The 57,338-nt window shown below is 48.2% G+C and carries 55 protein-coding genes, 1 tRNA gene and 1 pseudogene (1 of these 57 only partly in view); 41 read left to right on the forward strand and 16 right to left on the reverse strand.

Going from position 1 to position 57,338, the window contains the following annotated elements:
• Nucleotides 1-886: the 3' portion of a methyl-accepting chemotaxis protein gene (locus tag BZG72_RS11085; protein ID WP_077666800.1), read on the forward strand. It extends 734 nt beyond the left edge of the window; 886 of the gene's 1,620 nt are visible here — the last part of the coding sequence; the start codon falls outside the window, past its left edge; its stop codon occupies nt 884-886.
• An 83-nt stretch (nt 887-969) separates the two neighbouring features.
• On the opposite strand, the gene BZG72_RS11090 is transcribed toward BZG72_RS11085, so the two are convergent.
• On the reverse strand, nt 970-1,440 hold the full coding sequence (locus BZG72_RS11090) for a hypothetical protein (RefSeq protein WP_077578997.1): 471 nt from the start codon (nt 1,438-1,440) through the stop codon (nt 970-972).
• Nucleotides 1,441-1,733: 293 nt separating this feature from the next.
• Here BZG72_RS11090 and BZG72_RS11095 point away from each other — a divergent pair, with 293 nt between their 5' ends.
• The 8 genes from BZG72_RS11095 (at nt 1,734) to BZG72_RS11130 (ending at nt 10,223) form a co-directional block, all read left to right on the forward strand.
• On the forward strand, nt 1,734-2,774 hold the full coding sequence (locus BZG72_RS11095; RefSeq protein WP_077666801.1) for a substrate-binding domain-containing protein: 1,041 nt from the start codon (nt 1,734-1,736) through the stop codon (nt 2,772-2,774).
• 66 nt (nt 2,775-2,840) lie between these two features.
• Nucleotides 2,841-4,223: a phosphate ABC transporter permease subunit PstC gene (pstC, locus tag BZG72_RS11100; RefSeq protein WP_046075216.1), complete on the forward strand. Its 1,383-nt coding sequence runs from the start codon at nt 2,841-2,843 to the stop codon at nt 4,221-4,223.
• Nucleotides 4,216-5,520 (forward strand): phosphate ABC transporter permease PstA, encoded by a 1,305-nt coding sequence (gene pstA, locus BZG72_RS11105; RefSeq protein WP_077600397.1) that lies wholly within the window; start codon nt 4,216-4,218, stop codon nt 5,518-5,520. The genes pstC and pstA overlap by 8 nt, the downstream gene beginning before the upstream one ends.
• Before the next feature lie 133 nt (nt 5,521-5,653).
• Nucleotides 5,654-6,406, forward strand: coding sequence for a phosphate ABC transporter ATP-binding protein PstB (pstB, locus tag BZG72_RS11110; protein WP_241828133.1), 753 nt, complete (start codon nt 5,654-5,656; stop codon nt 6,404-6,406).
• A 133-nt stretch (nt 6,407-6,539) separates the two neighbouring features.
• Nucleotides 6,540-6,630: transfer RNA gene (locus BZG72_RS11115), tRNA-Ser, on the forward strand.
• Nucleotides 6,631-7,308: 678 nt separating this feature from the next.
• Nucleotides 7,309-8,454 (forward strand): HNH endonuclease, encoded by a 1,146-nt coding sequence (locus tag BZG72_RS11120; protein WP_108743055.1) that lies wholly within the window; start codon nt 7,309-7,311, stop codon nt 8,452-8,454.
• 285 nt (nt 8,455-8,739) lie between these two features.
• Nucleotides 8,740-9,120 carry a hypothetical protein gene (locus tag BZG72_RS11125; RefSeq protein WP_131828033.1) on the forward strand — a complete coding sequence of 127 codons (381 nt, stop codon included), beginning with the start codon at nt 8,740-8,742 and terminating at the stop codon, nt 9,118-9,120.
• A 92-nt stretch (nt 9,121-9,212) separates the two neighbouring features.
• Entirely contained in the window at nt 9,213-10,223 is a 1,011-nt protein-coding gene (locus BZG72_RS11130; protein WP_198930063.1) for a DUF2971 domain-containing protein, read from the forward strand.
• A 331-nt stretch (nt 10,224-10,554) separates the two neighbouring features.
• Here BZG72_RS11130 and BZG72_RS11135 read toward each other — a convergent pair whose 3' ends face one another.
• Nucleotides 10,555-11,577 (reverse strand): IS110 family transposase, encoded by a 1,023-nt coding sequence (locus BZG72_RS11135; protein ID WP_077666804.1) that lies wholly within the window; start codon nt 11,575-11,577, stop codon nt 10,555-10,557.
• A 97-nt stretch (nt 11,578-11,674) separates the two neighbouring features.
• Here BZG72_RS11135 and BZG72_RS11140 point away from each other — a divergent pair, with 97 nt between their 5' ends.
• On the forward strand, nt 11,675-12,187 hold the full coding sequence (locus tag BZG72_RS11140) for a GNAT family N-acetyltransferase (RefSeq protein WP_158075469.1): 513 nt from the start codon (nt 11,675-11,677) through the stop codon (nt 12,185-12,187).
• 255 nt (nt 12,188-12,442) lie between these two features.
• Here BZG72_RS11140 and BZG72_RS11145 read toward each other — a convergent pair whose 3' ends face one another.
• Nucleotides 12,443-13,489: an IS91 family transposase gene (locus BZG72_RS11145; protein ID WP_077666806.1), complete on the reverse strand. Its 1,047-nt coding sequence runs from the start codon at nt 13,487-13,489 to the stop codon at nt 12,443-12,445.
• The gene (locus BZG72_RS11150; RefSeq protein ID WP_077666807.1) at nt 13,486-14,367 is read right to left on the reverse strand and encodes a tyrosine-type recombinase/integrase; all 882 of its coding nucleotides are present in this window, start codon (nt 14,365-14,367) and stop codon (nt 13,486-13,488) included. The genes BZG72_RS11145 and BZG72_RS11150 overlap by 4 nt, the downstream gene beginning before the upstream one ends.
• A 166-nt stretch (nt 14,368-14,533) precedes the next feature.
• Here BZG72_RS11150 and BZG72_RS11155 point away from each other — a divergent pair, with 166 nt between their 5' ends.
• Together BZG72_RS11155 and BZG72_RS11160 are read left to right on the forward strand one after the other, a co-directional pair.
• Nucleotides 14,534-14,863 carry a hypothetical protein gene (locus BZG72_RS11155; protein WP_077666808.1) on the forward strand — a complete coding sequence of 110 codons (330 nt, stop codon included), beginning with the start codon at nt 14,534-14,536 and terminating at the stop codon, nt 14,861-14,863.
• A gap of 84 nt (nt 14,864-14,947) precedes the next feature.
• Nucleotides 14,948-15,382, forward strand: a complete 435-nt coding sequence (locus BZG72_RS11160; protein ID WP_077666809.1) for a GNAT family N-acetyltransferase — start codon at nt 14,948-14,950, stop codon at nt 15,380-15,382.
• A gap of 206 nt (nt 15,383-15,588) precedes the next feature.
• On the opposite strand, the pseudogene BZG72_RS16125 reads toward BZG72_RS11160, so the two are convergent.
• Nucleotides 15,589-15,864: pseudogene (locus tag BZG72_RS16125) on the reverse strand (IS110 family transposase); the annotation flags it as partial.
• A 97-nt stretch (nt 15,865-15,961) separates the two neighbouring features.
• Here BZG72_RS16125 and BZG72_RS11165 point away from each other — a divergent pair.
• From BZG72_RS11165 to BZG72_RS11195, 7 genes are all read left to right on the forward strand, one after another.
• Nucleotides 15,962-16,699 (forward strand): hypothetical protein, encoded by a 738-nt coding sequence (locus tag BZG72_RS11165; protein ID WP_077666810.1) that lies wholly within the window; start codon nt 15,962-15,964, stop codon nt 16,697-16,699.
• A gap of 122 nt (nt 16,700-16,821) precedes the next feature.
• Entirely contained in the window at nt 16,822-17,334 is a 513-nt protein-coding gene (locus BZG72_RS11170) for a methylated-DNA--[protein]-cysteine S-methyltransferase (protein WP_077666811.1), read from the forward strand.
• Between the two features lie 17 nt (nt 17,335-17,351).
• Nucleotides 17,352-17,570, forward strand: a complete 219-nt coding sequence (locus BZG72_RS11175) for a DUF6500 family protein (RefSeq protein ID WP_077666812.1) — start codon at nt 17,352-17,354, stop codon at nt 17,568-17,570.
• A 175-nt stretch (nt 17,571-17,745) separates the two neighbouring features.
• Entirely contained in the window at nt 17,746-19,098 is a 1,353-nt protein-coding gene (gene yegD, locus BZG72_RS11180; protein ID WP_077666813.1) for a molecular chaperone, read from the forward strand.
• A gap of 294 nt (nt 19,099-19,392) precedes the next feature.
• On the forward strand, nt 19,393-20,778 hold the full coding sequence (locus BZG72_RS11185; protein WP_077666814.1) for a DUF3137 domain-containing protein: 1,386 nt from the start codon (nt 19,393-19,395) through the stop codon (nt 20,776-20,778).
• Between the two features lie 7 nt (nt 20,779-20,785).
• Nucleotides 20,786-21,358: a LemA family protein gene (locus BZG72_RS11190; protein ID WP_077666815.1), complete on the forward strand. Its 573-nt coding sequence runs from the start codon at nt 20,786-20,788 to the stop codon at nt 21,356-21,358.
• Between the two features lie 74 nt (nt 21,359-21,432).
• A complete protein-coding gene (locus tag BZG72_RS11195; RefSeq protein WP_198930064.1) occupies nt 21,433-22,305 on the forward strand; it encodes an AraC family transcriptional regulator in 873 nt (290 codons plus the stop codon).
• Here BZG72_RS11195 and BZG72_RS11200 read toward each other — a convergent pair.
• The 5 genes from BZG72_RS11200 to BZG72_RS11220 form a co-directional block, all read right to left on the reverse strand.
• Nucleotides 22,267-22,860, reverse strand: coding sequence for a LysE family translocator (locus tag BZG72_RS11200; RefSeq protein WP_046073032.1), 594 nt, complete (start codon nt 22,858-22,860; stop codon nt 22,267-22,269). The genes BZG72_RS11195 and BZG72_RS11200 overlap by 39 nt on opposite strands.
• A 199-nt stretch (nt 22,861-23,059) precedes the next feature.
• Nucleotides 23,060-24,841, reverse strand: a complete 1,782-nt coding sequence (locus tag BZG72_RS11205; RefSeq protein WP_077666816.1) for a putative bifunctional diguanylate cyclase/phosphodiesterase — start codon at nt 24,839-24,841, stop codon at nt 23,060-23,062.
• Nucleotides 24,842-24,843: 2 nt separating this feature from the next.
• Entirely contained in the window at nt 24,844-25,221 is a 378-nt protein-coding gene (locus tag BZG72_RS11210; protein WP_077666817.1) for a response regulator, read from the reverse strand.
• A gap of 22 nt (nt 25,222-25,243) precedes the next feature.
• Complete coding sequence (locus BZG72_RS11215; protein WP_077666818.1) at nt 25,244-26,623, reverse strand: ATPase domain-containing protein; 1,380 nt, start codon at nt 26,621-26,623, stop codon at nt 25,244-25,246.
• Nucleotides 26,624-26,882: 259 nt separating this feature from the next.
• On the reverse strand, nt 26,883-27,266 hold the full coding sequence (locus tag BZG72_RS11220) for a hypothetical protein (protein WP_077666819.1): 384 nt from the start codon (nt 27,264-27,266) through the stop codon (nt 26,883-26,885).
• Between the two features lie 239 nt (nt 27,267-27,505).
• Between BZG72_RS11220 and BZG72_RS11225 the strand changes: the two genes are divergently transcribed.
• The 15 genes from BZG72_RS11225 (at nt 27,506) to betA (ending at nt 40,716) form a co-directional block, all read left to right on the forward strand.
• Nucleotides 27,506-28,267, forward strand: coding sequence for an N-acetyltransferase (locus BZG72_RS11225; protein ID WP_077666820.1), 762 nt, complete (start codon nt 27,506-27,508; stop codon nt 28,265-28,267).
• A gap of 31 nt (nt 28,268-28,298) precedes the next feature.
• Nucleotides 28,299-28,877 (forward strand): DJ-1/PfpI family protein, encoded by a 579-nt coding sequence (locus BZG72_RS11230; protein ID WP_077666821.1) that lies wholly within the window; start codon nt 28,299-28,301, stop codon nt 28,875-28,877.
• Nucleotides 28,878-28,946: 69 nt separating this feature from the next.
• A complete protein-coding gene (locus BZG72_RS11235) occupies nt 28,947-29,489 on the forward strand; it encodes a GNAT family N-acetyltransferase (protein WP_077639250.1) in 543 nt (180 codons plus the stop codon).
• Nucleotides 29,490-29,563: 74 nt separating this feature from the next.
• Nucleotides 29,564-31,648, forward strand: coding sequence for a M13 family metallopeptidase (locus BZG72_RS11240; protein WP_198930065.1), 2,085 nt, complete (start codon nt 29,564-29,566; stop codon nt 31,646-31,648).
• Between the two features lie 80 nt (nt 31,649-31,728).
• Complete coding sequence (gene rimJ / locus BZG72_RS11245; protein ID WP_077666822.1) at nt 31,729-32,271, forward strand: ribosomal protein S5-alanine N-acetyltransferase; 543 nt, start codon at nt 31,729-31,731, stop codon at nt 32,269-32,271.
• Nucleotides 32,272-32,434: 163 nt separating this feature from the next.
• Nucleotides 32,435-32,650, forward strand: coding sequence for a DUF4177 domain-containing protein (locus BZG72_RS11250; protein WP_021022754.1), 216 nt, complete (start codon nt 32,435-32,437; stop codon nt 32,648-32,650).
• Nucleotides 32,650-32,874, forward strand: coding sequence for a membrane protein insertion efficiency factor YidD (gene yidD, locus BZG72_RS11255; RefSeq protein ID WP_077639248.1), 225 nt, complete (start codon nt 32,650-32,652; stop codon nt 32,872-32,874). Before BZG72_RS11250 ends, yidD begins: the two co-directional genes overlap by 1 nt.
• Nucleotides 32,874-33,266, forward strand: a complete 393-nt coding sequence (locus BZG72_RS11260; RefSeq protein WP_046073042.1) for a hypothetical protein — start codon at nt 32,874-32,876, stop codon at nt 33,264-33,266. Before yidD ends, BZG72_RS11260 begins: the two co-directional genes overlap by 1 nt.
• Nucleotides 33,267-33,374: 108 nt before the next feature.
• Complete coding sequence (locus tag BZG72_RS11265) at nt 33,375-33,902, forward strand: nucleotidyltransferase family protein (protein ID WP_046073043.1); 528 nt, start codon at nt 33,375-33,377, stop codon at nt 33,900-33,902.
• 88 nt (nt 33,903-33,990) lie between these two features.
• On the forward strand, nt 33,991-34,410 hold the full coding sequence (locus BZG72_RS11270) for a GNAT family N-acetyltransferase (protein ID WP_077666823.1): 420 nt from the start codon (nt 33,991-33,993) through the stop codon (nt 34,408-34,410).
• Between the two features lie 191 nt (nt 34,411-34,601).
• Nucleotides 34,602-35,447, forward strand: coding sequence for a delta-class carbonic anhydrase (locus BZG72_RS11275; protein WP_077666824.1), 846 nt, complete (start codon nt 34,602-34,604; stop codon nt 35,445-35,447).
• A gap of 12 nt (nt 35,448-35,459) precedes the next feature.
• Nucleotides 35,460-35,915 (forward strand): GNAT family N-acetyltransferase, encoded by a 456-nt coding sequence (locus tag BZG72_RS11280; protein WP_077666825.1) that lies wholly within the window; start codon nt 35,460-35,462, stop codon nt 35,913-35,915.
• Nucleotides 35,916-36,067: 152 nt separating this feature from the next.
• Nucleotides 36,068-38,050, forward strand: a complete 1,983-nt coding sequence (locus BZG72_RS11285; protein ID WP_077666826.1) for a hypothetical protein — start codon at nt 36,068-36,070, stop codon at nt 38,048-38,050.
• A 130-nt stretch (nt 38,051-38,180) separates the two neighbouring features.
• Nucleotides 38,181-38,915 (forward strand): FadR/GntR family transcriptional regulator, encoded by a 735-nt coding sequence (locus BZG72_RS11290; RefSeq protein WP_077666827.1) that lies wholly within the window; start codon nt 38,181-38,183, stop codon nt 38,913-38,915.
• A gap of 109 nt (nt 38,916-39,024) precedes the next feature.
• On the forward strand, nt 39,025-40,716 hold the full coding sequence (betA, locus tag BZG72_RS11295; RefSeq protein ID WP_077579026.1) for a choline dehydrogenase: 1,692 nt from the start codon (nt 39,025-39,027) through the stop codon (nt 40,714-40,716).
• 93 nt (nt 40,717-40,809) lie between these two features.
• Here the strand turns inward: betA and BZG72_RS11300 are convergent, their stop codons facing one another.
• From BZG72_RS11300 to BZG72_RS11310, 3 genes are read right to left on the reverse strand one after another with little or no spacing between them, the layout of a single operon-like run.
• Nucleotides 40,810-42,768 (reverse strand): PAS domain-containing sensor histidine kinase, encoded by a 1,959-nt coding sequence (locus BZG72_RS11300; RefSeq protein ID WP_077666828.1) that lies wholly within the window; start codon nt 42,766-42,768, stop codon nt 40,810-40,812.
• 15 nt (nt 42,769-42,783) lie between these two features.
• On the reverse strand, nt 42,784-44,742 hold the full coding sequence (locus tag BZG72_RS11305) for a sensor histidine kinase (RefSeq protein WP_077666829.1): 1,959 nt from the start codon (nt 44,740-44,742) through the stop codon (nt 42,784-42,786).
• A 55-nt stretch (nt 44,743-44,797) separates the two neighbouring features.
• Nucleotides 44,798-46,342, reverse strand: coding sequence for a response regulator (locus BZG72_RS11310; protein WP_046073050.1), 1,545 nt, complete (start codon nt 46,340-46,342; stop codon nt 44,798-44,800).
• A 382-nt stretch (nt 46,343-46,724) separates the two neighbouring features.
• Here BZG72_RS11310 and BZG72_RS11315 point away from each other — a divergent pair, with 382 nt between their 5' ends.
• From BZG72_RS11315 to BZG72_RS11330, 4 genes are all read left to right on the forward strand, one after another.
• Nucleotides 46,725-48,608 carry a methyl-accepting chemotaxis protein gene (locus tag BZG72_RS11315; protein WP_077579030.1) on the forward strand — a complete coding sequence of 628 codons (1,884 nt, stop codon included), beginning with the start codon at nt 46,725-46,727 and terminating at the stop codon, nt 48,606-48,608.
• An 87-nt stretch (nt 48,609-48,695) separates the two neighbouring features.
• The gene (locus tag BZG72_RS11320; protein WP_158010032.1) at nt 48,696-48,989 is read left to right on the forward strand and encodes a DUF3955 domain-containing protein; all 294 of its coding nucleotides are present in this window, start codon (nt 48,696-48,698) and stop codon (nt 48,987-48,989) included.
• A 50-nt stretch (nt 48,990-49,039) separates the two neighbouring features.
• The gene (locus tag BZG72_RS11325; RefSeq protein WP_046073052.1) at nt 49,040-49,315 is read left to right on the forward strand and encodes a YrhK family protein; all 276 of its coding nucleotides are present in this window, start codon (nt 49,040-49,042) and stop codon (nt 49,313-49,315) included.
• Between the two features lie 316 nt (nt 49,316-49,631).
• Nucleotides 49,632-50,825: a methyl-accepting chemotaxis protein gene (locus BZG72_RS11330; protein WP_046073053.1), complete on the forward strand. Its 1,194-nt coding sequence runs from the start codon at nt 49,632-49,634 to the stop codon at nt 50,823-50,825.
• A 104-nt stretch (nt 50,826-50,929) separates the two neighbouring features.
• Here BZG72_RS11330 and BZG72_RS11335 read toward each other — a convergent pair whose 3' ends face one another.
• From BZG72_RS11335 to BZG72_RS11345, 3 genes are all read right to left on the reverse strand, one after another.
• Complete coding sequence (locus tag BZG72_RS11335; RefSeq protein ID WP_046073054.1) at nt 50,930-51,250, reverse strand: AzlD domain-containing protein; 321 nt, start codon at nt 51,248-51,250, stop codon at nt 50,930-50,932.
• Nucleotides 51,247-51,969 (reverse strand): AzlC family ABC transporter permease, encoded by a 723-nt coding sequence (locus BZG72_RS11340; protein WP_077666830.1) that lies wholly within the window; start codon nt 51,967-51,969, stop codon nt 51,247-51,249. The genes BZG72_RS11335 and BZG72_RS11340 overlap by 4 nt, the downstream gene beginning before the upstream one ends.
• A gap of 188 nt (nt 51,970-52,157) precedes the next feature.
• Nucleotides 52,158-53,171 (reverse strand): Preprotein translocase subunit SecY, encoded by a 1,014-nt coding sequence (locus tag BZG72_RS11345; RefSeq protein WP_077666831.1) that lies wholly within the window; start codon nt 53,169-53,171, stop codon nt 52,158-52,160.
• Nucleotides 53,172-53,472: 301 nt separating this feature from the next.
• On the opposite strand from BZG72_RS11345, the gene BZG72_RS11350 reads away from it, so the two are divergent.
• From BZG72_RS11350 to BZG72_RS11360, 3 genes are all read left to right on the forward strand, one after another.
• Complete coding sequence (locus tag BZG72_RS11350; RefSeq protein ID WP_077666832.1) at nt 53,473-54,678, forward strand: MFS transporter; 1,206 nt, start codon at nt 53,473-53,475, stop codon at nt 54,676-54,678.
• Nucleotides 54,679-54,956: 278 nt separating this feature from the next.
• Entirely contained in the window at nt 54,957-56,471 is a 1,515-nt protein-coding gene (locus BZG72_RS11355) for a SulP family inorganic anion transporter (protein WP_077666833.1), read from the forward strand.
• A gap of 11 nt (nt 56,472-56,482) precedes the next feature.
• Nucleotides 56,483-57,331 (forward strand): universal stress protein, encoded by an 849-nt coding sequence (locus BZG72_RS11360; protein WP_077579036.1) that lies wholly within the window; start codon nt 56,483-56,485, stop codon nt 57,329-57,331.
• Nucleotides 57,332-57,338: the final 7 nt, after the last annotated feature.

The following is a 57,338-nucleotide window of genomic DNA, read 5'->3' on the forward strand; positions in this document are numbered from 1 at the left end:
CGCTAATACCTTTGCGCAAATGCAAGAAAGCATTACCGCGTTGATAGGGTCTTTAGTGAAAGGCACTAAGCGATTACAAACAGTCAGTGACGAGCTGTCGACCCAGGTCAGTCATACCGTGAACAGTGTTGAACAACAACGTGGGGAGCTGTCACAGCTTGCCAGTGCGATGACACAAATGGAGTCGACCTTTGGGGAAGTGGCGAGCAATACGGTGAATGCCGCGGAGCACACTGATAAGACGCGTGAATACGCGGAGCAAGGTCGGCAGACCTTTGAACAATCTTACCAGCAAAGCGTGGCGGCAAAAGACCAAGTTAATGAAGCATCGCAAGTGATTGAGGCGTTAACCGAAGACAGCGAAAATATTGGTAAAGTCTCGGAAGTGATTAGCACTATCGCCGAGCAAACCAACTTGCTCGCGCTCAACGCGGCCATTGAAGCTGCTCGCGCGGGCGAAGCGGGTCGAGGTTTTGCGGTCGTAGCTGATGAAGTGCGTGGATTGGCGACCAAAACCCAATCATCGACCGATGAGATCAATCAAATCATTGAAGGGCTGCAAACGAAAGCGCGTCAAGCCTACAAAGTGATGAGCGATAGCCAAACGTTAACGCAAAAAGGGCTGGACGATGCCAAACGGGCGGCAGAAGCGATTGACACCATCAATGATGCGACGCAGCAGGTATCAGAAATGACAGGCGCGATTGCTACCGCGACCGAAGAGCAAACCACGGCAGCGGCGGATTTGAATCAAAATGTGTCAGCGATTCACCGCGCGGCGGAATCACTTGCCGAGACGGCGGAGCAAACCCGTCAAGCGTACGAACGTTTGGAAAAAGAAAACGCCAGTATCAAAGAGCAAGCGGAAGCCTTTAGGCTCGGATGATGTGCACTAAGCACGAGGCACTAAACAAAAAAAGTGCGCCCACGCGGCGCACTTTTTTATTACCTTGGCAATGTCTGTCAGCGTTAGCGAAATAAATACAAAGACAAAAAATAGTTAATGTTTTGATTGATCGTTCGGAGCACGGCGGTCAAGCCTGCCTCGCTATGCTCAGTCACATCCCAGGGTACAAATTTTCCATAATCAGGTAATGGTAATCCGGATTGCACGGCAGCGGGGTTCATCGCAACCAGATAATCAACATACGTCAATCTCAGCTCGGCCAGCGGGGACGGCGTGATCCCGGACGTTGAGAGTTGAAACTGAATTAACGCTTTTGACGCTTGCGCCGTATGCATAGTGCTGGATGTATGTGCGCAGTGGACATCAAAAAAACTGCTGGCTTTGTTTACCATCACCGCGGCGGCCATCAAAGAGGCACCGTGCTTACCATCGCATAAAAACAAAACGACCGGCTTACTCGGCACGGTATCGCCATGCATCGGTGTCTCGTCGGCACGCGCGTTTAACGAGACATTATCTTTGGCATCTATCATTGCCTTTACTCATCAAAAAAGGTGGAGGACGGGGCGTTCGATGGTGCATCGAGTCTACGCGCGTCAGTCCTTGGTGAGTCTATCCTAGCCCGCCATACGCACAGCGCCAGCGTGGTAAAAACAACTTTTGAATCTGTTACCAATGCGCCGCACTGTCATCAAACCTTCATGATTGCATAAAGGAACTGTCACTTTGTGCTCTTAATGTGTCTCCCCGTTAACCGAGTTCTTCGTTATGTGTAGATAAATTGATTTGCACAGCACTAACTTAAATAATCGACTTGGAGGTTGATGTGAAACTTAAAGCTCTCTTTGCAGCTACTACAGTATCAATGGCCGTGCTGGCCTCAGGTAGCGCAACGGCCGCAAACCGTGATTACATTAGCATCGTTGGCTCTTCTACTGTTTACCCTTTTGCTACTGTAGTTGCTGAGCGCTTCGGTCGCACGTCGCAATACTCAGTACCAAAAATCGAATCTACCGGTTCAGGCGGCGGTCTTAAGCTGTTCTGTGCAGGTGTGGGTGAAAACACGCCAGATATCACTAACGCATCACGTAAAATCAAAAGCTCGGAAATCGACCGTTGTAAGTCAAACGGTGTTGACGACATTGTTGAAATCAAAATCGGTTATGACGGTATTGCGCTGGCAAACTCGAAAATGTCTCAGCAATATGACTTGAGCTTGAAAGAGATCTACACCGCGCTCGCTAAAACCGTGCCAGACGGCAACGGCAACTTTGTCGACAACCCAAATGAAACGTGGAAAGACGTGAACCCATCACTGCCTAACACCAAAATTGAGGTGCTAGGTCCACCACCAACATCAGGGACGCGTGACGCTTTTGTTGAGCTAGCCATGGAAGCGGGCTGTGCCGAGTACCCAGAAGTGGCGGCGCTTGAAGACAGCAACGAAGACAAATTCAAAGCGATTTGTCACGGCATGCGTGAAGATGGCGCTTTTATCGAAGCGGGTGAGAACGACAACCTTATCGTGCAAAAGCTTGAAGCAAACCCAGACGCACTTGGCATCTTCGGTTACAGCTTCCTAGAGCAAAACGCTGACAAGGTACAAGGCTCAAAAATCGCGGGTGTTGAACCAACGTTTGACGCGATTGGTAGCGGTGACTACCCCGTATCACGTTCACTGTACTTCTACGTGAAAAAAGCACACGAAGACGTGATCCCAGGTCTAAAAGACTACGTGACCGCATTCACTGCTGAAGATGCTATCGGCAACATGGGTTACCTGGCTGACCGTGGCCTTATCCCACTCGACAACAGTGAATGGAAACAAGTACGCAGCGCCGCAGTTGACCTAAAACCAAACCTGTAAGCGCAGTGTGAACACGAAAAGGTGGCACACATGAGGTGCCACCTTTGTGCGTGTTCAGGAGGAACAATGACAACACCCATGCTGATGACCGTAATTGCTGTAATTGCAATTTCAGGCTTTTTTATTGCTCGAGCACGCTCAATCAAGCTCGCCGATACGGCTGGCGGATTGAGTAAGCTTCATTCTCGTCCTAATTATTACGGCTCTTATGTTGCGATTCTCGCGGCTATTCCGGCACTGGTTCTCTTATTGTTGTGGCAAGCGGTAGAACCCAACTTGATCCACAGTTTGGTGATGGCACAGATATCTGATGCGTATGTTACGCAGTTCGGCAACGCCGACTTGCTATACAGTCAGATTGGAAACGTCGCTCGTGGCATCACCCAAACTGACGATGCTGTCTTGTTGGCAGCGGCTGACCACTATCAAATGCTGAACCAACTGGGAACGACATTGCGTTTCACCGCAATGACATCGCTCGCGTTAGCGGGTTTGGCTTTTGGCTGGCGCTCTCTGCGATTACGTCTTCGCGCTCGAAATCGCGTTGAAAATGTGATGCAGGCGTTTTTGCTGCTTTGCTCAACACTCGCGATTTTGACCACACTGGGCATTGTGCTCTCGGTGCTGTTTGAGGCGTTGCGCTTTTTCCAAATGATTCCAGTCACTGAGTTCATCTTTGGCACTGAGTGGTCGCCGCAAATTGCATTGCGCGCCGATCAGCAGGCGGCGAGTGGCTCATTTGGTGCGATTCCCTTGTTCACTGGCACCTTGATGATCTCGTTTATCGCCATGTGTATTGCGGCGCCAGTCGGGTTGATGAGTGCCATCTATTTAGCCGAATACGCATCGCCGCGTGTACGGGGTATCGTCAAACCGATTCTGGAAATCCTCGCCGGTATTCCGACGGTGGTTTATGGCTTCTTTGCCGCCTTGGTCGCCGCGCCGTTTATTCGTGATGTGGCACAGGCGATCGGCTTTAGCAGTGCCTCGTCAGAGAGTGCTCTGGCTGCGGGCGCGGTAATGGGGATCATGATTATTCCTTTCGTTTCGTCATTGTCAGACGACGTGATCACCGCTGTCCCCCAATCGCTGCGTGATGGTTCGTTCGGACTGGGTGCCACCCCGTCAGAAACGGTTCGTAAAGTGGTTCTACCGGCTGCGTTACCCGGCATTGTGGGCGGCTTATTGCTGGCTGTCTCACGTGCAATCGGCGAAACCATGATTGTGGTGATGGCGGCGGGTCTGTCTGCGAATCTAACGGCCAATCCACTTGACTCAGTGACCACAGTGACGGTGCAAATTGTAACCTTACTCGTGGGTGACCAAGAATTTGATAGTCCAAAGACCTTGGCGGCGTTTGCTTTGGGTCTGACATTATTTGTTGTGACACTCGCACTTAACGTGATTGCGCTGAACATCGTGAAGAAATACCGGGAACAATATGACTGATAAAATCGAAAAAATGGCGCAAGAAAAGCGCGCAAGGGTAAGGGCAAGCTTAGCAAAGCGCCGCGGGAAAGAAGGACGTTTTCGTTTTTACGGAATGGGCTCTATTTTCCTTGCGTTTACCTTCTTGGTTTTATTGCTCGGCTCGATCGTCTCGCAAGGTTATACCGCTTTCTACACCACGGAAATTCGCTTGACCGTTGATTTAAGTGAAGAAAACCTAGGTATTGAAGGCAAGCCATTAAATGACGAAACCCTTAAATACTTGGGTTATCGCTCAGTGCTGGCGGATGCCATTTTTGATGCCATGCCAGACGTGACGTCGCGTGGTGACAAACGTGAGCTGTTCCGTTTTCTGTCTAACGGCGCCGAGTATGACTTGCGTGACCGTGTGGCGGCCAACCCTGACTTGGTGGGGCAAGAAGTAGAAATTTGGGCACTCGCCGGCGATAACGTCAACCAATTTAATAAAGGCAATATCGATGGCAGCTTGCCGGAGTCTTATCGCCAGTTTAAGGACAAACACATTGGCTGGTTCAATCAGCTTAAAGAAGACGATCGTGTTCGCACCGTGTTCAACTCGCGCTTTTTCACCAATGGTGACAGCCGTGATGCTGAACTTGCTGGGATCTGGGGCGCGACCGTAGGCTCTTTCTATACGTTGCTGGTGACACTGGCATTAAGCTTCCCTATCGGGGTGGCAGCCGCGATTTACTTGGAAGAGTTCGCGCCACGTAATCGCATCACTGAGATTATTGAAATCAACATCAATAACCTGGCAGCGGTACCGTCAATTGTGTTTGGTTTGCTGGGCTTAGCCGTGTTCCTCAACTTTGCCGACCTACCGCGTTCAGCGCCGGTTGTTGGCGGCTTGGTACTGACGCTGATGACGTTGCCAACTATCATTATTTCGAGCCGTGCATCTATCAAAGCGGTGCCACCCTCGGTACGTGACGCCGCCTTGGGTGTCGGCGCATCGAAAATGCAAATGGTGATTCATCATGTGTTGCCATTAGCTATGCCTGGCATGCTAACCGGCACCATTATCGGTATGGCACAAGCGCTGGGTGAAACCGCGCCGCTACTGATGATTGGTATGGTGGCCTTTATTGTGGATATCCCTTCAGGGCCACTGGATGCTGCCACTGCGTTACCCGTTCAAATTTACTTATGGGCAGAGAACCCTGAAAAGGGCTTTGTCGAAAACACCTCTGGCGCAATCATGGTATTGCTGGCATTCCTCGCGCTTATGAATGCCTGTGCCGTGATTCTGCGTAAGCGTCTTGAGCGACGCTGGTAAGTCGGGAGAAACAACCATGACGACGACAACAATGAACAATGTAGCCATGACCGAAGAAGTAGTAGATGCCACGCCGCAAAATACCGCGGCACCGACTGAGACGTGTGGTGTACCTTTCGTAGAAAACCCACGCATGACTGCCCGTAATGTATTTGTGAATTACGAGAACGGCTCAAAATCAGCGATTACCGATGTCAGTCTAGATATTGGTGAAAAAGAAGTCTTGGCGATGATTGGCCCGTCAGGCTGTGGTAAATCCACCTTCTTGCGCTGCCTAAACCGCATGAACGATACCATTCCTGGGTGCCAAGTATCGGGTGATATTATTTTGGATGGCGAGGATATTTATCATCGCGACACCGAAATTGTGGAGCTTCGCTCGCAAGTGGGCATGGTATTCCAGCGTCCTAACCCGTTCCCGAAATCGGTTTACGATAACGTGGCATATGGCCCACGTATTCATGGTCTGGTTGACGGCAAAGATGAGTTAGATGGCCTAGTCGAGCAATCACTGACGCGGGCAGGGCTTTGGAACGAAGTGAAAGATCGCCTGGATCAGCCCGCAACAGGCCTATCAGGCGGCCAGCAGCAACGTCTGTGTATCGCACGTACCATTGCTGTCGCGCCTGAAGTGATCTTGATGGATGAGCCTTGCTCGGCGTTAGACCCCATTGCCACCGGTATCATTGAAGAGCTGATTGCCGATCTGAAGAAAAACTTCAGCATTGTGATCGTCACGCACTCGATGCAGCAAGCGGCACGTGTGTCTGATCGCACCGCTTACTTCCACCTTGGCGACTTGGTAGAAGTAAACAGCACACAAAAAGTCTTTAATGACCCTGAGCACAAACTGACCTCTGACTACATTAACGGTCGCTTTGGTTAAGCCGATATGGCGCTGACCCAGCGCCATTGGGCATAGAGCAGGGGCGTTTGCTGATTATTTCAGCATTTAGCGATAAAAGTGCAAAAAGTCACTTTACATCAGCCACCTCTGCTCATACTATACGCCCCGTTCCGGAGAGATGGCTGAGTGGTTGAAAGCACCGGTCTTGAAAACCGGCAAGGGTTAATAGCCCTTCTAGGGTTCAAATCCCTATCTCTCCGCCACATACCGAAAGCCGCTGCTCAGTCAGCGGCTTTTTTGCATTTATTGTCCCGCAAACTCCCAAACCCTGACCTCACCAACATTTTAGGCGATTCTGTCTAAACAGCTATTCTGCACTCTGGTACGCTAACCCTCAATATTTCTGCCTCTTACATGGCTTTTTGGACGCCGCTAACCAACGGCGGTAGCGTGGGCGTTAAAGCAAATCCATTGGGCTTGTCGTGCCCGCAAATTGCTATCCGATCATATGGATATATCAGTATAAGTAACTCTTCTCGGTTTGATCGTATAACCTTGCCGCCTAATCTCGTGCTGAAGGCTTGCCATAAAAGGACTTTTGGTCATGATCTTTTTCCTCCACCTAAAACTGTATATTCATACAGCCTATCGGTAAGGAAAGCCAAATAGTGTGCACACTTTTTCGAGACACATTCGCATTATCGCCGAAAGACAAAATATTAGTTAAATATAATCAATGAGTTATAACTTCGCCTTTGAGGATAGTGTGAACGCCTTGTCCGGGATAGGCGGCATGCACACTTTCGCAGACAAGGCGATTGCTTCAAGGATTAAAAATGTGTTTAATTATAAGTAGTTAGATGAAAAAAAGGCGCGTATAACGGTTTTGGAAAATCGAGCGCGCGCACTAATACAATGTTATGCAAAATGGAGTTGACCTCTTGAGAAGCGATCGGGAAAAACGATGTTTGCTGTGTGAAGCGGTGATTTCCAAAGAAATAGACTCTCGTGAACACTTGATCCCCAACTCTATTGGAGGGAGGAAGAAAGTCTCAGGTTTCCTGTGTGTGGGCTGCAACTCAGAATCCGGTGATAACTGGGAGTCTGCACTTGCGCGCCAAATGAACCCGTTGAGTCTGTTTTTTCGAATTAACAGGGAACGTGGTGATGCACCTTCTCAGAATTTTCAAACCACCAGCGGAGATGAATGGGTACTCAACGCTGATGGATCACTGGACTTGCCAAGACCTATTTTCAAAGAGCATAAGAATGAAAGCGGCGTAGAGATTAACATTTCAGCCAGAAACATGGCTGAAGCAAAAAGGATGCTGAAAGGTGTCGCAAGAAAATACCCCCAACTTGATGCTGATGAACTGCTTGAGAAAGCCCAGGCGAAATCCAGCTATTCTCAGAATCCAATTAAATTCAACTTGTCCTTCGGTGGTTTAGATGCCGGGCGCTCATTTGTCAAAACAGCGCTTGCGTTGGTCTCTACAACTGGCGTGAGCGTGAGAGAATGTGAGCATGCTATTCAATTTCTAAAAGAACAAGAATCTGAGCCGTGTTTTGGGTATTACTACGAGAAGGATTTGGTGCTTGAAAGGCCCGCTGGAATTCCAATTCACGTTGTCCATGTTAATGGCGATCCAGATAGCAATCTCATTCGTGGATACGTTGAATACTTCGGTGTAATGCGGGTTGTCATGTGTCTGTCGAGCAGCTATTCAGGGAGTGCGTTCTCGGCAACGTACTCGATTGATCCGACCAAAGGTAAGGAGCTGGATCTCGATGTTGACTTGGATTTGACGTCCACTGACATACGGAAGGCATATGACGATGAGAAGTGGGATGGCAATGCCGTACAGGAGGCTATGGGTGCAGTTATAGGCCCGGCACTGGAAATCCAACATAAAGAAGAAAGGGAGAGAGTTCTAGATGAGGCGGTTCGGTATGCGTTCGCCAATTGCGGAGCAAAAGAAGGCGAAACAATAACCGAAGAGCAACACAACCGTCTGGTGGGCCTGCTATGGGAGAAATTGGAACCATGGGTATTAAACCAGTTCACTGGTCGGCATAGGCGTGATTAGGCATAACAAATTGCTGCACGCGGATAAATTACTCGCTGCGCTCATAATTTACCGGTGAGCAAGGCGTTATGATTTTAGGGGGCTTTAGTGCAGGTTCGAAAAACTAGTCTTAGGAATGATTTAGCATTCCATTTCTTTACGGATGCCACCGACTTTTTAGACCGGTTTGATATTCTGTACGAGGAGTACTCTAAAACTAAAAGATTTAAGTGCTTTGTAGAGCTCTTAATGGGTTTTGAGTGCATTTTGAAATCTCATATATTTCTTTCCCACAAAAGTGAAAACATGGAAGAAATCTATAGATTGGTAAAGAAGACCGGACATGATTTAAGCAAATTAGCTGATCTTTCCAGCTATTTGGATGATGCCACATACAAAGATGTTAAAGACGAGCTGGGAGAGTACTCTGTCTTCATTCGGTACTCTCTTGATGCCTACGAACATTTTTTACCCTCTTTTATTGGTTTTGGAGAAGGCAAGTTTAATTACTCATCTACTATGACAAACCATGCTTGGATGATGAAGATGAGAAACTTGCTATCAAGCTTAATTGAACCAACCGCTACCGAGTTTACCGGCTTTGTGAAAATGGATTTTGATAACATCTTCGACGACGAAAAGCGACTGAGAGAGTTTGCAATTAAGGTTGGTATAGTAAAATCATAACAATCGGCTGCACAGCGACTGATTTTCCGCCGCTTCGCGGCTACAAACCGGCGCGTGAGCCGCGCGTTAGTTTTCCCTCATGGTAGAGACTTATGGGAAGAGTCGGAAAGAAGTTAAAGATGAAGAGATTCAAGCAGGCCTTGAATGATATGCAGAAGAACAAGGAAAAAGTGGATGAAAAGCCTATGAGTAGAATATATAAATATTTCAGCCATGACGTAATGGAATTGGTCTTCGATAGAGATGAACTGTGCGGTGTAAAATGCTCACTCCCCAAAGACTACAATGATCCATACGAATTGTTCCTTGGGATGGACCTAAATACGCCAGCAGATCAGCTTGCTTTCTATAACGATGTTGTTGGTGGTATTCCTCAGAATCCAACCACCTGCTTTTCACAGTCCCCGATTGTCTCTCCTATGTGGGCACACTACGCTAATAATCACTCAGGTTTTGTTCTTGAATTTGATTTAGAAGGTATGCAGAAGCATTTCGAAGGAAATCCTATTTGGGAAGTCAGTTATAGGTCTGGACCGCACGAAAACCTGAAAAAAATTCTTGAAAAAGCGGCGGTCCTAAAAAAGCCGAGATATTCATATGATCTTCAAGAGTTTGTCTTTGTAGAGTCGTATTTCACTAAATATGAGGAATGGAGCTATGAGCGAGAGTGTAGATTCGTAGACATGCAGAATCTCACAGAAGACGTTCATGGTAACAGTATATTGTTCATACCTATCGAATTCGTCACGTCTATTATTGTTGGATCGAAATTTCCTCAAGAAGACCTAGAAGAAAGCCTATCAATTGCTGCGGAAAACGATTTAGCCTGGTTTCAACTACATATTGGAAAGAGCCATCCAAAGCCTTATATGAAGGATGAGAACGAGGATGTTTTCATATTTCAAAACGGAGAACTGTCAAGAACAGATAATTTGTGTGAATCTTGCTCAGAGCCATTAAAGAACCAAGATACTCTTTGCCCTTGGTGCAGTATTACTGAGGTCCATGAAGAGGAAGCCGCTCAAAATAACCCTTTCAGGATGATAGATGCTATCGGAGAGTTAGATAATTATATGGATGCAATGGGAAAGATAGGTAGGTGATTGGAAGCACAGAAACTAACAAGCGCATGTTGTCGGACTTGTTTTCCGCTGCGCTCCAAACCAGCCGAAAATGCGGGCTACATGGATTCCCCCGTTCGTCAAGCATCCGCGAAGCGTATTGAGTTTGGTTTGGACTGCCGCTCTACATTCGGCCTTTTACTGACTCACGTCATGGCCCGGATGACATTGCGCGGTTGCAGTGCCTAATTCGTTAGAAGGCATCAAGGTGCCCGCCGCATTAACAGGCTCTCTGCAAATGGTCTTCACCGATACTCATCAACTTGCGTGTGCAATGACCCGATTGGTGTATTCTCCTTACGACAGCGACGAGTTAGGCCGCGTAGTCTTGATAATCCGTTTGATGGTGCAACAACGCCCACACAATAAGTGCATTTTTGGCTGCGAGAGCGACAATGGCGCGATTCATGCCACGTCGCTCAAGGATATTTCGCCCCCAGACACTGAGCCTATCTTGCTTATCGCCTAGGTTCGTGATGACGGCTCTCGCGCCATGCACTAAGAGCGTTCTGAGATATTTATTTCCTCGTTTACTAATACGACCCAATCGCGGCTTTCCTCCGGTAGAGTACTGTTTGAGCACTAATCCAAGCCAAGCAGCAAAGTCTCTACCGGAATCAAACTGTTCGCCTTTTCCGATAGTAGCGATAATCGCCGTTGCTGTTTGTGGACCAATGCCGCGAACATTAAGAATACGCTGGGCATTGGGACTGGCCTTGGTCACCATATCGAAACACTGCTCGGTATCGGCGATACGCTGATTAAGTGTTTGTAGGTGGTCAAAACAATCGGCCACGACAGCACGAGCAATATCAGGCAGGCCATTTTCTGCTGCCTCGAGAATGAGTGGTACTTGACGGTGAATGGCGGCTCGTCCTGTTGGAATAATAATGCCGAACTCTGCCAGTAATGCACGAATACGATTAATGAGGGCGGTACGTTCATTGACCCAATGTTCACGTACACGATGAATAGCAAGAATCGCTTGGCGTTCGGGTGACTTAACAGGAATGAACCGGCTATTTGGACGCTGAACAGCGTCACAAATGGCAACGGCATCGTTCAGGTCATTTTTTCCTCTTGTGCGATAAGGACCGACGTACTTTGCGGCCATGATGCGGGTATCGTGGCCGAGCTTGTTGAATTCTCTGGCCCAATAATGTGCCCCACTACAGGCCTCAATGCCTATGCACATCGTAGGCATATTTGCTAATGTAGCCAGTAGTTTAGCGCGTGAAACAGATTTATGGAGAATGACTTTTCCGTGGTCATCCACCGCGTGAAGAGAAAAGTGGTGCTTGGCGAGATCAACGCCACAAAAGAATTGAGTAGACATGGTTACCTCCGTTATTAAAGGCCGCACCTCAGTGTGGCAGATCTTCAAGAGGGGGAATCCATGTCATTCGTTATGCCAAAAAAGTAAGGAATCTGAAATGGATATGATTTTGCAAAGGGAAGAAACAGAAGAATGGTTTGAAGATTTTCCTCACTGCCACGATTTTTTTCTTCAGGGGTATGTGGAAGCAATATCGGATATGACTGAAAGTGTGTTAACTGACCCGCGATCGTCACGCAATATGCACGTAGTGAACAATAACTTCGAAAAAGAACCAATCTATTTCATGGGTTTTGAGGCTAGGCCCGAAGAGCGTCTATTCATTCTGTCGTGCATTTATGTTTTCCCACAGCATAGAAGGTCTGGTTTCGGCACTCATTTGATCAATTCAGCAAAAGCAATGGTGGCCGATCAAGGAGCCATCCAAGTTGCCGTCGAAGAGGAGAAGCTGTCGGAGCTGGATGCCTATTACAAGCGTCACGACTTCAAAACGACCGGAATAGCTAAGAAAAATGCCGGAGGGAGAGCTTACGTCGATTATTTTTGGTCTGGCAAACCCATACAACTCATTGATTGCCCGGGCGGAACGTTAGTCAAACCTCTTAACTAGGCATAACAAATAAGAATAAGTGTCGCGCAGCCGACACTTTATTTGGGTGTTGAACAAGCCCGTTGCTTTATTAAGTAAATAGCTCGAATGCGCATAGGTAGGCGCTGCGTCTGGCACTTTTTTCAGCGCGAGCGCAGCCAAGAAGTGAGCAGATAAGACATCACTTCAATACGTTACGTTAACGATGTGATTTTTGTTGGTTTGCTCTCCTGTGTTTAAGTGAACGCCATTCTCCTTATTCTGTTCGCCTTTCGGCTACCTCGGTCGTGTCACGCCCACGCAGACCATGAGCCGCTCCCCACATGTAGGACAACATCGTGTCATATGCTGCTCAGGGGCCGCCTCAACGGGCAAGGTCTGGTGTGCCATGTGAAGCAACATACGTTGAATATGGTATCGCTTGTGTTTGGCGCTGCCGTGCAATAAGCCATAGTCACGCACGCGTTGTAGCCCTTTGGGTAAAACATGCTGAAGTATCAACATCAGGAACTGATTGGTAGGCAACGAGCGGGTCGCCGATTGGTTTGTCTGACTGTCGGTGTATCGGAAGGTCACCTGATGGTCACTGATATCGATGATATCTTTGTCGGGTAAGACGCCGCGATACAAGTAGCGGGAGAGGTATTTTAACGCGGGTAGGCCGCGGCCGACTGCTCGACAATCCACCACCCATGTCTTCGGCACAGAAGGGGGCAGTGAGAGCGCGGGGTGTGCGTTAACGGCGGCGAGCAACCTTGCCCGCCAGACGGAGGCCAATGCTGCGTGTGGATAAAGATACTGCTTATTGCCCTTGTGCCATTGCTTACGCGTTGGGTGGTAAAAGCCTGCGGGCACAATCGCATGCAAATGTGGGTGCATATCCCGTCGTCGGTTATGCGTGTGTAGTACCAGCGTAAAGCCACTGTCTGCGCCATGTTTACGCTGAGCGAAGTCTTTCAGGACTGACGCAGCGACAGAGAACATCGATGCATACAAGCTTCTTGCTTGCATACGAGCCAAGTGACGCAATGTCGCAGGTAAGGTGAAGGTCACCATAAAATACGTGGTTGGCAACAACTTGGTTGTTTGCCTTTCTAGCCATTGTACCGTGTTGGGATGTTGGCATTGGGGGCAATGGCGATGGCCACAAGAGAGCGGCGTTCGCTCGTCATAGTGACAGCCCTGACAGGCCCATTGAGACTGACCCAACGCGCCTGTCCGGCAACGGGTCATCGCGGAGATGGCCCGAGCGATATCAGGCATCATCGAATGAGTCGGCATCGTCTCGGTATGTTGTTGCAACAGTTGAATAAATGTACTCATGTTGTCTCCCACAGAATTGTGAGTCCGGGCGCGAGTCGATTTACTGCCTGATGAAGCTGGGCGTGTTTTACATCGGTGAGTTGAGTATAACGTGCCGTTGTCGTGAGACTGGCATGCCCCAAAAGGCGTTGTAGAGAGCGTAAATCCAGGCCTTGTTCGAGTAGATGCGTCGCATAGCAATGACGTAATGAATGCGGACTGATGGCCTTGTGAATGCCGGCATCACGACAGACCTGCTTCATGGCTTTTTGCACGCCACCGCGGTCCATTGGTCCATCATTCCCGACACCGGGGAAGAGCAAGGTTGGATGGCGATGGGTGCGCCAGTATTGGCGCAACACAGAGAGGGTGTTATCTGGGAGCGGCACGAGTCGGTCTTTACCACCTTTGGCATGACGCACATGTACTTGATGGTTAGCGCTATCGATATCGCTCACTGTCAGCTGCAGTCCTTCTCCTAATCGCAGCCCCAGACAATAAAGGGTATAGAAAAAGCGTTGGTAGCGAGGTTGTCGGGTGAAAGTGATGAGTAAGCCGACTTCCTTTGGGGTTAAAATATCAGGCAGGCGCTTCACTTGCGGAGGCTTGAAGATATCGAGCCATTGCCACTGTTTATTAAGGGTATAGCGATAGAAAAACTGCAAGCCATTGCGGTCGAGCTTAACGGTACTCCAAGAGTGAGAAGCGATAAGCCGCACAAAGTAGGTTTTGAGTTGTTGCTGGGAGAGATTGTCAGGGGGAGAATCGAAGAATTCGGTGATACGTCGAACGGCACGGGCATAAGCATCAATGGTGGCGGGGCGTTTGCCTTGAAGGGTTAAGTTGTTGAGGTGCTGTTGATAAAGGGCATCGAAGTGCCGTTGTTGTAGAGGGGTCATGGTGTTTCTCCTGTTTATTGCCGATTGGCAGAGTAGGAAGAAACATAGGCGGTAAGACGGCATTCTGCCGCGTAGCGGCTTCGTTCAACAAGGCCTTTCAGCGGATGCAGTCGCTAGCGCGCCTGCTCCGCTGAAGGCAGCGTTATGAGTCACACAAGGAGAAAGTATGAGCGTAAAAATCACTGGAATGGATAGCCTTCAAAAGAAACTGAAGAAAATGGCTGATGGAGCCCGAGAACTCGACGGACAACATCAGGTGGCAATTCCCGACCTATTAACTGAATCATTCTTGGCAAAGCACACAAAATTCACCAATGCCCAAGAGTTATTCGACAATAGCGGTTTTAAAATTGATTCCCCAGAGGATTTCAAAGCTATCCCAGATGACGAATGGGATCAGTATATTTCAAGTGTATCGAGCTTTGAGTCATGGAATGAAATGCTTCAATCCGCTACAGCGGAATATGCAAAGCGTAAAATGGGCCTCAGCTCATAACAAAGCCAGACAGAGGGACAGAAAAACCGCTGCGCGCTTTGTCTGCCCCTGCTGGCGGCGTTACGTGTAACCAGAGGGCAAGGCATGGAAGTACAGTTTGAGATTGGTAATGACCCCTTATTCGCAGAGTCTTTAACGAAGACAAATATGGCAAGTTACTATCAAGCTCGTGAGATAGTCTGGGACCACAATCAGTTTCTGAACAGTTGGGAAGATCTAGATAACTACGCGGTTCTACTGGATTGTACTCGTGTAGGTGTAGCGCGTTTTAGCTATGGTGCGAATACGACCTTCCTGAGGGACCTTCAACTTTTACCGAAGTTTCAAGGTAAAGGTATTGGGTCTAAATGTCTTGATTTAGTCGTTAGGCATGCATTTAATCGTCAATCTACTCTGTTAGTTCTGCGTGTGTTTAGTGAAAACCCAGCAATCAAGCTGTATGAGTCCAAAGGCTTTGTTAGGACATCAGAAGTCAAAGGGTTGGTTGAAATGGAGCTCCCTTTAAGCTCAAACACATAACAAATAAGAATAAATATCGTGCAGCCGACACTTTATTTGGGTGTTGAACAAGCCCGTTGCTTTATTAAGTAAATAGCTCGAATGCGGATAGGTAGGCACTGCGTCTGGCACTTTTTTCAGCGCGAGCGCAGCCAAGAAGTGAGCAGATAGACCTCACTTCAATATGTTACATTAACGATGTGGTTTTTGTCGGTTTGTTCTCCTGTGCTCAGGTCATTTTTTCCTTTTGTGCGATAAGGACCGACATACTTTGCGGCCATGATGCGGGTATCGTGGCCGAGCTTGTTGAATTCTCTGGCCCAATAATGTTCCTCACTACAGGTCTAAATACCTATGCACATCGTAGGCATATTTGCTAATGTAGCCAGTAGTTTAGCGCGTTAAACAAATTTATGGGGAATGACTTTTCCGTGGTTATCCACCGCGTGAAGAGAAAAGTGGTGCTTGGCGAGATCAACGCCACAAAAGAATTGAGTAGACATGGTTACCTCCGGTACTAAAGGCCGCACCTAAGTGTGGCAGATCTTCAAGAGGGGAAATCCATGTCATTCGTTAACTTACAACAAGTGGTAACTTCGAATGAAAGAAATTTTAGACAACGCAGGGATAATATTAGGATCAGGTATATTCGGTTCTCTTATTACTCTGTTGTTTACTCGCTATGATAAAGACAAGAGCATTATCATTCAGAATATCACTCAAGAACGCCAAAGATGGCGTGAGAAAATCAGAGATTTAGTAGTTGACATAAACGAGAGTAGTATAGGAAATAATTGGCAGAAAGTTACTGAGGCAAGAGCTCAACTTCAGGTGCTAGTTAATCCCTATGATGAAAATGATAAAGGTATTATCGACCGAATAGTGACTTTGGAAGTCAATAAGGATACTTCGGCGTTACTGGAAATAAATGACAGTATCTCAAGGTTACTTAAGCATGACTGGGAGAGAGTTAAGAAAGAAACAACTTTCTTCATTACAGCTAAAGGGTTAATGCTAGCAGCAATAACAGTAGCTATTCTAGGGTTTGTTTTCACGCTGACTGGTTATAACGTTGATGGCATGACTCCGTTAGAAGTGTTGTTTTTTGTAGCGTTTCTTTTTTCTATACCAAACTTGTACCAACTAACTTTAAGAGTGCTCTTGTGGTTATTGAATTTAACTAAGGTCGGTGCTAAATCAGCTCCTATGATTTACTGGTTAATGGATAAACCTTATAGATGCCCAATGAAAGACGAAAGTATCAAATATGAAGTCACCGTTAAGGATGATCAAGATCATGCACTTAGCTACATGGTGACAGTCAAAAAAGTAAGTTAACAAACAATTCAAGCAGATTCTGGACTTGATCCGTTTTACTGGACATGGAGCAGAGGTTATCAAAAGTAGGATATTGTTCATTCTTACGTATTCAATGGATAAATTATTCACAAGAGAGCACAATGAACACAATAAATATCCAGTATTATAAACATCCTTATGCCGAATTTATCCTTGGTTCTTATCAAGGTAAGCTTTGCTTGTGTGACTTCCGATATCGCAAGATGAGAAGGACCGTTGATGAGCGCATTAAACGGATTCTTAACGCTGATTTTGTAGAAAAGAGCGATGATGTTTTAGCGGCTACTCAAGCTCAACTCGAGGAATATTTTTTGGGTGAGCGAAAAAATTTCGACCTGCCTTTACTCTTGGCGGGTACCGATTTTCAACAGTCGGTATGGAATGCATTAAGCAACATTCAATACGGTGACAGGGCGACGTATCAAGAGTTGGCAGTATCGATTGGTAATGAAGCCGCAGTGCGCGCGGTTGGCAATGCTAATGGCGCAAATGCGTTGGCGATCATCATTCCTTGTCACAGGGTTATCGGCACCCAAGGGGAGCTCATTGGCTATGGTGGCGGTTTGTCACTGAAAAAGCGCCTTTTAGAACTAGAGCAGAACTTATTCATTTAAGGATAGAGTAGGGGCGTATGAGAGCGGAGCTGAGAGCGAAAATCCTGGCAGTATGTGAGCAAAAAATCAAAGCGAAAGGCGAGAATGTCGGCGTGTCATTTTATGCGTTCTTCAAAAATAAAAATGACGATCCAGAGCAGTTGATGGAAGCTGCAACCTGGTGGATACAGACCCATCAGTTAGATCATTTTGTTAAGGCACGAGTTATCAAAGAGATGACCAATAATAATTTATGACGGCTGCAAAAATCATGGCCTATTTTGCCGACAAGGTGTAATTCAGGTTCACAAGGATGGCACTGGGTAGCGGGGCACAGGCCCAGATAGTCGTGCTGGCTTTGGCGAACTGATGTTAGAAATCCCGCGACGGTTGAGGTAGTATTGCCGACTTTTTCAGCGGTGAGAGGCATTTATGTATATCGGCTTTGACTATGGTACAGCCAATTGTTCGGTGGCAAAGATTGAAAATGGTCAGCCGACGCTGTTACGTCTAGAAGGGGACAGCACGTTTATTCCTTCCTCCCTTGCCGCACCTACGCGCGAATCAGTGTCTGAGTATTTGTTTCGTCATCGGGGCATCAAGCCCCTAGATACGATTGGCGAGCAGATGTTGCGCCGCGCGATCCATGTAAACCGAGAGGAAAGCATTGAACTTGAGGCGGAGGACATGGCGTTTGGTCAAGCGGCGCTCGATCGCTATCTCGATGATCCGCGCGATATGTACTACGTGAAATCCCCTAAATCTTTCCTTGGAGCGTCAGGTTTACGTGATGCTCAACTGCGCTTTTTTGAAGATCTCGTATGCGCAATGATGGATAACATCAAAACCCAAGCCGAACACCAAACCCAACAGAGTATTCATGATGCGGTGATCGGTCGGCCGATAAATTTTCAAGGTCGTGGAGGCGAGACGGCAAACCGCCAAGCCGAGGGTATTTTGCTCAATGCGGCTAAGCGGGCGGGTTTTAAACAGATTGAATTTCAGTTTGAACCGGTCGCTGCCGGTCTGGACTATGAAGCGACACTGAGTGAAGACCAAATTGTTCTGGTGGTCGATATCGGTGGAGGGACCACAGACTGTTCGTTGATTGAGATGGGGCCATCATGGCGCGGTAGTCGCGATCGCAGTGCAAGTTTATTAGCGCACAAAGGCCAGCGTATTGGCGGCAATGACTTAGATATTGCGCTGGCATTCAAACAAATGATGTTCCCGTTTGGGATGGGCAGCAAGATGGAATCTGGCATTGAGATGCCGATTACGCAGTTTTCCAACCCTATCGCGATTAACAACGTGCAAGCGCAAAACGATTTCTATGCGTTTGAAAATTTGCCGGTGCTCAAAGGGCTGCACAAGCAAGCGCAAGAGCCACATAAACTGGCCCGTTTGCTTGAGGTCTATCACGAGTCGCTGGGTTACAACATTGTCCGTCGTGCGGAAGAGGCAAAGATTGCGTTGTCGGATCAAGCCGCTTACCGAGCGGGTATTAAGCTGTTCTCCGAGCGCGTGGACGTTGATGTATCGCGCGATGACATGATTGATGCGATTGAAGCGCCCAAACGTAAGATGACCGCCTTAGTTCACGATGTGGTCGCGCAGGGCGATGTAAAGCCTGACGTGATTTTTATGACAGGCGGCTCGGCACGCTCGCCCTTCTTGCGGGAAGCTGTACAAGAAGAGCTATCGAACATTCCTGTGGTGAGTGGCGACTACTTTGGCTCAGTCACCGCAGGCTTAGCGCGTTGGGCGGAAGTTTGCTTTAAGTAACTGTGTTTTAATGCGCCAGCTTAGCTCTTGTCGGTTGCTCACTAATACATACTGCATTGGTTAGATGTGTTGTGACATCCTTTTCCCTCTAAGGATGTGATTGCTCTCGGGTATCAGATCCGTGGCAGTATTGACATGCGACCAGTACGCTAATTTCTCGTGATCTTTCTCCAAAGTGTTGCACGCTTTAGCAGGCAGTCAGTTGCTTCATGGCTAGAAACGCTATTAACTACAGCCTGCTCAAATCTAATCGGCATATATGATGGTCACGTTAGTCGTCCAAGAGGAAATCGGATGCGTCACAATAGGAAAGTTTCGGAGAATATCAAAGAGCTCGAAGCAGAGCTAAACGCTGCTAAGAGCCAGGAAGACTTAGTTACATTTATTCGTAAGGTAGAAAGTCACCCTGGACCGCTTGATTATGATGATCGGCCCATTCGTGTTTTTCTCGGTGCCTGGGTATTGCTGCTTATCTATACGATATTTTTATTCGGGGCGCCCGCTCCTTTTAAGTTAGTCTTTGACCTTCCATATATTGACGATGTTTTGCAGACTGTCGTTTTCTATAGCTCTGCATGGGTGCCTGCCACTATTAATTGTTATTTGGCTAAGCGTCTGGATAAGTGGACTTGTAAAGAGTTCGGGCTCGATAAACTGTTGCCTAACCCTGATCATCGCTTTGCTTTTGCCTTTTTAGCCACCTTCATTTCTATGAGCATTTCATCGAAATTACAAACCGCCTATTGGAACTTCATGTCTTTTATTGGTTCCTCGTTTTCCTCTTACCGAACCAGTGGCGAACTTGTTGGCTTCTTTTTATTCTGTGCTGGGGTTATCTTATTTTACTGGTTCTTTTTAAGAAGGCGGCCGAACTGGCGTCGTTATATGTCAGAGCATATTATGTCTATGGGCACGTTGTTCGATAATAACTTAAAAGATCTCAGAAGAGCTTGCGGTATCCGTTATGAGCAAGTGGCTTCTCAATTTGCAGAGTTTGACCGAGGTAACGATTATCGCGGCCTAGACAGCTTGTACCAAGGACATTACAAAGGGGAGGTACACGAGTTTGATTATCAAGTTTATCGCTTTGTGTATGTGATTAGAAAGTCAGAGACGCGCAACGATTCTAGTGGTAATACTACCTCTCGGGACGCTCGCTGCTCTTACTACCGCTATGGTTTGTTAGTGCCATTTCCTTTTGCTGAGGACGTGACTATTAGCGGTGACGGTGCAGTTTCAGGTGGAGGTGGAGAATACAAAACGGCTTCTCCGGCTTTTAACCGTCAGTTTATAATTAACGCTAACGATGAATTGAGTGCAGCTCGGTTTTTGTCGCCCGCAATGGTTGAGACATTGAGTGATCTCAACGATATAGTCGAAAAGCCTGTGTTGGCTGTGAGTAATGACAACGAGCTTTGTCTGGCTTTTGACGATGGCGACATTCTTAAAACGGAGTGGCAATACGACCTAGAAAACCCCGGGGCATTTGCTGATGAAATCACCGCCCATGCTAACCTTGAAAAACTGAATAGCCTGTTAGCGATCATTCACGAGACGATGAAACTAACGGACAGCAACTTTAGTGGTGAAACGGCCCATTTTTTCCCAGATTACAATGTAAGAGAAGTGTCGTTTGACGATCTTGATGAAATAGAAAAGCTAACAACAATGGTAAGGTAAATGATAAATGGGTACCATTATACTCCTAATACTATTCACATTAATCCTACTAGCTATTTGGGCTATTAGGATTAACAACACTATTATCAGTAATTATAATGGGGTTGAACGAGCGTGGGCGTCGGTGCTGACTCAGGAGCGACAGAAGAATAAAATTATTCCCTATGTGGAACAGTTGGTAGAAGACTACAAACTACATGAGACTTCTTTGTTTACTGAGATTACGAAGTTGCGAACATCAATCGATCAGCTTTCTGACGCTCAAGTAGATACCGAGCTTTTAGAGGAGGCCGAAAAGCAGACCAGTAATTTTTTATCAGGGTTACGCGTAACGGTCGAGGCATATCCGGAGCTGAAGGCCTCTGATGCATATTTAAAATTGATGGATGAGATTTCAGAGCAGCAAGAACAAGTGGGTGCGGCACTTCGTATTTTTAATCAAAATGTGGAAAGCTTTAATACAAGTATTCAAGTCTTTCCCAACTCTTTGGTAAACAAGTGGGTGAATAACAAGCAGGCTATTACGGTATTTTATGATAGCGAGGCCTCAGCAGGGTTTGAATATAAGCCTAACTTTTGACGGCTCGTGTCTTTTTGTTCTCTTGCCTGTGTGGTTAAGGCACAATCAGGGATTATTTGATCAGGACGTTATCCATGGAGCAAAACGCGCGTATCGGGCCACCAGATCAACCGCTTTTTTGGCGTGATGGGCGTATGCCATATGTTGAGCTTCGTGTGGTCCAGGATGGTCGTAAAGTGTGTTATGCGCCGCATAGCCATGTTGAGTGGTCAATGGGTGCGATCATTAATGGGGAAAGCACATTTGCCTACCGTGATGACGCATATCGGGTGAATGCTGGCACCTTGGTGTTGATGAACCCACATTGGGTCCATGCATGCAATCCAATTGATAATCAACCCTGGGCATACACGATGCTCTATGTGGATAAAGATTGGTTAACGCAGCTGCGCTATGAGGCGGGTCTGCTTGAAGCTCCGCTTTGGCAAGACATAATGACAGCCAAAATTAAAGACGAGAAATGGTATGTCGGCTATTGCGACATGGCGGCATGCTTACTCGACAGCACGCGAACACTGCTTGAAAAACAATCAATGTTGGTAGAATTTCTCACCAACATCATGACCTTGTTTTCCGGTCAGCTCAATCTATCTCGAGAAACACCAGCCCCTTTGCAAAAGGTAGCGGATTATCTGAGGGCTCAGGCTTGTGAGGATGTATCACTCGATAGCCTGTGTAATTTGGCCGGATATAGCCCTGGCCACCTTATCCGGTCTTTTAAAAAGCAGTTTGGTCTGACCCCACACGCTTACCTACTTAATTGCCGAGTTCAGCAGGGTCAGAGAGCACTAAAACGAGGTGAATCAATCGCAGATACTGCGGTTGATGTGGGTTTTTCGGATCAATCACACTTTCAGCGGACATTTAAAAAGCTATTGGCTGCGACGCCAAATCAATATCGACGGTCACTAGTCCATCACGATAAAGACACAGCTAGCAGCAATTAAAATGGATAGTGTTCGGTTGAGGGCGACGATCACTTTCGGTTGACGGGTGTATCTTCGCAGTGTGGCGCCAGCGTAAACCCAACAGCCCAGAGAAAGCCAACATATCGGCATATACAGTGAGGCAAAAATAACCAGTTCGATAAGGTTTTCGCTGTTGGTATACGCGCTAATACCAGACACCGAGGCGAGCCAGGCTTTTGGGTTAAGCCACTGCATAGCGGCGCCAGTCATAAAACTGGGTGCTTCCGGGGCCTCATCTGTGCCTAGCTCTCCGCTATCCAAGAATAATCGAAGACTTAGATAGAGTAAGAATAGGATACCTGCCCAGCTCAATAATTGTTTAAAGCCAGAAAAAACAGAGAGAAATGAGTATAGGCCAAGCCCTATAGCGAGAAATAAGGAAATGAATCCCAGTGTTGCGCCAGTTGCAAAGACTAAGCCTTTAGGTAGGGAGTAGCGCGTACCGCTACTCAAACAAACCAAGTTCACGGGGCCTGGAGAGATAGAAGCCGCGAGCGCAAATGCCATCATGGGTACAACTAAAATATCTGCCATTGTTACAGTCCTTTGGGTATAAATATCGCCCAAAAGTGTGTAGCAAAACGAGCTGGTAGGTATTGAACAAAATTGCTTTTTGTCATTAATACACGTTAAACCAATGGCGGATGTGATCGCTCCCTAAACCTAAAAAGGCTTGCTGAGGCGTTGTTATTGAGAGCGTGCTGATTTTCAAGAGCCGCCACTGTTGTTTCAACTAAGACATTTGGCTTTGCCGTTGTTCTATTGGCTTAACGTTGGTTTGTTGTTGTAGCCACGCTATTAGCTGCTCTTCCGGCATGGGCTTGGCGTAATAAAAGCCTTGGGCAATGTTAACGCCTAACTTTTTCAAATAATTGGCTTGATCCGCGGTTTCGACACCTTCGGCAACGGTTTGTAGTTTGAATGTTTTGGCTAGCCAAATAATGCTTTCAGTGATCGCGATATCATTTTCGCTGGTTAAGATGCTGTTGATGAATGAGCGATCGATTTTAAGCGTAGAAATTGGCAACGTGTGCAGGTAACTCAACGAGGAGTAGCCCGTACCAAAGTCGTCGACAGCAATACTGAGGCCACGCTTACGTAGTTGGCTGAGTTTCTCAAGGTTCTTTGATTTAGAATGAAAGAACACGCCTTCTGTGATTTCTAGCTCTAAGTTGGGAGGAGGGATGTGATTCTTCTTTAAAATATCATCAATAAAGCTAACAAAGTCATCCTCTTCCACATCGCATGCCGTCACATTAACCGCCACGCGCTCAATGCATAATGCCTGCTCTTGCCAGCGTGCCATGGTTTCACATGCCTGAATGATCACCCATCTGTCAATTTGTGTAATGAGCCCCGTTTTCTCTGCTATTGGAATAAAGTCACCCGGTGAGACGAGGTTACCATTCGGTAACCGCCATCGCACCAAGGCCTCGACACTGATCACTTTACTCGTTGCAAAGTCTATTTGCGGTTGGTACCAAAGCTCAAATTGCTGTTTGGTGATGGCTTGTCGCAGCAATGTCTCAGTCCGAATATAGCGCAGCGCATCCTGTTGAAGTCGCTTTGAATAGAAGTGAGGGGTGTTGGGGGCCTTAGTGTTGATCGCGTTTATAGCTGCATCCAGTATACGACGAGTATTGACAGCATCATCGGGGTAATGACTCACGCCGATAGCGATATCAAGATGAATCAGATCATGCTCAATGCTAACAGGGACACTAATGGCACTGATCAGTTGTTGGCAGACAGATAAAGTGTGATTCAAGCTGTTTTGGCCGGGTGGGTTAACCAAGCACCAAGTATCCGTCGTGAGGCGAAAGAGCTTATCGTTATCGGTAATCGCGCTGACGGCTCGTTGAGAGCATATCACCGCCGCTTGATCGAGCCCGGAATGGCCGAATGACTTAAAAACCTGATCGAGATTAATGGAAAAAACAATCACGTAAACAGGTTGATTTAATACTGACGCCGAGAGGATGGTGTCGGTGATATGCTCTATACACCGCTGCTCGTTGGGGAGACCGGTCACCCTGTCATGGGTAGCAAGATAATAAAGCTTATCGCGTTGGCTAATGGCTAAAAAACGTGCTCTAAGTAGCATCACCACGCGTTCCATAAACTCTACTTTATCAACGGGCATGGTAATAAATTCATCCACCAGTGCCAGGTAAGGGCGAAGTTTGTGTTTGAGGTCGCGCTTAGAGAGCATGAGCATCACAGGTAAAAGTGTGGGCTCGCATCGGGTCTTTTTGTCTTGCAATGCGTCTTTATAATGCTCGAGAGAGGGGATATCGATGATCGCAAGGTCAAACTCGATATTGTCTATATCACTTGGGTTTTCATAAATTCGGAAGTCGCTGCTCAGTTGTTCGCGCAGTAGCGCCAAGTTGTTGGGGTTATGGATAGCCAATAAAACGTTGGCACCCTGAATACGCTGTAATCCATCGTCTTTGCGCTCTGCTTTTTGTTCGGGGTTTACCATTATTGGTAAGGTTCTAACCGTACTGGTCATCGTTACTCCTCACCCGTGAAACCAGCAACGAGCTGCATCAAGGCCTTTTTGGCGACGGGTTTTTGCATGATACTAACTGCGCCATATTGGGTGGCTTGGCTGGAACTTGTCAGCATTTCCTGTGGTGAGAGAACAATAAACGCGGTGTTCATCTGTTGTAGCTTTTCGCATAGTCGCCACACGTTGGCGCCAAATCCGCTGGTGTCGACTAGGGCAAGCTTTTTACCGCCAATCGCCGCTGCAGCTTGCATATCGGCTTCGCTATTCAAAGGTCGACAATGATAACCAGCCTCTTCAAGAGAGTCGGCCAACACTTTTCGGTTACCCGATGATTTCACGCACAAAAAAACCGTTAATGACGCCGCGTTTTTATTCGTCACCTCGCTTACCTCTTGTTCAAATTCAAACAGCTACGGCTTGCACTTTATCGGGGCCGATCAGGTACTGATGAGGCTTGCGATCAAAATCACTCAATCGTTTCTTCATCACCGAAATCTGTGAATGCGCGGTATCGTCCGCATAGTAAGACAGGGAAATAATCGTATCCGACAAGTAGCTGATGCCTTTTTCAGAAATGCTGTCTTCGCCGTAAAGCGCAAATGTCTCGTTCACCAGGATCACCGAGACATTGATTCTCGATAAACCTTTTGCGAGGGCATGCAAACGGTTTTGAATCGATTCCTCGCGCAAGGTCAGTTTAAAACCGGCTGTGCTATCAAGCACCACCAGGCGAGTGTTATTTTGAACAACATCCTTGTACACCTTGGCTGCAAACTCATCGGCTAAATATTGCAAAGGCTCGATCTGTTCGATGGTTAAACATCCTGCCTCCGCTTGGTGTTGCAGTGTGATGTTGAGTTGTCGTGCCCGGTGAAGGTATGAGGAGATTTCTTCCTCGAATAGGTAGATATTTACGTGACCTAGACTATGGCTATATTGCTCGGCAATACAGCTGCTTAAGGTCGACTTTCCAATGCCAGATGGGCCGGTGATCATCGTTACTGTCCCCATCTCTAGTCCACCGCCAAGCAGATTGTCGATAGATGCAATGCCCGTCGAGATGGGTTCAAACCGTCCTGGTACCAGCTCTTCGTTAGGAGGAAGTGGCCGTGGGAACACTTCAACCCCGTGAGCGCCATTGCGCATCTGATGACAGCCCTTCAAAAAATCAGACCCTCGGAATTTTTCTACACAGAGTTCTTGCCCCATCGGGGTTTGACTCAGTGAGAGCACGCCATCGGATAAAAAGCGTAAGTCGTCATCGGGCGAGGAGTCACTGTGTTCTGACGTGAACAAAACGGTGGCGCCACGTTCGGTGAGATAATGGATAAACGACAGTACCTCTTTACGATACTGAAAAACATCTGCGGTGAGAAAGCGCAAGTGGGTAAAGGAGTCGACAAAGACTCGAGTCGGTTTGAGGGTTTCCACCGTTTCTACGATGGCCTTGGTGACAGGCTCATGCTCTACGTCGTTGGAGGCGAATATGTCATAGGATTCGTTCTCCTTAAAAAACGTTTCGTCTGGCGCCAAGCTAAGAAAGGTGATGTTCGCAACGTCAATGCCAATCGCTGTCGCGTTGGTTTTGAGCTGATCCTCTGCCTCTTGAAAGCCAATAAACAAACTCTCGCCTTCTCGTGACGCCGTAGAGAGAAATTGTAAGCCTGTGGTTGTTTTACCTAAACCTGGCCCACCTCTCACCAATACCGCCGTTGAGGGGAGGAAGCCGCCATTCAAGACTTGATCCAGTCCAGGAATCCCTGAGGAGACTCTCTCTTTCATGTTGCTTCCCCCTATTGTGCTTATTCGTATTAGACCTAGCCTACCCAAAAGCACCTATAAAGATGCTTTTTAGGCATTACGGTCTAAAAAGGTAGTAGAGGTAAGAGCAACTGTCATGGCGGCTGTAAGAAAAAGCAGCATTTACGCCTCAAAACGCCTAGAATGCAGTACGCTGTGCGTTTGCTGCCGCAACACCTTTGGTGCAATGGAGAATCCTCATTAATAGGAACCCATCTTCGCGAACACTTCCGTATTTTGATTAGAAATCATGCACCAAGGTGGGGGTATTGGCGCGAAATAGCTTGGTCAAAACAGATTTATATTGCCAACCGAGTGTGAGCAGTCGCCTCGCTAGGCAAAGGTTTTGGATGGTGGCAACTTCAATGCCGCGGTAGTGATGCGGATACGCTTGAATATAGTCGATAAACGCCGTCAGCACCCCTTGGCCGCGAACGCTGGGGGCAAATTGTAGCGACACAATCGAGAATCGCTGACTACCTATCGGACAGTGAACCAGACAATAGCCGAGTGGGTGCTTGATAGCGGTGGAGAGCTCTGGAAAAGCGCGCGTTTGGTGACGTTGGGCTAATTGGTCATAGCCGTGGCATAGGTGGTTAAGCAGTTGCCGAGCGTTATCATCCATCGGTGTGCCTCTGGAGAGGTCGAAACGTAGCCACCATATTAGGGACTTTATATTTTCGAAAAACAGAAAGGTCCAAGCCACGTATTTGCCTCTTTTACTCGCGTTTTACAGAGATAAAAAGCAAGCTTGGCGATTAGGCTGCTATAAAATTGATGGCTTTGTGACCAAGGTGGAGTCATCACCTATGCGGTTACGGTAGGTTAAAGGTATACCATCAATACACCTGTGTGGAGGTGAATATGGCCTACCTAACCTTAACCCCAGAAACCTTGGATGATGCGCATATCTGCTGTGCGTTCTCGGATAAAAAGTGCCAAGCCAGCTATCAGGCGAAAAAGCAGTGGCTAAAGCAGGAGCATCAGCACGGATACCGTTTTCGCCGTTTGGATGAACGCGCTAAAGTCTTCATCGAATATGGCCCAGCAGAGACCGCTTGGCAGCCCATACAAGCGGATGGTTATCTGGCTCTGGGTTGCTTTTGGGTCTCTGGGAAATACAAAGGACATGGACACGGCAAGCAACTGTTAGCTGACGCCATTGAAGCGGCTAAGCAGCAAAATAAGCAAGGCCTAGTCGCCGTGGTCGGTAAAAAGAAATACCACTTTATGAGCGATACAAAATGGTTAAAAGGCCAAGGCTTCAACGTGGCGGATGAAGCCCCTAATGGCTTTGTGCTGTTGTATTATCCGTTGCATGACACGGCTGAAATACCGCAGTTTCGGGCATCCGTTCATACCGCCAAGGTATCAACCGAAGGGTGTGTGGCGTATTACTCCCATCGTTGTCCTTATGCGGAATACCATGTGCTGAACTCGTTACAACAGAGCTGTGCGCAGCGCGGTATCCCGCTTGAAGTACATCATTTAGAGACATTGAGCCAAGCACAAGCATGTCCTTCACCGGCCACCATTTTCAGTTTGTATTATCAGGGCGAGTTTATCACCACTGATATCAGTGCCTGTATGGAGAGCCGCTTTGATAAGTTTATTCCTCATCATTAACCCAACACTTACATGGATGTAAGAACAAACGATGAATATTGGTATTTATGTGTATGAGCACGCAGAGGTGCTCGATTTTGCCGGACCCTTTGAGGTGTTTAGCACCGCAAAACGTTTGGGCGCGGACAGTTGGCAGGTTGGACTGATTGCTGAACAAGACACACCGTTGCTGGCGCGCGGTGGCTTGCGTGTCGTGCCGGATTATCATCTCGCCAACCATCCCACGCTCGATGTGCTGCTGGTTGTCGGCGGCGTTCACCATGAGCAAGTCACTAACCCGTCGGTGATCGATTGGGTGAAGCAACAAGATGCGATCACTCAATGCACGGCCTCTGTCTGTACGGGGGCGTTCATACTCGCAGAGGCCGGATTACTCGATGGTCGAAAGGTGATCACGCATTGGGAAGATATGGACGACCTCAGCCGTGCTTATCCGCCATTAAGCGTGGTATCAGGTAAGCGCTGGGTGAGGGATGGAAAATATCTCACCTCCGCAGGTATTTCTGCGGGCATTGATATGAGTTTGCAGCTGGTGGCTGAGCTGCACAGCGAAGATTTAGCCTTGCGCGTTGCCAAGCAAATGGATTACCACTGGCAGCGAAACGAGTAGTATGCAGTTTGGATAAGGTACGTAGCGCGATAATAATCACTGTATGCGCTGATAGAATAGGAATTGAGCATGTTCCCAGCCACATGGCGCTCTAAGCGTTTGTGTTTTAGTCCGTTTGATTATTGCGATGCAAAGCGTGTCAAAGCGATGTTTGAGCAAAATCAGCATCTGCAATATCAAGATCCCACGTTTAAACCTTGGTCATTATCCACCTACCAATCATTGATTGCCGACAGTGCGGAGAAAAAAGCGCCTGATGTGGAAGAGGCGTTTTATCTTCGTCGTATTCAGACCCATGACGGTAAAGATATCGGCTATTTGCAAATCTCGCTCAATGCACCTGACACACAGAGTGTTTGGCTGCCCATGCTCACTATTTCTCCAAGATATCAAAAACATGGCTATGGCAGCGAAGCGGTTGCGAGCGTGATTGAAACCGTGCAAGCTTATGGGGACTATCGACGCATGGGGGTGAATGTTTATGCCGAAAACATTCGCGCGTTTCGATTCTGGTATCAGCAAGGGTTTTGTCGTATTACCCATTTTGAACCCGAGCAAGACGAGGGGCGTGATTATCACTGTGTGGTGCTCTATCGAGACCTTATGTCGTGAACAGCGCATGTCTTTTCGGGAATCGACAAGATTACGTCGCTTAAGCCATGTTATGGAAGGAATTAGGTAAACGAATGATGAAAAATAAACCAGTCAATCGAGTGCGATTAAAACGCGCCGCGATGGGTGTCGCGCTTGCACTAGGTGTAATGAGCTTGGTGCCTGGCCAGGTGTACGCTGCTGACACCACACACGCTGAAGTGCAGCGCGAATCAGGTCTGTATCTACAAGACTTTGATCGTTCGGTTCGCCCGCAAGATAACTTGTTTCGTCACGTCAATGGCACTTGGTACGACCAAACCCAAATCCCCAATGATATGTCCAGCTATGGTGCGTTCCGTATTTTGGCTGAAGAAAATGAAAAGCGCTTGAAAGGGATCATTGATGAGCTGGTGGCGCGTGATGATCTCAAGCCTGGCTCCAACGAGCAAAAGCTGCGTGATTTTTATCTTAGCTATATGAACCAAGATAAAATCGATGCCCTAGGGGTGACGCCAATCAAGCCTGAGCTCGATCGTATTGCCGCGATTTCCTCGAAGCCTGCGCTGATTTATGCGATGGCCGATTTGCGACAAGTTGGCGTTGGGATCCCGTTTAGTTTTTATGCGTGGGCCGATGCGAAAAATCCGGACTATAACGCCCTGTATCTGAGCCAAAGCGGGTTGGGGTTGCCGGATAGAGACTATTATTTCCGCGACACCGAGGATGCTGAGCGTATTCGCACCGCTTATAAACGCTATCTCGAAGACATGCTGCGCTTAGCCGGCTACGATCAGGCCAAGCAACGCGCTGCCCGTATTTATCAGTTAGAAAAAACGCTGGCAGAACACCACTGGACACGCGCTAAACGTCGTGACGCGCAAGCCACCTATAACAAAATGCCGATTGAGGCGCTCAATCAGTTGATGGGCGGGTTTGATTATGCACGTTTTGCCAAACGCGCGGGTATCGACAAAGCCGATGAGGTTGTGGTGCGCATGCCATCTTATTTTGAGGCGCTAGGGCAGGTGTTTGAGCAAACCAGCCTGCAAGCGTGGCAAGATTATCTCACCATTCGTACCCTCAATGCGTTTGCACCGCGTCTAAATCATGAGTTGGTTGAACGTCAATTTGCGTTCTATTCCAAAACCCTCAACGGTATTCCTGAGCAGCGTGACCGCTGGAAGCGCGGCGTGCAAGCCACTGAAGGGGTATTGGGTGAAGCGCTTGGCCAAGAATATGTCGCCCGCTACTTCCCACCGCAAGCCAAAGCACGTATGGAAACCATGATTGATAACCTGCGTGCTGCGTTTAAGGACTCGATTGAATCGTTAACCTGGATGAGTGATGAAACCAAAGCGAAAGCGTTGGATAAGCTGAGTAAATTCACGCCCAAAATCGGCTACCCAGAGAAATGGGAAGATTACAGCGCGCTGACCATCAACGCCGATGACTTGATTGGCAATAGCAAACGTGCCGCACGCTGGGGCTATCAAGATATGCTGTCGCGGATTGGTGCGCCGGTTGATCGCAAAGAGTGGGGCATGACCCCGCAAACGGTCAACGCCTATTACAGCCCAACCGCCAACGAGATTGTGTTCCCCGCCGGGATCTTACAACCGCCGTTTTTTGACATGAATGCGGATGACGCCGTGAACTATGGCGGTATCGGTGCAGTGATTGGTCATGAAATGGGACACGGTTTTGATGATCAGGGCTCGCGTTATGATGGGGATGGTAACCTTGCAAATTGGTGGACAGATGAGGATCGGGCGCGCTTTGATGCTCGCACCCAAAAGCTCGCTGAGCAATTTAGCCAGTTTGAGCCTTTGCCGGGCTTGTTCATTGACGGCAAAGTGTCCTTGGGTGAGAACATTGGTGATTTAGTCGGTTTGACTACCGCCTTCCGCGCCTATCAAAAATCGTTGCACGGTGAACCGTCTCCTGTGATGGACGGGTATACCGGCGAGCAGCGATTCTTCCTCAGCTGGGGGCAGATATGGAAAATGAAAATGCGTGAAGATGCGCTGCGTGAGCGTGTATCGCTGGGCCCGCATGCGCCACCAAAGTATCGAGTGCTTGGTGCGCCGCGTAATGTGCCTGCGTTCTATGAAGCCTTTGATATTAAAGAAGGGGATGGCATGTATTTACCCGAAGATCAGCGGGTGAATATCTGGTAGTCTCTGATGCCGCCTCCAAGGCGGCATTTTTTATAGAATTTAGTACTGTCCGTCGCGCCAATCGATGCAAGGAGGCCCAAGTGCTAAGCACGCCAAGGACGAGATTAGTTTTACTTCCCCCAGAAAAAGCCGACATGATGGCGCAGTTTTATCAACGAAATCGTGCTCACCTTTCCCCATGGGAGCCCATACGTCCTGCCGCATTTTATCGCGAAGACTATTGGCATAGCGCGCTGCAAGAAGCGAACGATTTGTTTCAACAGCAGCAAGCCTTCAAGTTTGTGATTTTGCATCATGAACGGGACGATGTAATAGGGGTGTGCAATTTTACCAATGTCATTCACGGCGCCTTTAAAGCGTGCATGTTAGGTTATGCCGCTGACAAGCATTATCAAGGCCAGGGCTACATGCACGAAGCCATCCAAGCAGGCATCCGTTTTGTGTTTGAGCAGGTTGGGTTGCACCGTGTGATGGCCAACTATATTCCCGATAATACGCGTAGTGAGCGGCTACTTACCAAGCTGGGGTTTGAGCGCGAAGGCTATGCTCGCCGTTACCTCAAAATCAACGGCCGTTGGCAAGACCATGTGCTAACTGCGAAACGTAATTCTTTGCTTGAATAGCAAGACAATTAGTAATTCGCGTGAACTGGCTTCAAAAAAATACACCTTTAATAATAAGTTTTTGAACAAACAAAAAAATTCTTACAAAATGTGCCGGTTTTTTGGCAGGGGTGTTCAACGATGACCACACCTGGTTATGTTGTTGTGAGTTTGAGGATAAAAGATGAGTAAGTTTACCGAGTATAAAGTCGTTCATATTGTTGAAGGTGGCTGCGGCACCTTGCTACTGGGCTCAAGTGGATTACCGTTGCAACGCTTAGAAGCAGAGCTAAACCAGTATGCACAAGACGGCTGGCAGGTTGTTTTTCAAGTTATTGAAAAGAAACGTTATATGCTATTCTGGCAACGTGAAGCGGTGATTGTGACTTTGGGTCGCTAATGCTCAAGTATTTGTCGCTCTCTTTGATCCACCGCTATCAAGCAAAAGGTGGATCAAAGAAACTGTTTAATATTGAGTGTAACTTCGAGCCGACGTGCTCGGAGTATACACGCCAAGCCATCGAAAAATACGGCGCAATCCGTGGCTGGCAACTTGGTTTGGCGCGCATTCGCCGCTGCAATAACCCCAATGCGCTAGAAAAAATTTACGATGAGGTGCCTTAATGCGTTTTACCCAACCAATAGAAGCGCTAGAAGCACAAGAGGTCGAACTTAAGCAACAGGTAAATGGCTTAACTCAAAGCCAGAAAAAACGCTTTTTTGCCGAGCAATCAAGACAGCTTAAAGATCCCGATACTTACGCGGCGCTGAATTGGGGATTCTTAGGGGGGATACATCATCTTTACTTGCGAAAGTATGGGTTGTTTGTCGTAGAATGTACGCTGTTGGTCATCGCCATTATCGGCTTAGTACTGAATCAGCCTTATTTTGGTTTGATTTTGGCGGGTTTAGTGCTATTTGAATTACCACAGCTGTTTTTTGCCCAGAAGATTGCCAGGCAGTACAACTACCATGTATCACGTGAAATATTTGAAGACATCCGCCGCGGTGGTTAACCCATGAAGCGTCGTCGGATCCGTAAACGTCATCAGCACCAGTTCTTTTTATGCCAGAAGACATACCGACGCGCCTTGATTGACTTGATTGAGGCAGATCCTGTTAGGATGCGTGCACTTCGCTGTGTTCAAGCCTTAAACCTCCCTCAGTGTTATATTGCCGCTGGATTTATCCGTAATTTGGTGTGGGATGCGCTTCACAAGTACTCGTCGAGTACACTTAACGATATTGATGTTGTCTTCTACGATCCTGAAGATACCAGTACAGAACGCGAACAATATTTAGAGCAGCTACTGCAAAAGACCATGCCAGAAATGACTTGGCAGGTACGTAACCAGGCGCGAATGCACGAGAAACACCAAGATCCTCCTTATGCAAGTACACTGGATGCGATGCGCTTTTGGCCAGAGAAAGAAACCGCGATTGCTGTTCGCCTTGATATGAACCAACGCTGCGAAGTCATCGCTGCCTTTGGGGTTCAATCTTTGTTTGAATTGAAGCTTAGCCATAATCCTGCCCGCCCATGGCAAGTGTTTCAGCAGCGCCTTGATGATAAACAATGGTTAACGCATTGGCCCAAACTTACAGTCACCACTCAGTGTTCTGTGGCTGCGAAGCCAATAGAGCACGAGTAAGCGCCAATAGGGTGCGCATGGGCACAGATTGTCCCTACTACACAGGGCATAATATGCCGTGTGTTGAACAGTATGGATAGCTAAGCCAATGAAATACCGCATGGATGCGAGCCCGAGTGACGACGATGTCGCTGCCATTCAACAGCAGCTACAGCAAAGCAACGCCCCTTTTTTGTCTGGCCTTTCTGAAGGCTCTCTTGCCGGCTATGCTTACAATGATAACGATGAACGCATCGGCGGGGTTGTGGCGAATACATGGGGGCAATGGCTATTGATTAAATATCTTTGGGTCGATGATGCCTTTCGTCACCGCCATGTGGGGAGTCATCTATTAAGTAACTTGGAAGAGTACGCCAAGGATATGGGCTGTAAAATGGCGTTCGTTGATACGTTAAGCTTTCAAGCCAAACCCTTCTACGAAAAGCATGGCTATCAATGCCAGATGATATTAGATGATTACCCCCTCAACCATTCTCTGCACTTTATGACCAAAAAGCTTGCGGGCTGAGTCGAACATTGAGCGGGTTAAATTCTCATTCCGACAAGCAACTGACTGATTTGTCGTGATAAAATAGTGATAAAGATTCCAAAAAACGGGTCGCGTTGTGTGGTTTATCAACGGGCTACGGCTGAGATCAATATACTTGCGAGTAACAGGACTAGACTCGCAAGTTTTTGACTCACAAATAGAAAGGAATCATGAAGACATCACGTTCATTTTTAGCGGCCTCCCTCAGCGTACTGCTTTCCACTTCCGTTTTCGCGACCGTCAGTAATGATGAAACATTACTGGCTAACCAGCATCAATCCCTTACCCAAGCGATGTTAGGTAAGGGCTTTGGTCCTCAGTCACCCCGCGATATCGATCAACTCTCAGGCACTAATCCACAACGTTTTCAGTACGCACCTGCCGCACCGCAAATGAATTTGTGCAATATTCATTTTCATAAAAATGCAGAACACAAAGGTGGCGAATTTACGCAATATGCTGGGATCGGAGACGGGCAGGGTTATCAGTCGGGTTACCTCTATACGGGGCAATTAACCGACGCTGAGCGCACGGAATATCTCCAGCCTGTGTGTGCCAGTGAGCATCAAAATGTGCAGGTTGGTGACACCTTGGAACTCCATTATGTCTATAGCACGGCGTCCGTCGCGCCGGGGCCGACACTGGGCGCGTGTTTGAGTGATGCGACGGTGAATCCGCAGTTGCGGGTTGAGGCACAAGTGCTCGTGGCGGTGAATGATGATAGCGCTGCTGATTTCACCCGCCTGACGGCGATTGGTCAGCGCAAAGGGCGCTATCAGGCGATTTACCTGCCCGAAGATAGCGGTCAGGCGGTGAGCTATCTAGGCTCAACGACTGGCCCGGCCTACAACGATAAAGGATCGCCGTACCAAGTAACGTGGCGGGTCCGCCCGAAGGTCAAAAAGGTCAACATCGCAAGTATTCAACGCTGGTGTCAGGCGAACGTATTTGAAGAGCATCATGCACACGGTGTACGAAATTTGGTGGTTCAGCCTGCGTTACTCTCCGAACAATAAAAAGGGAACAGTATGGCAACGACGGCGCCCAATCGATTAACTATTCGTCGTATGCGGCCGGACGATACGGAACCGGTGCTAGATATCTGGTTAAATGCCTCACTGCAGGCGCATGACTTCATTGATGAGGGGTTCTGGCATCAGCAACGTGATGCCATGCGTGCATCTTGCTTACCGATGGCTGAGGTATGGGTAGGAACCCATCAAGAGGTCATCCTTGGCTTTTATGCATTGCATGGCAATACGCTGGCGGCGATTTTTGTCGATCCTACCCATCAAGGGGCCAGTGTTGGCAGTCAATTGCTCGGCCATGCCAAACTGCAAAAGCCCACTATTGATCTCACTGTTTATCAGAAAAATACCGCCAGTTACGCTTTTTATTTACGTCACGGTTTTGTGGTCGACAGAGCGCAAACGGATCCACATACCGGAGAGCGTGAGTGGCGAATGGTTTATTCTGGTGGTTAATGATATTTGAGTCACTAATGTGATTTGTGTTAAAAAAATAAGACACTCTGTATGCCAGTAATTAATACGGTCTATAGTCAGAAAGTTGGTTAGTTGTCCCCAGGGTCAGCCTGCGCTGGCCGAACATCACTTTCTTTCATATGGAGTGTCTAATGAAAAAGACAAATATCCCCTACGGGCCTTCGCAGCGTCCTTGGTATGAACAGGTGCCCGACTTTGCCAAAGACTATGTGTCGGCGCCCACTCATGATCCTCTGGTTGTCTACCAGCAGCGAAATCAGTCCTTTGTCTTGCAGCAAACGTCTCTTTGCAGTCAAGACTTTGAGATCCCTCCACATGGCTTATCGGATGCAGAGCAATATCAAGCGATGAAGACATTTTATGTCTATAGCGCGCAACAAGCTGATCGATTTTTAGGGTATCAAGTCGAATCGAGGTTTACGCAGGCAGAACCAAGCCTCCGTGACTATGCGCCGGAGCAGTCAGACTTAGAACGAGGGAATTGGCGTCAAGTCAATTATCCATCACACATTGCGCCGTTTTTGACGATGAGCCTCAATAATGTGGGGGATCCGTTTGTCGATGGTGACTTCACGCTCAACTCAAAAAATATCGAGCGTATGGTGCTAGATTATTATGCCTGTCTGTGGCGAGCGCAATGGCCATCACTCGGTTATCAGCCACATAATGAGTATGCAACGCCTGCGCAGCAGAATGAAAGTTACTGGGGATATGTGCTGACGATGGGCAGTACCGAAGGGAACTTGTATGCGATGCTAAACGCACGTGACTATCTGTCAGGGCGAATGCTGTTACGTGATCAACTGGGAGAGCAAGCATGGTGTACCCAGGAAACGTCGCGTATTGATGAGCAAAGTGAATACTTTTCTGTGTATCCGGACACCGGCGAGGCCAAGTACCATCCCGTCGCATTCTTCTCAGAAGATACACATTACTCCATCGTAAAAGCAATGGAAGTAGAGAAAATTGATACGTTTGCAACCTTAGGTCGCCGGTTATACCCCAAACAAAACCCACTGAACGAAGGAGAACCTTGGCCTGATGCTGTGCCATCTCAAGGGCCAACGGACGCGCTTCCAGTCGGGTCTGGGGCCATTGACATTGATAGTCTCATTACACTTGTGCGCTTTTTTGCCCAAAAGGGGCACCCGATTTTGGTTGTGCTGAACTTTGGCACCACATTTAAAGGGGCATACGATGATGTGCCTAAGGCTTTGTCAGAACTTGAGCAAGTGCTCAAAGAGACCGGGCTATACGAGCGAAAAGTCACGGTGAAAACGGACACGGGGACAACCCATGAGGAAATGCGCAGTGGCTATTGGATTCATATAGATGGTGCGTTGGGCGCGAATTATGCGCCATTTATTCAAATGGCGTCACCACACGAGATGCCGCTTCCGAATAATCTAGGTAAGAACATTCCAAAGGAAGACATTGCGGCGATGCCAGCATTTGATTTCAGTTTGCCAATGGTACATTCAATGGTTGCGAGTGGTCATAAGTGGCCGGGTAGTCCTTGGCCAACAGGCGTGTACATGACCAAACAAAAATACATGGTCTCGCCGCCAGACGATCCTGAATATATTGGTTCGCCAGATACTACCTTCGCGGGATCACGAAGCGGTTTATCACCATTGATTTTATGGCACTTCTTCGCCACCAACAGCTATCAACAACAACGTGAAAAAGCGTGTTATGCCGTTGGGCTTGCGTATTATGTCGTTGAGAAGCTAGAGGAGGTAGCAGCCTATTGGCGTAAAGAGTCTCTAGGTCGCCCCGAGGAGGCGTGCCCGCCTGATGGGCTGTGGTTGCAGCACACTCCACTATCGTTATCCCTGATCTTCTCGCAACCGAGTGACGAAATTATCGCGAAATACTCGTTGGCGAAAGAGACGATCACAGATCCCAATGACAATAGTTTTCAGAGGCAATACGTGCATCTATTCACGATGTGGGATGTCAGCGAAGCGCGTATTGATGCGTTGTGTAACGATTTGATGTTGCCGAATGCGTTGAAGCCTTTGAGTGACGTTAAAAAGCAGATCGACACACCAAGTCGAGACTTACCAAAAAACCACACTCATTTACCACTTAAAGGACGCTCGTTCCGATAGCTGTTTTATCTTCCCCTTGCTGCAGCAGTAAGGGGAATTTTGGTCCTACCAAAATAAGAACAAAACCCTTAATTTGACTATTATCCTGTTTTTTTGCTAGTTTGGTACTACCAAAAGCGAAGAGGTAACCATGACGACATCCACCAGTAGCCTGTTTCACCCGGTCCAAATGGGCCGAGCGAGTGAAGATGTAGCATTGCAAATCGAGTCGGCGATTTTGTCTGAGGCGTTAAAGCCGGGGGATAAATTGCCCAGTGAGCGTGAACTGCAGCAACAATTTGGTACTGGCCGTGGTGTGGTGCGAGAAGCCATTCAGTCACTCAAGCAAAAAGGCTTGATTGAAATCCGTAAAGGCCAAAAAGGTGGTGCGGTAGTACGTCAGGTTGATGTGCATAACATTAGTGAATCACTGGCGCTATTTCTCAAGCAAAGCCATGTACAAGCAGACAAGGTGGCGGAGTTTCGTGAAACCGTTGATCAAAGCCTGGTGTTGCTCGCCATTAGCCGTGGTACCGACTCGCAAAAACAACAGCTCAGTGAAAGCGTCACAGAGCTTCCGGCACTCGCCGCTGAAGAGAATCCGGATTTGGATCGCTTAGGAGAGCTCGATCGCGCACTGAACCTGCTGATTGCTGCGATGTCAGGCAACCCGATTTTTGAATGGGTGATGCATGCTATCCAGCAAGGGTTTAGTTCGCACGATTACGCCCTTTATCAGGCGGCAAAATATCGTCGCCAAACCGTGGAAAACTGGCAACAGACCGTTAACCACATTATCGCTGCCGAGCCGTTTAAGGCGCAGGCAACGATTAGCCACCACTATCGGTTGCTACAACAATGCATTGATGAACAAACATCAAGCTAATTATAAAAATTTCAAAAAGGAAACCTCTACACAATCATACCCATTACCTGTGTTGCGACTGTTCCGGGCTAATGCCCTGCACACGGGAAGGACAAAATTTGGAGGTTTTATGGGACAGCAACAAAATTACGACTATATCATTGTCGGTGCAGGCTCGGCAGGCTGTGTTCTGGCGAACCGTCTAAGTGCTAACCCAGATAACAACGTATTGCTACTCGAGGCAGGGCGGCCAGACTATCGGTTGGATTTTCGCATCCACATGCCTGCCGCATTAACTTATTTGCTTACCGATAGCACTTACAACTGGCTGTATGAATCTGAGCCCGAGCCAAATATGCACAATCGTCGTATTGCACAGCCTCGCGGTAAAGTGCTCGGTGGTAGTAGTAGCATTAATGGCATGATTTATATTCGCGGCAACGCGTTGGATTATGAAAAGTGGGCCAACGAACATGGACTTAAAACGTGGGATTATGCCCATTGTTTACCGTATTTCCGTAAATGCGAAACACGTTTGGCCGGTCAAAATGATTATCACGGTAATAATGGCCCGCTGGCCATCACCACCGCGAACTGTGATAACCCTTTGTTCAGTGCTTTTTTTGATGCGACGCAGCAAGCGGGTTATCCGTTGACGGACGATGTGAACGGTTACCAGCAAGAAGGCTTTGGTATTTTCGATCAAAATATCTATCGAGGTCGTCGCCACAGCGCGGCTCGGGCGTACTTACACCCGGTGATGAACCGTAAGAACCTTACAGTGATCACTGGCGCGACAACAGACAAAGTGCTGTTCGAAAACAAAACCGCGATTGGCGTGGAATACCGTAAATGGGGACGGACGAAAACCGCGTATGGCGCTGAAATCATCAGCTGTGGTGGTGCAATCAACTCACCGAAGCTATTGCAGCTTTCAGGCATTGGCGATGAGACCATGTTGAAAAATTTGGGTGTTAAGCCTGTGCATCATTTGCCTGGGGTGGGAGAGAACTTGCAAGACCATCTTGAACTCTACGTGCAGTATGAATGTAAAGAACCGGTCAGCATGTATCCCGCGCTTAAGTTCCACAATCAACCGAAAATTGGTTTTGATTGGCTATTCCGTCGTAAAGGCGCAGCGGCCACCAACCACTTTGAAGCGGGTGGTTTTGTGCGAGGTAATGATGAGGTGGCGTATCCGAACTTGCAGTTCCACTTTTTGCCACTGGCGATCCGTTATGATGGCTCGGCACCGAACAAAGGACATGGTTTCCAGTTGCATGTCGGACCAATGAATACCGATGTGCGTGGCCATGTTAAAATTCGCAGCACGAACCCGGATGAGAAGCCAGAGATCTTCTTTAACTATCTCTCCACGCCACAAGAGCGTAAAGAGTGGGTCGAAGCAATCCGTGTATCCCGTGATATTATCGCCCAGCCGGCCTTTGATCATCTACGTGGCAAAGAACTCTCGCCCGGGAGCGCGGCGCAAACAGATCAGGAGATCCTCGATTTTGTGGCACGCGAAGGGGAAAGTGCTTATCACCCAAGCTGTACCTGTAAAATGGGCTTGGCGAGCGACGAAATGGCGGTGGTCGATGAGTCACTCAAGGTACATGGCGTCAATAACCTGCGTGTGGTCGATGCCTCCGTGTTCCCCGCGATCACCAATGGCAACTTGTACGCGCCGACGATTATGGTGGCGGAAAAAGCAGCGGACATGATCATGGGGCACACGCTTTCACCAGCGAAAGATGCGGAATACTACCGCTACCTGCCTGACCATACTCCGGCACCGGAAAAAGACGCGGCGCTTGTCTAACTCCCCGTGTACGCGTTAACGACAAGAGCCAGTCTTGTGCTGGCTCTTGCTCATTATCTTTTCCTTGGTTCCGTGTTCTTATGGCTGAATCGGTTATTCAGTAGAACTTTCAGTTTGTGGCGCAGATGTTTCTGTCAAAAACTTAGGCAGGCTGAGCACCACGGTAACCCCCTGATTGATATTGGAATCGAAATGAAGTTTTCCTTGCAGTTTTTGGTGCACCAGATTGAACACGAGATTAAGGCCGAGCCCCGACCCCCCTTTGCCGCGTGAGCTGGTGTAGAAGGGCTCAAAAATACGTTGGTGAAGTTCGGGCGCAACCCCGACACCATTATCGGTATAGCGGATTTCCACGATCTCACCTTTATCGGCAATACGAATGTGAATACGAGGATCATTAATCGTGTCAAAGGCATGGCGGACACTGTTCATCACCAAGTTGGAAATAACCTGGGTAAGCACTCCGGGCAGGCTACTCATAACAAGCTTAGCGTCGCCCTCGACGATAGGCACAACCGGTATTTTCTTGGTTTCGGGGCGCAAACTTCCCATTAATGCTTCAAGTGTTTGCATGGGGCGGAATTGACTCCGATTTTCAGAGACTTGGTCGACCGCTGTTTGTTTGAAATCCCGAATTAATCGTGCGGCACGATTGAGGTTGTTTTCTAGCATATGCGTGCCATCCGTGACCTGTTTCATCACGGTCGCATACTGCTCACTGGTCAAGGTTTTTTGCTCGAATGCGCGGTTAAGTGTGGAAACCGCGTCTTTGATCACTGAATTAGCCGTTACCGCGATACCTAGGGGCGTGTTCACCTCGTGGGCAACGCCCGCTACCAAGCTACCCAACGCGGCGAGCTTTTCGGATTCTACCAGTTGATTTTGCGCGGCTTTAAGGTTTTCCATACTCTGCGCGAGATCCTGGGTTCGTGCTTCAACGGTCGCTTCTAAACTCTGGTTCAGTTGCTCGAGTTCCAACTGGGTCGTTTTAAGCTCGGTGATATCAATCGCGGTGCCGCGAAAGCCCGTGAAGCCGTGTTCGGTGAAATGTGCTATTCCTCGGAAAACAAAATAATAGGTGTGTTTGCCTAAGGTGATTTTTTCTTCACACATGGTGAAATCAGCGCAAGCATCCAGGTTATCTAAAAGTGATGCGCAGTGATGCAAAGCAGGTAACGACTTCACTTTTGGACTGCTTTCAATCGGAATGGCAAGTGCTAACTGCATCGCCTCAGAACAAAACGTTAGTCGCTGCGTGGCATCAGTTTCCCAAAGCCAGTCAGAGGCTGCGCGGGTAAAATCGGTGAGCCGCTCCTGTTCTAGTGCGATATTTTGATATAGGTTGGTCATCCGCAAGGTGATTTTATTGGTTTCGTCCGCCAGCCAATCGAGTTCATCACTTTTTTCCATGATGAATTTACGATGTGTCAACAGCAATGGCTCGTGGATAGGATCGATAGGGTCAAACTGCGACAAGTGTTTGGCGATAGCAAATACACGTTGGCTGACGCTTTGGTGGAAGACCCATAAAATCAGCGAGCAGACAATCAGGGTTTTTATCCCGTTCAAAACGAGCGTAACGAGAAATTGCTGTAACAAGAGGTCATAGATTTTTTGCGCGTCAGATTCGACGCGTAAGGTGCCCAGATTAATGCGGCGATTGGTGTCGGGGTGGAAATAATTGAGCTCCGTCTGGCTGACCACATTACTGCTGGAAAGTGGTTTTCCTGCATCCAACACCACGCCATCAAACTCAATCGAGAGATAGTCGATATAGGGAAGGTTGACTAGGCCATCCAGTCGATTTTGCGCACTCACAAGGTCAAACACCCATAAAGACGACGCAATTAAGTCGGCGTGGACGTTTTGAATTTCCGCATGGCGGCGGTCAACATGGTCAAAGGCTTCCTCGTAATCCCATGATAGCTGTAGTAGCGTGGTTAATATGGTAAAAAAACCACTGAGTAGGACCATCAGCAGAATGATTCGGCGGCCAACAATACTAAAAAGTGGATGCTTGAGACCTTGTTCAAACCTTTCTAGCTTTTCCATTCTATGCGTATCACCTTACTCTTTGCTTTCACTCGCGTAGCGGGCTATTTGGCTTGATAAGCTTAGGGGGATCAGAAACATAAACTTCACGCCTTGCCCGGGTGCTGATTCAAATTGCAGCTCGCCGCCTAGCTTTTGTTTGACGAGGTTAAAGACCAGATTGAGGCCAAGCCCTGAGCCTCCTCGCCCGCGTTTACTGGTATAAAACGGTTCAAAAATTCGATGGTGAAGGGATTGCTCGACACCACAACCATTATCTTGGTAACAGAGATAAAGGTGGTCTCCTTGTCTTTCAAATTCGATCGTTATTTTAGGGTTATCGGTCTCGTCAAAGGCATGGTTGATGCTATTCATCACGAGGTTAGAGACGACCTGGGTGATGACGCCGGGTAAGCTATACATGACTATGTCAGGCTCGCCACTGACCTCGGGAGTCACCGGGATTTTACGGGTTTCTGGGTGTAAGCTGGCGACGAGTGCGTCTATTGTCTGTTTGACATCAAATTCGGTGAGCGCTTCTGATACTTGGTCAACCGCGGTCTGTTTAAAGTCACGAATAAGATGTGTCGCACGCTTGAGGTTGTTCTCCAGCATGACCACGCTGTCGTTCACTTGTTTAATCAATGAAGCAAACTGCGTGCTGGTTAACGTTTGTTCCTCAAACGCTTGATTGAGCGTGTGGGTGATATCTTTAATCACGGATGATGCGGTGACGGCGATGCCTAAAGGGGTGTTGACCTCATGCGCAACACCTGCCACTAGACTCCCCAGTGCCGCGAGCTTTTCCGACTCGACCAACTGTTCTTGTGCCGCTTTTAAGTGCTCCATATTCTCTTGGAGTTCACGGGTTCGCTCATCAACGGTTTCTTCTAGGTTATGGTTTAATGTTTCCAGTTCAAACTGGGCCGTTTTCAGCGCGGTGATATCGATGCCCGTGCCTCTGAAACCGCGAAAACCATCAATACCGTGATGGGCAAGCGCCTGAAAGACAAAATACCGGCTTTCACCCTCAACGGGTACGATTTCCTCACACATCGAAAAGTCCTGCTGTCGATGAAGATTGGCCATGAATTGGTGACAACCGACAGCAGAAAGCAACTTGTCAAGGTGCGGATACTGGTTGGGATTAAGGTCAAACGCCAACCGCATCGGATCGGAGCAAAAGGTCAGCTTGAGATCGGCGTCGGTTTCCCACAGCCAATCTGAAGAGACATGGGTAAAGTCAGACAAGCGCTCCCGTTCTAGCATAATATTGCGATAGAGCGTTGACATATTCTGGGTGATTTTATTGGTTTCGGCTGCTAGCCAGTCGAGCTCGTCTTCTTTTTCCATGATGTAGCGTTTGCGGGGCAAGGTCAGCTTTTCTTCGTTGGGATCAAGCGGATTGTACTGACGTAAAAACTGCGCCACTTTAAACACGCGTTGGCTGACGGTATGGTGAAACACCAACAAAATGAGGTAGCAAACAATGAGTGTTTTTATTGCGTTCAATAGCAGTGTGATAAAAAAGTGTTGTATCAGATCATTGTAGATAGCGTTCGTGTTGGACTCGACGTAGATAGTACCAATCCGTTGGATTTTCCCCGTATCGGGGTCGTCATACTCGAGCGGATACTCATTGACCATTTTACTCACGTCTAAGGGGGATCCCGCTTCAAAGAGGTAGTTCTCTGAGCGCACGGCTAAATAATCAACATGTGGCAAATTGATTAACCCATCAATGCGCTCTTGGACACTGGTTAAGTCATAGATCCAAAGCGAGCTGGCGAGTAAGTCGGCATGAATGTGTTCAATTTCGTAGTGTCGGCTGTCCACCAGATCGAACGCTTCATCGTAATCCCAATAGGTTTGTAGCAAGGTGGTGAGAATGGTAAAAAAGCCACTGAGCAAAATCATGATCAGCAAAATCCGTCTTCCTACTAAGCTGAAGAACGGATTACGGATGCTGTCATCAAATTTGTGGCTTCGGCTCATAGACAGTTTGATCTGTTATATATCGTGATTAAGACCCAAGGCGTCACTGTTCTACTTAATCTGGATACGCGGCGCGGATAGCAATAAAGTCGTCCCAATGCTCAAGCAGCAAGTCGACCAGCTTGGGCTCGAAATGCTTGCCACGTTGAGCCACGAGCTCGTGGCGGATGTCATCATCACTCCACGCTTGTTTGTACGAGCGCTTCGAACCTAGGGCATCGAATACATCTGCCAATGCTGAAATTCGACCACTGATCGGAATGGCCTCGCCGGCGAGCTGATTGGGGTAGCCTGTTCCGTCCCATTTTTCGTGATGGGTGGCTGCAATCTCTTTGGCTTCGACGATAAGGCGCCGCTTGGAGTGGCTCAGAATTTCTACCCCGTACTCGACATGCTTTTTCATCGTCTCCCATTCCTCCGCATCGAGCTTGCCCGGCTTGTGTAAAATCGCGTCTGGGATAGCGACTTTACCGACATCATGGAGGGGAGAGCCATGTTTAAGCAGCATGGTTTTGTGTTCGTCCAAACCATAGAGCTGCCCTAACTTTTCACAGAATAAAGATACCCGTTGTACATGCGCTCCGGTTTCTTTACTCCTTGCTTCCACCGCGTTTGCCAAGTTGTAAACCAGTTCTTTGGAGGTCTCACGCAAATCGACCATTAAGCTTAAGTTCTCAAACGTCAGTCCAATGTTTTGCATGTAAATCTTTAGCAAGTGCTGATCGAGCTCTGATAGGGCTTTGTCATGATTGACATACAGCAAAAACTCGACATCTTCATCATCGCGGTGGAAAAGCACAAATCCGTCGTCGAATTGGATGCTTTTCTGTGCTTCAAGCGCTTGCTTGCAACGGTTTGAAACATTGCTAGGCAGTTTATCAAAGGCGCATTCGGTGTAGCAGTTTACATACTCCCCGGTCGCCGCCAGGGTGAGTGCACGAGATTCTTCTGCCCCCGGGCGAGGTTGTACCACACAATAAAACGCAGAGTCGTGGATATAGAGAAGGGATGTGAGCTGCTCGAGCACCGCGGTGGCGTAGTGTTGAAGATTGGTGGTGTTTTGCACATTGGCCGATGCTTCAATCACACGCCGCAACCCTTCTTTCTGCTCTTCAATCATGCAGAGGTCGCGGTAAGAGCGCAGCATTGAATATAATAGGGTTTTGAGTTTTTGTGTGGTGAGCTCCGTTTTCTCTTTGTAGTCGTCAATATCATATTCACGGATCACCCGATCTTCCGGTGCTTGTCCGGCTTGTCCGGTGCGCAATACTAGGCGGATCAGGTGGTTATTCATTTCATCTCGAATATGCCGTACCAAATCCAAACCTGCGTGCTCGGTTTCCATTACCACATCAACGAGTGCCAACGCGATATCTGACTCTTTCTCCAACACTTCTCGCGCTTCCTGCCCAGAGAGGGCAGACAATATCTCTAAAGGGCGTCCTTGAAACGTGAATCCCGTTAGCGCGAGCCGTGTTACCTCATGCATCAGATCATCGTCATCAATCAGCAGTATCCGCCATGGCGCTGCATCAGATGCTGAATTGGTCTCATTAGACTTGGGAGATGCGCCGTCACGTTGATCTGCAAACAAGTCCATTCACTTCGCCCCTATTCGCGTTTATCTCAGTTAGTTAAAGCGTAGTTTAGGACTTTCAAAGTTGCGAGGAGGGGGCGAGTTATTGATACTTAAGTCACTTTCCTTGGTTTTGGGTTTGTTACATTTCTCTGATCTGGAGCAGTATGTGTGCTAATTGGGCTGCTAGCCTTGGAGTAGACAAGCGATGGTCTCGAGGCTTGAACTCAGGTATGTTGCATGAAATTGGTCAATTTATCGCCTTCTGACAACAGCTTGAGTAATTGTCTTGCACCATTGTTGTGATATACCTATCAGTTGTATGGCGCTTATTTTGCGGGTGGCAAAGAACGCTGTTTTACTAAAAATCATTATTAAAACATTATGACAGACGAACAAGGCCGTTATGTTTAAAAAACTCTCCCTCAAACACAAGCTCGCGCTGTCGGCAAGTGTAGCCATCATTATCGGTGGTTTGCTCGTTGAAGCGTTATCGTTTCGCGCATCACTCTCCCGGCTGGACACCGAAGTGGCACAGCGATTGGAAAGTACCACTGCATCATACAATCAATATGTCTCTGATTGGGTCGCGTCAAAAGAGCGTGCGATGACCTCACTGACCAGTGAGGCCGATGAGAACAATATGGTCACTCATCTCAAGCAAGTACGTGATGCAGGTGGCTTTGACAATGTTTTTCTTGCCTACCCAGATGGCAGTCAGGATAACGCAAATGGTGTTGTGCTACCGCCGGGTAATGACGATCCGCGCAAGTGGGGTTGGTATATCAACGCCAAAGCGGACTCGTCGAGTGTGTTTATGGATAATCCGACGGTTGCTGCGGCAACCGGCGCCAATGTGGTGTCGTTAGGTAAAGCGCTCCAGTTCAACGGTGATACCTTGGTGCTTGGGGCGGATGTTGAAATTGGCGACATTATCGAAGGTCTCGAGAAGGTGATTTTGCCAGGTAATGGCTATATGTTTATCGCCAACAGTGAAGGCAATATTTTTACTCACGCCAATACCGAGCTACTTAACGAGCCAATTAACCAGCTAGGCTTGTCTTTCAGCACAGTGAAGTCTGCCATGAATTCGGGTGAGAGTGTGATGGCCGACGTGGGCGGGGCAGAAAGTGTGGTATATGCCAAACCCATTAAAGATACCGGATTAATCACTGTCACCGTTATTAACTATGACTCCTTAGTCGCGCCACTGTTTGATGCGGTGTGGGGGCAAATTGCAGTAACAATTGCCGTGGTGATTGCGTGTACGCTGCTCTTTAATCTACTGGTGAATATTCTATTTAGACCGCTGACTAATGTCTCTAATGCCCTCGAGCAAATCGCTCATGGTAGTGGCGATCTCACTCAACGTATTGACGTTGAAAGTGAAGATGAAGTGGGGCAACTGGCGAAAAACTTCAACACCTTTGTTGGCAGTATGCATCAGTTGATTAGCCACATTCGCGAGCAAGCACAACAGCTGACATCACAATCGGATAGCAGTACGGAACGTGCGCGCCGCAACGTGGATGATATTAATCAGCAGCAGCAAGAAGTGACCATGGTAGCAACCGCCGTCACCGAGTTGGCGTCTGCGACACAAGAGATCGCCTCTCATGCTGAACATACCGCGAATACGGCGCAAGAATCCACCGCTAGTACCGATAACGGACGTGCGGTGGTCGAAAATACCAAAACATCGATCACCCGTTTGTCGGATGAGCTGAAACAGGCTAGCACTATCGTTGCCGAGCTAGATAAGCACTCGCAGGAGATTTCGACGGTACTATCGACGATTCAAGGAATTGCTGAGCAAACCAACTTACTTGCGCTAAACGCAGCCATTGAGGCAGCCCGCGCAGGTGAGCAAGGACGAGGCTTTGCCGTGGTCGCGGATGAGGTACGTATTTTGTCGCAGCGAACGCATGCCTCGACAGAAGAAATTAAATCCACGATTGAGACGTTGCAAACGACGACGGCAAGCGCGGTATCGACCATGGAGAGCAGCTCAGCGTTGGCAGGTGATTCTGTTTCTGATGTGGATAAAGCCACTGCCGCGTTGAGTGAAATTGATGCAGCGGTCAATCAGATCAGTGATATGGCGACGCAGATCGCGACAGCGGCAGAAGAGCAAACCCATGTGACGAGTGAGATCACACAAAACATCACATCCATCAAAGATGTCTCTGAGCACCTTGTAAGCAGTGCCAACGATACCTCGCAAGAGGCGGACAACCTGCGTAACCAAGCGACACAGCTGAGCGACAAGGTGTCGACATACAAGCTTTGAAGGGCGCACAACCAACACGCTAAATGAATCGGCCGCTACCTACGCATCATGCAAGGTAGCGGTTTTTTTGAAAAAAATGTGAGAGACATGGAACTTTTAGTGTTGTGGTCAGTCTCAGAGAGTACTGAAGCAACGAATATAGGTTTTATGTTAACCCTACTGCGACATTTTCGTACCTCGTTTATCCTCTTCCTCATCGGCACGGGTTGCCTGCTCGCCTTCAACCTTTCCACGCCACATGTTGCTGCTAACGGCAGTCTCAACGAACCTTTCGCATTCATCCCGCTAGCTTGGTTGTTTTTAGGATTGAGTGCGGTCACGTTTGTGGTCAACATGGTGAGAACCATGCTGGGCATTAAACGGCAACACCTTGATTGTTAATGCCATGATTTGGCTATTCATTGTTAATACCAAGGTCCAGAGGAGGCAAGATGATACAGCGCAATGGCCCTGAGCTGGATATTGATATTGGTAATAAGCACTTAGTGATCCAGCGTCGCTATGAAGCGTTGGGGGCATTTAATGATTTGCTCATTGCGATTTGGTTTTTGATCGGTAGCTTCTTTTTTCTCAACGATGCGTTAATGGAAAGCGGGACTTGGCTGTTTATCGTAGGGAGTGCGCAACTGTTACTCAAACCGAGTATCAAATTGATGGGCCTAGTCCATGTTTCTCGCGTACAACAAAGGGCGCAGGAAACGGCATAACCCACTGTTATTCAATGAATTAGCAAATTGCAACGCATTACCGCTATTTTAAGTGGTTATTTTAAAAGCAGCTTTACGGGTAACCTTCCCTTGGACTGCTTTTTTTGTGCGAATTGCAATAGCGGGACAAGCGTTGGCCTACGACTTTATTCATCCTATCGTACTAGTTAAATATCTCATTTTCCAAACCGTTGATCTAAAAGCGTAATTGGCTACCTGCCTAACTTTCTCCCGCCGTGACGAATACTTGGCACTTATCTTGATTTCTGTCTGCAATGCTGGGCGTGCCTCAGCTAAAATCACAGGAGGATAAGCAATGCCAAAGGTATCGATTCGTGCGGTGACAATTGGGAGTTATGTCATCATGGTGGGGTTTACTGCCTCACTAATTATCCACTTGCCCTGGCTTAACGAGTACGTAGTGCTGGGGTTAAATGTATTGGTTGCAGGCTCGGCGGCTGTTTTTATTGACCGACGTTTTAAAGCTGGGCTTGCAAAAGTGAATCGCTTCGCTAAGTCGTTAGCGCGAGGTGACTTAACGGCGGCGATTGATACGCGAGACGGTGATGAGTTTGCGGAGGTGGCCACCTCGCTTAACCATGCGGTTGAAAAGCTGCGCCGCACGGTACGCAATATTGAGAAAGCCGCCGATACCTTGGATAGCTTTACCGATGCCTCGGAAAAACGTGCGAAGAAAGGCGCTGCAATTAATGACGCGCAGAGCGAGAAAATAGACAGTATTGCCACCGCCATCGAAGAGATGACCACCACGGTGGGTTCGCTCTCTGAAGATGTTCAAGCCATATCGGAAGAAGCGGGCAAGATTGATTCGAGCTCGCGTCAGTCGCAACAAGAGCTTACCGATATGATGAGTGAGCTCGATGAGCTAGTGTCGGCGATTAAAGTGTCAGCCGAGATGTTTGACAAAGTTGAGCACAGTGCGAGTCAAATTGAGCATTTTCTCTCGGTGATCACCGATGTGGCTGAGCAGACGAACTTGTTGGCGTTAAATGCCGCAATCGAAGCGGCGCGTGCGGGCGAGCAAGGACGAGGCTTTGCCGTGGTTGCCGATGAAGTACGTCAACTGGCGAGCCGGACACAAGCGTCGGCGAGTGAGATCAATGATATGACCAAAGAGTTGTTCCGGAGTCTCAAGCAATCATCAGAGCTATCGGATCGCACCGAGAAGCTGGCGCAAAGTGCCTCATCTCAAGCCTCTGATACGTCCCAGTCGATTGAGGGGGTACTTGATAACTTTTCTACTATCAGTGATCGCATCAATTCCTTAGCCAGTGCGATTGAACAGCAAAGAACGGTGTCGACCGATATTGCCGCAAACATCAACCGTTTGACCGAATCTGGCGCGGAGGCAGCGGAAATATCGGAAGAAAACAAACAAGATATGGTGAAAATTAGCGACTTGTCAGAGTCTTTAAACCAAGATCTTGATGAATTGCAGCTGCGCAGTAAAAAGCCTGTCCTCGAGGCGGAAAAACAGCATGTGTCGTGATAAGAACGGGTGACTGAGACAACCACCAAATAAATTAAAGAGGTAGGGTGATGACCCTGCCTCTTGCTATAGTGGCATCGCACTGACTGGCTTATCGTCGTTATTTATCCCAGGACCCAAAGCTGAAGGGTAACGAAAAAACCAATCGATAGCCCGACCACTAATAAGGTCGATAGACGGGTACAGGCTAAACCGATAGCGACCAAGGCGCCGAGTAAATAAGGATTGGTGGTAGAGATAGCCAGCTGATCCTCGGGAAAGAAGACAATCGGTACCCATAGCGCGGTCAGGACCGCCGGTGCAGAGTAGGTCAGGAGTCGTTGCAATCGCGGCCCAATGCGCACAGGGATACTCCGTGCCAGTAGCAGATAACGCACCGAGAAGGTGATCAGCGCCATGGCGACGATGATTAACCAATAACTCATGTTGACGCCCTCCTTGTCGGTAACGATTCAGCCATTAGCCCCGCGACCATACCTACGCCGGTTGCAATGATTAACGCATTGGGGATGTGGTAATAGGTGAATAGCAACATACTGATGCCGCTTGCCAAGGCACAAAGCAGTACGGGGCGGGTTTTTATACTGGGCACGGTCAGTGCGATAAAGGTGGCTGCAATGGCAAAGTCGAGGCCGATCGCTTCCAAGGCTTTCAGCTGAGAACCAGCTAGAATCCCCGCCAAGGTGGCAAGATTCCAACCAACGTAAAACGCGGCGCCCGTATACAGGGCATAGTGTTTAGAAAATCTTCCCTGCTTGCTGGTGTGTGCGGTTGAAAGCGCATACATTTCATCGGTCAGTAAAAAGCCGAGGCCGAGGCGCCATTTAAGTGGCAAGGGAGTGATGTACTGTCGAAAGTGAGCACCATAGAGAAGGTGCCGTGCGCTAATCACCAGTGTGGAACCGAGTACCGCTGGTAAGCCCGCCGCATTGCCCACCATCATGGTGCCCGACAATTGCACCGCCCCGGCAAAAACCAGTAATGACATGGCTTGTGTTTGCAGTGCACTGAATCCCATTTGTAGCCCTAATGAACCGCAGAGTATCCCCCAAGGCAGGACGGCGAGGCACAACGGACTGACATCGCCTAATGCGCGCCATACTGATGCCTCAGGCGCATGCACCTCTTGTGCAGCCTTATGCATAGATCACCTTTTTGTTGTATTTGCTTGGTTATAAATTGTTTTTATCGGTAAGGTGCTAAAAGGTCAGGTAACGTACTGATTAACAAACTTACAAGATGTTTGTACCACATCGCTACGCAGTCGCAAAGAACGGGATAGTTAAGTGGGCTTCCCGCCATGATACTCAGCGGTATATTGATGCTGGTGGTTTAACCCACCCAGTGATAATGGTGGTTCGGCTTTTTGGCCACCAATCCCTGCTGTTGTAAGTGGGTAAATAGGGTATCGACGGCCTCTTGGCTGAGTGCATATTCCGCCATCACGGCTTTTTTGCTACAACGTAGCGTTTTGGCGGCTAGCGCGGCTTTGATATCTGCATAAGGCGCATCCGTATCCTCGTGAGGAGACGCTGAATCCGGCGTGGTGGATTCCGTGTTGATATCATTGGCACGAGGAGAGGCCTTGTTGTTCAAAGGCGTAGGGGGCGTGGCATGTGGGTGACGATACCAATGGCGGAAACGCTGCTCTTCACCAATCACGCCGACAAAGAAAGCGGCGAACACATCGAGCAACACAGAGAGAAAAATCACCAGCCAAGATTGGGCTTGATCGGCGCTGACGCCTAATGTGTTAGCAAGGTTGCTAATCAATCCCAAGATGGAGTCCTGTGCCACCGCGGGTAAACTATCGCGCTCTAACGCGAGTTGCTGTTGCTCTTTGCGTAATTGGTTGTTTTCTTTTTGTAATCGCGCCACGCCAGTCGCAATTCTATCCAATTCGATATAGCGCTCGGCAGCTTGATTATTCAATGTGATTTGTTGCTCGATAGCATCGATTTGCCGGTTATAAGCGTCAATCTGCGCTTGGGCTTGGCGCTGCTCACTTTGCGCGGCATTGGTGGCACTATTGATGCCGCCAATACTGCCGCCAATCGAGATTAAGGCCAAAATGAGATAAAAAGCCAAGGCTGATAAGGCACCCACATAGTTGCCGTGCGCTCGGCGCTCACCAAACTCGTACCATGCGTAAAACTTACCCGCTTCAAAAATCACTGCCAGTGCCCCGAACAACCATTGCATCAGCGGGTTGTCGTCAAGGGATAAGAAAAGCAGCAGGGAAAAAATGGTAGAAGCCACAATGGCGGCACCGGTAAAGCTGTACACACTCAACATGGCGAATCGCCCTTTGGGGAAGCGTAACGCCATCTTGGTTGGCGCTGACATGACTGGATTCATATTGTTGTTATTGTCTGTGATATTGAGAGGGCGCAAAGCCTAGCGCATCTCGGCCCGTTTGTGTGTCAGTAAGCGGTGAAAACATGAATAAGCGATTGATCCATCGCCAATATGGATTAAAAGGCATCACAAAACCGACGTAAGCAGGTCGGGTTTCATTTCTTCTTCCGTGCAGGCATGTCATAGTCAATTTTCATGGAATGATATCCCCTATGCGTTAAATAAGCCCTTGAAGGGCGTGTTGATATGTGACGCTTCAAGGTGAAATGACAAGGGGCAATGGAGGCGTATGCTAGCGCGATCGTATGTGACATTAATTAGGCACCAATGGCCGTTAATTGCTTTTGGCTTTCTATCGATCTTTTTTGGCAACATTGGTCAATCGTTTTTCATCAGTTGGTATGGCAGCAGTATTAAAGATGCGCTGTTGTTGAGTGATGCAACCTACGGCGGGATTTACGCCATTGCGACCATGACCAGCAGCGTGTTGGTGATTAGCTTTGGTGGTGTGGTGGATCGGGTGCGGGTCGACAAACTACTGATCTTTTTTGCCACGTTACTGATGGTCGCGTGTGCGTTGATGTATTCCGTTGATAGTGTGGTGGGCTTGCTGCTGGTTTTCTTCTTACTGCGGTTTTGTGGACAAGGTTTTTTGCCTCACATCGCGCAGGCCACTGTGATTAAGCGTGCACAGCAGGATAAAGGCAAAGCCATTAGCTTGGTCGGCAGTGGTGTTGCCATTGGCGAGGTGGTTTTACCCTCAATCGTCATTGGCTTAATCGCGTTTTTGGGCTGGCGAGAAAGCTGGTTATTCATTGGTGCCGCCCTGTTAGTGGTGTTTTTACCACTGGTGTTATGGCTAGTCAGAAAAGCAGACCTTAAGCGGACCCGTATTGACGCAGACAATCAAAACCACGCCAGCGATGCGAGTCGGCGTCAAGTTGTTCGCGACTGGCGGTTTTGGATGATCATACCGATAGCTTTGGTGACGCCGTTTCTGGTGACCGGCGTCTTTATCCAACAGGACTTTATCCTGGAAGCGAAAAGGTGGACGCCGGGCGTATTAGCGGGCAGTTTCGTATTTTACGGGGCCGTGCATTGGCTAAGCTCAGTGATATCAGGCAGCTTGATTGATAAATATCGTTCGCGAAATGTACTTATCTTAATTCCCATTCCACTGCTACTTGGGCTAATGGTGATAGCTAACATTGATCATACCCTTGCGGCACCGCTTTTTATGTGCCTTTTCGGTTTAGCGATTGGTGCAACCAATCCTGTGATTAATACCTTATGGGCGGAAATGTATGGGGTCTCGTATATTGGTGCCATTCGGTCTTTGGTGACTGGCATGATGATCCTCTCCACCGCATTGGCACCTTGGGTGTTCGGTATCGTTATCGATATTGGCTGGACGCTTAACCAACTGATTTATGCACTCATTGGATTGATTCTTTCTTTTACTGTGCTGTTGGTGCCTGTGTATCCACGTATATAAGATACAGCGCTAAGCCTAATGTGCGAAAGCCAACCTTGCCTGATGGTAAAAATAAGCGAAAAAGGGGGTTGGAGAAAAGAATGAAATAAATCTGTGCTAAAAATATCACAATTACAAATTAAGCGCCTGATTTATAAAAATTAAGTCGTTATTGGACAAAAAAAGGGGAGTTGACGCTTGGTCAATAAGTGACTAGGATCACGCGTTTTGATTTTCAGGTGAAATCAGGCCTGAAATGAGCGCAACACCTTTTTTAACCCAATTTTGTAGAGACGTTCATGATAGATAGAATTCAGCGTGATTGGTTCTCCAATGTACGTGGCGATATTCTTGCGGGTATCGTTGTGGCATTGGCCTTGATCCCAGAAGCAATTGCCTTCTCGATTATTGCCGGTGTGGATCCGAAAGTCGGGCTTTACGCCTCCTTCAGTATCGCAGTGATCATTGCCTTTGTGGGTGGCCGTCCAGGCATGATTTCCGCCGCAACGGGTGCGATGGCGCTGTTGATGGTGACCTTGGTGAAAGAGCATGGGCTTGAGTACCTATTGGCGGCCACTGTGCTAACCGGGATACTGCAAATAGCGGCCGGTTATTTAAAACTCGGTAACCTGATGCGTTTTGTTTCTCGCTCAGTGGTAACCGGGTTTGTCAACGCGCTCGCGATCCTGATCTTTGTGGCGCAGTTGCCAGAGCTCATTGGTCCGGAAATCATCCGCGACAACGAAATAATGTGGCATGTGTATCCGATGACGGCGGCGGGGCTCGCGATTATCTATCTTTTCCCTTACGTACCGCGTATTGGCAAAGTACTTCCCTCCCCATTGATGTGCATTCTCATTCTGACCGGTATTGCCATGGCGTATAACCTCGACTTGCGTACCGTGGGTGACATGGGTGAACTGCCTGATACCTTGCCAGTGTTCTTATGGCCGGATGTGCCGCTAAACGTTGAAACCTTGGCGATTATCTTCCCTTATTCTGCAGCACTGGCTGTAGTGGGTTTGCTTGAGTCAATGATGACCGCCACCATTGTCGATGACTTGACCGACACAGACAGTGAGAAAAACCGTGAGTGTAAAGGTCAAGGTGTTGCCAATATCGCCACCGGTTTCTTAGGCGGTATGGCCGGTTGTGCGATGATTGGTCAGTCGGTCATTAACATTAAATCCGGTGGACGTGGACGTCTCTCTACCTTGTTCGCCGGTGTGCTATTGCTGATTATGGTGGTGTTCCTCAGTGATTGGATCAGCCAAATCCCGATGGCCGCACTGGTGGCGGTAATGATCATGGTGTCTATCGGTACCTTCTCTTGGGAGTCAGTGGTTAATCTGAAATCACATCCACTATCGACTAATATCGTGATGGTCTCGACCGTGGTGGTCGTTGTCTTCACCCACAACCTCGCGATCGGTGTATTGGTTGGGGTGCTACTGGCAGCCTTGTTTTTTGCCAATAAAATTGGTCGCTTTATGGTGGTCAAAAGCGAGCCTGAAGACAATGGCGATGCGCGTACTTATCGTGTTGTTGGCCAAGTCTTTTTTGCCTCGTCAGATCAATTTTTATCATCGTTTGACTTCAAAGAGGCGTTGGAGCGTGTCACCATCGATCTCTCGGCAGCGCACTTCTGGGATATCACCTCCGTGTCTGTGCTTGATAAGGTGGTCATTAAGTTCCGCCGTGAGGGTACCGAGGTGAATATCGTGGGAATGAATGATGCGACGGCGACCATCGTCGATAAATTCGGCGTGCACGATAAACCAGAAGAAGTAGAAAAAATGATGGGTGGCCACTAAGGAGACCGACCATGGAACAAATTACCGCGTGCGTAGATGGCCCGCATTATTCAAAGCAAGTGGCAGATTTGAGCGTTTGGGCTGCCAAGCGCTTGTCTGTCCCTTTGACACTTTTGCATGTGCTGGATAAGTCCTCACACCAAGCGGAGCCTGAACTATCAGGCAACTTGGGCGTGGGTAGCCGTGAACAACTGCTACAAGAGCTGGTGGAGCTGGATGAGCAGCGCGCCAAGCTAGCCATGAAGCACGGCAAAGCCTTGCTGTCTGAGCTGGAAGAAGACGCTAAAGCCAAAGGGCTGAGCGATGTGCGCAAGTTGCAGCGCCATGGCAATTTGGTCGAGACCTTACTGGATATCGAGCCACAGACGCGGGTATTAGTATTAGGTAAATCAGGTGAACTACACCAAAACGACACCAAGGCGATTGGTTCGCAGCTTGAAAGCGTGGTGCGCTCGATTAAAGCGCATACCTTGGTTGCTAACGGTGAGTTTTCAACACCTGAAAGCTACTTATTAGCATTCGATGGCAGCGATATCAGCGAAAAGCTAGTGGAAAAAGCACTGAGCACACCGCTGTTGGCAGGGATGACCTGTCATTTAGTGATGGTGGAAGACTCGCAAGAAAAGCTGGCAGCGTTTAAACGCGCGGCAGAGCGCTTGAAAACGGCGGGTGTCGATGTGGTTGAGGCTCAGTTAACCGGTGACGTGCACCGCGCGATTTTAGCGTATCAAACTGATAATCAAGTGGGCATGATCGTGATGGGCGCCTACGGGCACTCAAAACTGCGTCAATTCTTTGTGGGGAGCAATACCACTAAGTTGTTGGTTGAATCGACCGTGCCTATGCTATTGATCCGTTAGTTATGCA

Origin of the sequence: Salinivibrio sp. PR6 (assembly GCF_001995955.1) — a bacterium.
Classification (GTDB): domain Bacteria; phylum Pseudomonadota; class Gammaproteobacteria; order Enterobacterales; family Vibrionaceae; genus Salinivibrio; species Salinivibrio siamensis.

What these genes read in the sequence shown, in the direction of transcription:
- BZG72_RS11300 (WP_077666828.1), bottom strand. Translation starts at nt 42,768, where the DNA reads ATGGAAAAGCTAGAAAGGTTTGAACAAGGTCTCAAGCATCCACTTTTT.
- BZG72_RS11325 (WP_046073052.1), top strand. Translation starts at nt 49,040, where the DNA reads ATGATACAGCGCAATGGCCCTGAGCTGGATATTGATATTGGTAATAAG.
- BZG72_RS11230 (WP_077666821.1), top strand. Translation starts at nt 28,299, where the DNA reads ATGAATATTGGTATTTATGTGTATGAGCACGCAGAGGTGCTCGATTTT.
- BZG72_RS11215 (WP_077666818.1), bottom strand. Translation starts at nt 26,623, where the DNA reads ATGAAAGAGAGAGTCTCCTCAGGGATTCCTGGACTGGATCAAGTCTTG.
- BZG72_RS11345 (WP_077666831.1), bottom strand. Translation starts at nt 53,171, where the DNA reads ATGTCAGCGCCAACCAAGATGGCGTTACGCTTCCCCAAAGGGCGATTC.
- pstA (WP_077600397.1), top strand. Translation starts at nt 4,216, where the DNA reads ATGACTGATAAAATCGAAAAAATGGCGCAAGAAAAGCGCGCAAGGGTA.
- BZG72_RS11260 (WP_046073042.1), top strand. Translation starts at nt 32,874, where the DNA reads ATGCGTTTTACCCAACCAATAGAAGCGCTAGAAGCACAAGAGGTCGAA.
- BZG72_RS11220 (WP_077666819.1), bottom strand. Translation starts at nt 27,266, where the DNA reads ATGGATGATAACGCTCGGCAACTGCTTAACCACCTATGCCACGGCTAT.
- BZG72_RS11340 (WP_077666830.1), bottom strand. Translation starts at nt 51,969, where the DNA reads ATGCATAAGGCTGCACAAGAGGTGCATGCGCCTGAGGCATCAGTATGG.
- BZG72_RS11175 (WP_077666812.1), top strand. Translation starts at nt 17,352, where the DNA reads ATGAGAGCGGAGCTGAGAGCGAAAATCCTGGCAGTATGTGAGCAAAAA.
- BZG72_RS11265 (WP_046073043.1), top strand. Translation starts at nt 33,375, where the DNA reads ATGCGTGCACTTCGCTGTGTTCAAGCCTTAAACCTCCCTCAGTGTTAT.
- BZG72_RS11225 (WP_077666820.1), top strand. Translation starts at nt 27,506, where the DNA reads ATGGCCTACCTAACCTTAACCCCAGAAACCTTGGATGATGCGCATATC.
- BZG72_RS11235 (WP_077639250.1), top strand. Translation starts at nt 28,947, where the DNA reads ATGTTCCCAGCCACATGGCGCTCTAAGCGTTTGTGTTTTAGTCCGTTT.
- BZG72_RS11160 (WP_077666809.1), top strand. Translation starts at nt 14,948, where the DNA reads ATGGAAGTACAGTTTGAGATTGGTAATGACCCCTTATTCGCAGAGTCT.
- BZG72_RS11280 (WP_077666825.1), top strand. Translation starts at nt 35,460, where the DNA reads ATGGCAACGACGGCGCCCAATCGATTAACTATTCGTCGTATGCGGCCG.
- BZG72_RS11315 (WP_077579030.1), top strand. Translation starts at nt 46,725, where the DNA reads ATGTTTAAAAAACTCTCCCTCAAACACAAGCTCGCGCTGTCGGCAAGT.
- BZG72_RS11170 (WP_077666811.1), top strand. Translation starts at nt 16,822, where the DNA reads ATGAACACAATAAATATCCAGTATTATAAACATCCTTATGCCGAATTT.
- yegD (WP_077666813.1), top strand. Translation starts at nt 17,746, where the DNA reads ATGTATATCGGCTTTGACTATGGTACAGCCAATTGTTCGGTGGCAAAG.
- BZG72_RS11335 (WP_046073054.1), bottom strand. Translation starts at nt 51,250, where the DNA reads ATGAGTTATTGGTTAATCATCGTCGCCATGGCGCTGATCACCTTCTCG.
- BZG72_RS11190 (WP_077666815.1), top strand. Translation starts at nt 20,786, where the DNA reads ATGGGTACCATTATACTCCTAATACTATTCACATTAATCCTACTAGCT.
- BZG72_RS11305 (WP_077666829.1), bottom strand. Translation starts at nt 44,742, where the DNA reads ATGAGCCGAAGCCACAAATTTGATGACAGCATCCGTAATCCGTTCTTC.
- pstB (WP_241828133.1), top strand. Translation starts at nt 5,654, where the DNA reads ATGACTGCCCGTAATGTATTTGTGAATTACGAGAACGGCTCAAAATCA.
- BZG72_RS11355 (WP_077666833.1), top strand. Translation starts at nt 54,957, where the DNA reads ATGATAGATAGAATTCAGCGTGATTGGTTCTCCAATGTACGTGGCGAT.
- BZG72_RS11350 (WP_077666832.1), top strand. Translation starts at nt 53,473, where the DNA reads ATGCTAGCGCGATCGTATGTGACATTAATTAGGCACCAATGGCCGTTA.
- pstC (WP_046075216.1), top strand. Translation starts at nt 2,841, where the DNA reads ATGACAACACCCATGCTGATGACCGTAATTGCTGTAATTGCAATTTCA.
- BZG72_RS11360 (WP_077579036.1), top strand. Translation starts at nt 56,483, where the DNA reads ATGGAACAAATTACCGCGTGCGTAGATGGCCCGCATTATTCAAAGCAA.
- BZG72_RS11275 (WP_077666824.1), top strand. Translation starts at nt 34,602, where the DNA reads ATGAAGACATCACGTTCATTTTTAGCGGCCTCCCTCAGCGTACTGCTT.
- BZG72_RS11205 (WP_077666816.1), bottom strand. Translation starts at nt 24,841, where the DNA reads ATGACCAGTACGGTTAGAACCTTACCAATAATGGTAAACCCCGAACAA.
- BZG72_RS11320 (WP_158010032.1), top strand. Translation starts at nt 48,696, where the DNA reads ATGGAACTTTTAGTGTTGTGGTCAGTCTCAGAGAGTACTGAAGCAACG.
- BZG72_RS11140 (WP_158075469.1), top strand. Translation starts at nt 11,675, where the DNA reads ATGGATATGATTTTGCAAAGGGAAGAAACAGAAGAATGGTTTGAAGAT.
- BZG72_RS11195 (WP_198930064.1), top strand. Translation starts at nt 21,433, where the DNA reads ATGGAGCAAAACGCGCGTATCGGGCCACCAGATCAACCGCTTTTTTGG.
- BZG72_RS11125 (WP_131828033.1), top strand. Translation starts at nt 8,740, where the DNA reads ATGGAAGAAATCTATAGATTGGTAAAGAAGACCGGACATGATTTAAGC.
- BZG72_RS11290 (WP_077666827.1), top strand. Translation starts at nt 38,181, where the DNA reads ATGACGACATCCACCAGTAGCCTGTTTCACCCGGTCCAAATGGGCCGA.
- betA (WP_077579026.1), top strand. Translation starts at nt 39,025, where the DNA reads ATGGGACAGCAACAAAATTACGACTATATCATTGTCGGTGCAGGCTCG.
- BZG72_RS11250 (WP_021022754.1), top strand. Translation starts at nt 32,435, where the DNA reads ATGAGTAAGTTTACCGAGTATAAAGTCGTTCATATTGTTGAAGGTGGC.
- BZG72_RS11165 (WP_077666810.1), top strand. Translation starts at nt 15,962, where the DNA reads ATGAAAGAAATTTTAGACAACGCAGGGATAATATTAGGATCAGGTATA.
- BZG72_RS11240 (WP_198930065.1), top strand. Translation starts at nt 29,564, where the DNA reads ATGATGAAAAATAAACCAGTCAATCGAGTGCGATTAAAACGCGCCGCG.
- BZG72_RS11130 (WP_198930063.1), top strand. Translation starts at nt 9,213, where the DNA reads ATGGGAAGAGTCGGAAAGAAGTTAAAGATGAAGAGATTCAAGCAGGCC.
- BZG72_RS11270 (WP_077666823.1), top strand. Translation starts at nt 33,991, where the DNA reads ATGAAATACCGCATGGATGCGAGCCCGAGTGACGACGATGTCGCTGCC.
- BZG72_RS11135 (WP_077666804.1), bottom strand. Translation starts at nt 11,577, where the DNA reads ATGTCTACTCAATTCTTTTGTGGCGTTGATCTCGCCAAGCACCACTTT.
- BZG72_RS11155 (WP_077666808.1), top strand. Translation starts at nt 14,534, where the DNA reads ATGAGCGTAAAAATCACTGGAATGGATAGCCTTCAAAAGAAACTGAAG.
- BZG72_RS11285 (WP_077666826.1), top strand. Translation starts at nt 36,068, where the DNA reads ATGAAAAAGACAAATATCCCCTACGGGCCTTCGCAGCGTCCTTGGTAT.
- BZG72_RS11145 (WP_077666806.1), bottom strand. Translation starts at nt 13,489, where the DNA reads ATGAGTACATTTATTCAACTGTTGCAACAACATACCGAGACGATGCCG.
- BZG72_RS11090 (WP_077578997.1), bottom strand. Translation starts at nt 1,440, where the DNA reads ATGATAGATGCCAAAGATAATGTCTCGTTAAACGCGCGTGCCGACGAG.
- BZG72_RS11330 (WP_046073053.1), top strand. Translation starts at nt 49,632, where the DNA reads ATGCCAAAGGTATCGATTCGTGCGGTGACAATTGGGAGTTATGTCATC.
- yidD (WP_077639248.1), top strand. Translation starts at nt 32,650, where the DNA reads ATGCTCAAGTATTTGTCGCTCTCTTTGATCCACCGCTATCAAGCAAAA.
- BZG72_RS11310 (WP_046073050.1), bottom strand. Translation starts at nt 46,342, where the DNA reads ATGGACTTGTTTGCAGATCAACGTGACGGCGCATCTCCCAAGTCTAAT.
- BZG72_RS11185 (WP_077666814.1), top strand. Translation starts at nt 19,393, where the DNA reads ATGCGTCACAATAGGAAAGTTTCGGAGAATATCAAAGAGCTCGAAGCA.
- BZG72_RS11200 (WP_046073032.1), bottom strand. Translation starts at nt 22,860, where the DNA reads ATGGCAGATATTTTAGTTGTACCCATGATGGCATTTGCGCTCGCGGCT.
- BZG72_RS11150 (WP_077666807.1), bottom strand. Translation starts at nt 14,367, where the DNA reads ATGACCCCTCTACAACAACGGCACTTCGATGCCCTTTATCAACAGCAC.